Below are 41,479 nucleotides of genomic sequence, written 5' to 3'. Positions count from 1 at the left end.
GATATGAAGTTAGATAATACGCTTTCATTGTAGGGGATGAAAACCCTCCGGTCAAGAAAAAACTATTCGCTCAGCCTCTGAATATGGAGAGTAATATATCCCATTTCAGATTCTGGAAACTGCATGCCGTATTCCTTTTTCAAGTAGTCCGCTATTTTCTCAGAACAAGCATAGGCGAAGCTGTAGGTTTTCTGAATCATCTGCAGCATCTCCCTGTCCATCACGTGGAATTCTTCGTTCTGCTCAAGACGGTTTAAAGCAAATCTCAAATGCGTCAGCAGACGCTGATAAGATATGGAGTCCTTGCTTAAGCTCACATTGAAGTGACCCTCAATGATATCGATTGATTCCTGGATAATGGCCGTGTGCCTGATTGTCTCTTTCATGTCTGCAGCGTCGAGTTTCGCTGTATGAATGTGAAGAGCAATGTGGCCTGCCTCATCCTCAGGAAGAGAGATTCCAAGCTTTTCTTCTGCCCGTTTAATCGCCCACTGTCCGATTTCAAATTCGTTTTTATAGAGCACTTTAATTTCACTGAGCAGCTTATTGTGGATGGTGTAGCCGTTTTGAATCCGTTCGACAGCAAACGATAAGTGGTCCGTCAAAGCAATGTGGATATGATTGCTCAGCGGAGACATCAATCGGCCCTCTGCGTAGCTGATAATTTCTTCGGCAAGCTCAATGTGCTCTTCCGGAACCATCTGCAGCAGCTGCTGGAACTTTTCATTTTCTTCCTTCATTACAAAGATCTTCTCCACTTTGCTTTTTGGAATGATGTCATTTTTCTTTTTTTGAAAAGCTATTCCCGGTCCCATGACAATTTTCTCCTGGTCCCCGTCCCGGACGACAGCAGCATTATTGTTCAAAACTTTATAAATTCTCACGTGACACGACCCTCTCCTGCTAATAGTCTCTTTATCATGACAAAAATGACGAAAAATCTCAAATTTCATCATTCTGTGTAAATATCTTGTAAACGTTTTTAAATTTTTTGTCAAATTATAAGATATTCACACGATTTTCCACACTTCGACACAAGTTATCAACAGAAGTTATCAACATATCCACAATTTCTATCCACATTTTGTGTGGGTACAACTGTTCGCCACTATATATATAGAGTCCCGAACTTTATTCACAGGGGTGTTGATAACCCAAATTGCTATTGTGAATGATTTAAAATTGATGCAAATCGGAGCTGTTTGTGCGCCTCTCTCAAAATCCAAAAAGGCAGAAAAAGGGGGCTCCTATGACAGGAACACCCCTCCGTACACAAGCGCACCCGCAATCACGTAAGCAGGGTGCACCTTCCATTTCTCCAAAAGCAGCAGACTGATGATAAACAGGAAAAGTGTGTGCCAAATGCCTGATCCTTTTGCGGAGTTATCCAAAAACTGATACGTCATCACACCGAGCATCACAGCGATGACAGGTCTGACAACCGCCGAAAGACGCTTAACCTGAGGAGATTCCTTGTATTTCATCAGAATGTTCAAAAGAACCAGCATGAGAATCAGCGAAGGGGCAATGGTAGCAAAAAGCCCGACTGCGGCTCCAAGCCATCCGCCCTGCTGATAGCCGATCAGGCCGGCCATTTTCGTGGCAATCGGACCAGGCAGCGCATTCCCGATAGCCAGTGTTTCACTGAATTCATTCACCGATTGCCATTCGTAGCGGTCGACCACTTCTTTTTCAATTAATGGAATGGAAGCCGGTCCCCCGCCGTATCCGAGGATGCCGGGCAGGAAGAAGGCAAGAAAGATGTGAATATAAATCATGATGGCATCCCCTTTTCATCTGATTTCCGCCGGGGTTTATACAGCACAGCCCACAATAGGAGGACACCGATCAAGATGCCCGGGTGAAGATGAAAAACCTCCATCAGAACCAATGCTGAGCCCATTAAAAGAACCGTCTTAATCACACCGTATGACTGGGAGGATTTTTTTGAAAAGTCCCATGTAAGTGTCAGCAGCATCACAGCTACAACCGGCAAAACGGCCTGTGACATTCCTTTGACCCAAGTTTCATCTTTATACGCATTCAGTGTCGTAAGCAGCAGAATCATCAGAACGACTGTCGGCAAGGCCGTGGCAAGGACCGCATTCAGCATGCCGGCCACCCCTCCGACACGGTACCCGATATAACCGGCCATTTTCGTTGCAATCGGCCCGGGAAGTGTGTTTCCGAGGGCCAGAACATCGGAAAATTCGTCGTCATCCATCCATTTAAATGTCGTGACCACTTCCTTGTGGACAAGTGGAATTGTGGATGGTCCTCCGCCAAATCCGAGCATGCCGGACCTGAAAAAGGCGATGAATATATTCCGCTGTCTGATCAGCGGCGTCTCTTTTACCACGATGCAACGACCCCGTCTGCTCTGGATTCTGTTCCGCCGGACAGCACGCCCGTTTCAGGATCTCTCCATATAATCTGTCCGCGCCCAAAAGCTCCTTTATCAACAGCAACCTGGATCTGGTGGCCTTTTCTCGCGAGAGCCTGCGCTAGATGGGAAGGAAAATGCGGCTCTACAAGCACCTTTTTCCCCTCCATCCACTGCCAGCGCGGTGCATCGAGTGCAGCCTGCGGATGAAGACCAAAGTCAATGGTATTCATGACAACCTGCATATGCCCCTGCGGCTGCATATAGCCCCCCATTACACCAAAGGGCCCAACCGCCTCATTCCCTTTCGTCAAAAATCCCGGAATAATCGTATGATACGTCTTTTTGCCGGGCTTCAGGGCATTAGGGTGCGTTTCATCAAGGGAAAAATCATGCCCGCGGTTCTGCATCGAAATGCCGGTACCCGGAATGACCACACCTGAACCAAACCCCATATAATTGCTCTGAATAAACGAAACCATGTTTCCTTCCCCGTCAGCAGCGGCTAAATAGACTGTTCCGCCTTTAGCAGGTTCATAGGCGGAAGGCTCCACAGCATGCTCGTTGATCTCTGCGCGGCGCTGCTCTCCGTAAGCATCACTAAGCAGTTCTTCTGTGGTGATTTTCATCTCTTTCGGGTCCGTTATGTATGCTTTTCCATCTGTAAATGCAAGCTTCATGGCTTCTATTTGTTTATGATAGGTTTCCAGACTGTCTTTTTCACGGATATCAAACCCTTTTACAATATTTAAACCAAGCAATGCGACAAGACCCTGTCCATTAGGCGGGATTTCCCAGACATCATAGCCCTTGTAGCGGACGGAAATCGGGTCCACCCACTCAGCTTCATAGGAAGCGAGATCCTCTTTCGACAAGTAGCCGCCCTGTTCCTGAATAAACGAACTGATTTTTTCCGCCAGGTTTCCCCGGTAAAAACTTTCTCCTTCTGTTTCGGCTATTTCCTTAAGGGTGGCAGCATGTCCAGGCGAGCGCCATACTTCTCCAATTTTCGGAGCACGGTGATCAGGTGCAAACGTCTCGAACCACGCTTCAAATTCAGGACCGGAAAGAGTACGCTTAAATTTATCATACGCCAGTGACCAGTATTTCCCTAGGATTGGCGTGAGCGGATATCCTTCTTCAGCATAGCTGATTGCAGGGGCCAGCACTTCCTGCAGGGGCAGTCTCCCGAATCTCTTTGACAGCTTCGCCCAGGCAGACGGCGCACCGGGAACGGTGATTGGAGTCACTCCATAGACAGGCATTTCAGTATGCCCTTTTGCTTTAACGGCTTCGATGGACAGAGAAGACGGTGCAGGACCGCTTGCGTTTAATCCGTACAGACTGCCATTCGTCCATACGAGAGCGAATGCATCTCCGCCAATCCCGTTTGAGGTTGGTTCAAGGACAGTGAGTGCTGCCGCTGTCGCAATAGCCGCGTCAATGGCATTTCCTCCTTTTTTCAGTATATCGAGCCCTGCCTGTGCAGCGAGAGGCTGCGAAGTGGCAACCATCCCTTTTTTTGAAAAGACCGTTTGCCTTTCAGACGGGTATGGATGGTACAGATAATCAAACTTCATAAGTAACCTCTCCTTATTTGACAACGCATATTATGTCGTTTCTCTAAAGTATATCTGAAAACGTTAAATATTCAATCTATTAAGCCTTTCTGTATCATCCGCTATAAATCGATTTTAAGTATCATTTTCTGCGTTTCACGTGAAACAATCTTCACCAAAATGATGCTTTTTATAACAGAAAAATCCGGCAGGAATCTGCCGGATCCGGTTATTTCGATAAAACTTTTACAAATTCTTTCGCTGTGTTTACGCTTGACTGCGGATTTTGTCCGGTCACAAGCTTGCCGTCTACTTCTGTATGGTCAGTGAATTTAGGGGCTCTGATAAATTCGGCTCCAAGATCGACTAATTTTGATTCAAGCAAAAACGGCATATACTGATCGAGCTTTGTATCTACTTCTTCTTCGTCTGTAAATCCTGTCAGGCGCTTTCCTTCTACTAAAGGCTTTCCGTTTGAAAGAACGGGACCCACAAGTCCGGCTGGTCCGTGGCATACTGCACCGATGACTTTATCGCTCTCGGCGAAATGCACCAGGAGCTCCTGCAGTTTTTTGTTGTCCGGAAAATCAAACATCGTCCCGTGGCCGCCTGGAAGGAAAATTCCTTCATACTCTTCGCCGTTTACTTCATCAAGATGGACCGTTTGCTTCAAAATCTGTCTTGCTTCCTGCCACTGATCCTCATTCACGCCCTCTAAGCTGTTCGGGTCAAGCGGAACGTTCCCGCCTTTCGGACTCGCCGCTGTCACTTCATATCCGTTTGAAGTAAACTCTTCATACGGCTCTGCAAATTCAGAAAGCCAAAGGCCTGTTTTATGCTCATCGGTTATTTTATCTGCTGTTGTCACGACTGTAAGAATTTTTTTTGCCATGTTTACCGCTCCTTTTAAAAATGTCATTCGCAGTAAGTTTTCCCGGCTTATCTTTTATTAAACCCTTTTGTTTCCGTAAACTCTTTCATGTACATTCTCGTCGGCTTGGAAAGCATGGAAGCCATTTGACCTGTCCATGTATCGCTGCGCTTCCCCGAAGTCCGCTCGCGGTAATACTCCGAAATAAGCTCGTTATACTCTTTCAGCTCTTTTTTATAGACATTCTCATCCGTTTCATACACATCTTCATGATAAACATGCTCTAAATGAATTCTCGGTTTTTTATCCGGATTTTGTGCCGGATATCCGACAGCGAGTCCAAATAGCGGCAGCACTCTTTCAGGGGTTTTGAGGAGCTCAGACACTTCTTTAAGGCTGTTTCTCAAACCTCCGATGTAGACGGCTCCAAGCCCCATGGATTCAGCAGCAATAACGGCATTCTGAGCTGCAAGAGCTGCATCAATGACGGCGACCATGAACTTTTCCGTACTTTCTAGCGATTCGTCAAGACTGACACCTTCCATTTCCGCAAGCACATCATGCCTGTGCAAATCCGCGCAAAAAACAAAGAAGTGACCGTTCTCTTCCACATACGGCTGATTGCCGGCAAGCTCCGCAAGCTTCTTCTTCATTTCCGGATTCTTGACTCCAATAATAGAATAAGCCTGGATGAAGCTTGATGTGGATGCAGCCTGAGCGCTTTCGACGATCGTCCGAATTTGTTCAGTGCTCAGCGCTCTGTCTTCGAATTTTCTGATTGACTTGTGTGACAGCAGGGTTTCAATGGTCTGGTTCATAGGATCCATCTCCTTTTTGTTCGTTTTTCTTATCTTACCTAAGTTTCACCTTTTTTGCAGATACTAGGCTTAGTGAATACTTTTACAGGGTAAAAAAAGGAGAAAATACAGGAAATTTGCTTAAAGGCATTGGCTTTTCTGCCTGTTTGCATTAAAATAACACAGGTTACATAAATATGTACTTTTACGTAAGGAGCATCTGAATTGACTTCACAGACGAAAAACACACTAAAATTTATTTTCCCTTCCCTGCTGGGAATTCTTTTATTTATGGTTCCAATCAGCTATAAAGGCGAAGTGACCATTCCAATCGCCATCTTTTCCGGAATGCTGCAGAAGGCTCTTGGCCCGTCGCTTCCGGCGGTCATGACTGTTATCATTATCCTGACACTTATCGGGACACTTGCAGCCAAATGGATGAAACCGGACTTCGTTGCAAAGAGCCCGTTCTTTACAACTTTGTTTGATGTTCCGGTTATCTGGGTGATTGCACGTGTACTTGGCGCCATTTTCGCCGTGCTTACGCTTTTTAAAGCAGGCCCGGAATGGATCTGGTCTGAAAACACCGGAGGACTTCTGCTTAACGATCTGCTTCCGATTTTGTTTTCTGTTTTCTTTTTTGCAGGGCTGCTTCTGCCTCTGCTTTTAAATTTCGGACTGCTTGAACTTTTCGGTTCACTGCTTGCTAAATTTATGAGACCTGTTTTTAAGCTTCCCGGCAGATCTTCTGTCGATTGTGTCGCTTCCTGGCTCGGAGACGGAACCATCGGCGTGCTGCTGACAAGTAAACAGTATGAAGAGGGCTTTTATACGAAGAGGGAAGCTGCCATAATCGGAACAAGCTTTTCTGTGGTTTCCATTACATTCAGCCTTGTCGTGATTTCTCAGGTTAACCTGGGTCATATGTTTGTGCCTTTTTATCTGACAGTCACATTTGCAGGAATCATTGCAGCTCTTGTACTTCCGAGAATACCTCCGCTTTCTGTAAAAGCAGATACGTATTACAACGGACAAGAGGAACAAATTTCAGAAGCCGTGCCTGAGGGCTATACGCCATTCAGCTGGGGGTATAAACAGGCGCTTAAAAAAGCAGAGGAAAATAAAAGCACAGCAGCCTTTTTCCAGGACGGCGCGAAAAACATTCTTGATATGTGGATGGGTGTAGCCCCGATTGTTATGGCTCTTGGAACCATTGCGCTGGTCGTTGCTGAATTCACGCCTGTTTTTGACTGGCTTGGCATGCCGTTTATTCCGCTGCTTGAACTGATGCAGATACCAGAAGCACAGGAAGCATCAAAAACACTTGTAGTCGGATTTGCCGACATGTTCCTTCCAACTGTTCTCGCTGCCGATATTACAAGTGAGATGACCCGGTTCATTATTGCCTGTGTATCTGTCACACAGCTTATCTATATGTCTGAAGTGGGCGGACTGCTGCTCGGATCTAAAATTCCGGTATCATTTAAGGATCTCGTGATTATTTTCCTGCTCCGCACGCTGATTACACTGCCGGTGATTGTCGGTATTGCTCATATATTGTTTTAAAATCGTTAAAAGACCGTCTGGAATCTCCAGACGGTCTTTTGCTGTTTATCAGCCTTATGGCCGCTATTCTTCTTATACAGTCAGGGCCATTTTCTCAAGCTCTGCTTTTAACACCCTGGCAATTTCGAGCATGCCGTATTTCCCTGCTGCTGCCTCAGCGTCTCCATTGTAATTTGTGTTGGTATTGATATCATATGTGTAAATCTCGCCGTTTGCATCGCGGATGAATTCAATACCTGCCACTTTAACGTCATTTGCTTTCAGCATCGTTTCATATTTTGAAATGATTTCTTCATTCACGTCATCAACAATCTGAAACTTTGGTTTCACAGGAGCTTCCTCTCCAACCGGGCAGAAGAGATCGCCAATCTGGCAGGCGTCAGCCGGGCAAAGCTCAAAGCCTTCTGACGTGTCTACACGCACAGCATACAGGAATTTGCCGTTTACAAATTCGCAGCGCGTGATAAACGGCTCAGGCGCCTGAATGTATTCCTGTATAAGAGTAATGCCGTCTACCGGCTCCTCAAAATCCGGACCTTCCACATACTGCTTCAGTCCTTCAATGGAGTGGAAAAGCTGAACACCAAGCCCTTTTCCTGCACGGTTATGCTTTGTAATGAAAGGTTTTCCATCAAATTGGGCTGCTGCGTTTAATACAGCCTCTTTTCCAACAGCAGCTGTTGTCTTCGGAGTTTGAATGCCGTGCTCATTTAAGGTCATATACTGAGCAACCTTGCTCACTTCAAGCTGAATAGCCCTGCTGCCGTTATAGACTTTGCGGTTATGGCGTTCAAGCCAGTACAGCACAGACGCTGCAAGTTCCGGTGCATACCGGTGGCCTCTCGTATGTGAAGAAGCGCTCATGCGATTATAGAAGATCCCCTCAGGCGGTGCTTCAGACAGGTTCACAAGCCCCTGATCGAGGTGCCATTCCTCATATGGAACATTCAGTTCGTCCAGTCTTTTCGTCAGATGGTCTGTCCACTCTGTATTTTCATGAATAATATACACTTTGCTCATTTCATATATCCCCCATCCTGTTGTACATAAATTAGCCTAATCCTACTATACCCATCAATTATCTGTCAATTTATAAGGTTCTGTCAGTTAGTGGCATGGACAAAGAATTTGTTCTTATGCGGGCAGTTAAAAATAGAATAAGAGTAAGAGAATATATGGCGTTTTTATTTTTAGAAAATTTAATTAAAAGAAATAGTTAGAAACACTGGAATTTTAACCCTGATGTGATATACTAATTGTAACAAAACGTTCACAAAATATTTTCTTGTTTGTCACAATTTTATTTATGTAAGCGTTGACAATAATTTTAACCGGGAGTTGTTAAACATGGATGTATTCTTCGTCTATTTGCTCATTGTAAGTGCTACGCCGCTCTTCTTGTGGGATCAGCGAAAAAGCCTGGCGCTCCTTCATATACCGTTCATCTTAATGCTTTGGGTGTACTTCGGAATGTTTGCCACAATGGAGCTTGCAATGCCGCTGCACATTATCGGGGGGTCACTATTCCTTGTTAACCTGGTGTTCGCTCATATTGCAGCCTATCTGATTTACGCGAAGCCGATCTTAAAACGCAAAGCTGATCCTAAAAGCAATTTGGATATCATCAAATAAAAAAAATCCCGGACACCAAAGTCCGGGATTTTTTCTGTTTATTAGTGGTCGTTCATTACCCATACAGATCCAAGAACTGTTACAACGGCAACAAAGATCGCGAATGCTGTATTGACAACCTGTACGTTTCCGCTTTCTGATTCCGTCATGTGCATGAACATGAAGAGCTGAATGCCAGCTTGAAGGAATGCCAGAGTGAAAACAACGGCTATTTTAATTGATAATGAAAAATCAGTATATAAACCAATCCAAAGTGCGACGATTGTCAGTACAATCGAGGAGATAAAACCTATCACGTGACTCCACGGAAAGTGGTTGTGATCTCCTGCTGTGTTTTGCTGATTATTAGCCATGCGGACTTAATCCTCCCATCATAAGGAGCAGGTATACTCCCGAAAAGATGAAAATCCAGACAACATCAAGGAAATGCCAGTAAAGACTTGAAATGAACAGCTTAGCTGATGTTTGAGGAGTTAATCCTCTTTTCTTTACTTGCATTAAGATGAAACTGATCCAGAATATCCCGATGGTGACGTGAAGTCCATGGGTTCCTGCAAGAACAAAGAATGCTGACCACATTGCACTTGACTGCAATGTAGCACCATGATGAACATACTCTACAAACTCATATATTTCGTAACCGACAAATCCCAGTCCAAGGGCCAATGTGATAATTGTCCACATGATGACGCCTTTTTGGTTGTGGCGGCGCAATTCGTGAATTGCAAGACCACATGTGAAACTGCTCGTAAGCAACAGGAACGTCATGATCAAGACGCCTTCAATCTTAAACAGATCAGTCGGCAGCGGGCCGTCTGCTGTCATCGGCGCAAGAACGAAGTAAGTCGCAAACAGCGTTGCAAACAGGGCAATTTCAGCACCAAGGAAGATCCAGAAGCCAAGAATATTCAACCTTCCTATTTCAGATTGATATTCAAGAGGCACACTCGGATCATGTTCTTCATGATGATGTGCATGTTCCATCATTCACGCCTCCTTTACACAGATATTTTTTGTTCTGTTTCTTTAATTTCTTCAACACTTACATAGTAACCATGATCTTCTTCAAACGAGCGAAGGATCATGCAGGCAAAGATTCCAATCAAACCGGCAATGGCAGGAATCCACCATTCGAATACAAGAGCGAAACCGCTGATTCCAAAGAACATGGACATGATGAACGGTCTGCCTGAGTAGTTAGGCATGTGAATCGGCTTGTATTCCACTTCTTTTTTCTTGCCTGTTTCTTTTTCTTCCATTTTCATTTGCCAGAATGCATCAATGCTCTTAACCTCAGGTGTAACCGCAAAGTTGTAGTGAGGCGGAATCATTGTAGTTGTAGCCCATTCAAGCGTACGGCCGTCCCATGCATCTCCAGTCTCCTCGCGCGGAGAGTAGCGGAAGCTGTAGTAGATGTTGTATACAAGAACAACGAAACCAAGTGCCATTCCAATTGCACCGATGGATGCTACCACGTTCAGCCCCGTCCATCCGTCTGCAGCGCCATACGTTGAAATACGGCGTGGCATCCCGGCAAGTCCAAGGAAGTACATTGGGAAGAAACAGATATTGAACCCGATCGTGAACAGCCAGAAGCTGACTTTCCCGATTTTTTCGTTTAATTTATGTCCGAACATTTTCGGATACCAGAAAATCAGACCTGCGAAACATGCGAACACGGTTCCGGCGATCAATACGTAATGGAAGTGAGCGATCAGGAAGTACGTGTTGTGGTACTGATAGTCTGCTGCTGCCATCGCAAGCATAACTCCTGTTACCCCGCCGATGACGAAGTTTGGAATAAACGCAAGTGACCAGAGCATTGGTACAGTAAATCTGATTCTTCCTTTGTAAAGCGTGAAGAGCCAGTTGAATATTTTAACACCCGTCGGTATGGCGATCGCCATTGTTGTGATGGAGAAGAACGAGTTAACAAGTGCTCCTGAACCCATCGTGAAGAAATGGTGAACCCAAACGACGAAACTTAGACCAGAGATTGCAACGATGGAAACAACCATCGCTTTGTAGCCGAACAATGTTTTCCGTGCAAACGTTGAGATGATTTCTGAGAATATCCCGAACGCCGGCAGGATAACGATGTAAACTTCAGGATGACCCCAAATCCAGAACAAGTTCGCCCAAAGCATCGGCATGCCGCCGTTTTCAAGGGTGAAGAAAGCTGTTCCGAACAGCCTGTCAAATGACATCAGCGCAAGCGCAACTGTCAGGACAGGGAAAGCGAACACGATAATCAAACAAGTGATTAAAGATGTCCAAGTAAACATCGGCATGCGCATAAGCGTCATACCAGGCGCACGCATCTTCAGGATCGTGACCATGAAGTTAATACCTGTCAGGAGTGTACCGATACCGGCAACCTGAAGGCCAAGAAGGTAGTAGTTCTGTCCAGGTCCGGGACTTGCCTCATTGCCTGCGAGAGGCGTGTAGCTCGTCCAGCCTGCATCAGGTGATCCGCCGATAACAAATGAAATGTTAAACAGCATCGCACCGACAAAGAATGTCCAGAAACTTAATGAGTTAAGGTACGGATAAGCAACGTCGCGCGCTCCAATTTGCAGAGGAACAACAACGTTCATTAGACCAATCAAAAACGGCATCGCCATGAAGATGATCATGATCGTTCCGTGAGTCGTGAAAATTTCATTGTAATGCTGCGAATTCAGAAACTCTGAATCTGGCAATGTCAGCTGGGCGCGCATTAAGAGAGCATCTACTCCCCCGCGGAACAGCATCAGAATGGCAGCAATGATATACATGATTCCAAGCTTCTTATGGTCGACAGTCGTGATCCAGTCTGTCCAGAGCCATTTCCACTTTTTAAAGTAGGTAAGGCCTGCCACAATGGCGATGGATGTAAGCAGTATTGAGATTTGGGCGCCGAGTATCAGCGGATCGCCCATAACAATAAATTCATCCCATTTCATAGTTGATGTTTCCTCCCTTCTCAGTGAGAATGTTCTTCTTCAGTCTTTTCGTCTGATTCATGCTCAGAATGGTCTGACTTGTCTTCAGAATGTTCTGAACCATGTCCTGAATGACCTTCTGATTTTTGTGTATGATCAATGTTCATTTCTTTATTTGGATCGATTTTTTCCAAGTGTTCAACTTCATCGTGCTTGTGAAGCTCATAATCAGTCTGTTCGCGGACTCTCACTGCATATTCAGAGTCTTTAGAATGATCCACCCACTCAAGGTGAGTATTGGAGAATGTCATTTCTCCAGTTGTTCCAGGAATCATTAGCTGATCGTACTGATCCTGCGTAAGTTCAGGTGCAGAACCTTTTGTTTCTTCAGCCCACTTCTCAAACTCTTCTTCAGGCATGGCTTCTACATCGAATGTATGTCTTTCAAAGCCTTTGCCCGTGAAGTTCGCGTTGCGGCCTGCATACGTTCCAGGCTCATCTGCCTGCAGGTAAAGCTTAGTCTGCATGCCGGACATTGCATATTTCTGTCCTCCAAGCTGCGGAATCCAGAAAGCTGTCATTGTGTCGGCAGAAGTAAGCTTGAACAGTACAGCACGGTCTTCAGGAATGTTTAAGTAGTTAACAGTCTCAATTCCCTCTTCTTCATAAGAGAAAATCCATTTCCAGTCAACCGATGTTGCATGTATAACCAGAGGCTCCTTATCTTTAGATGATTCAGGCGGCTCTTCAAGTGCATAAATTGTTTGAACGGTCGGAACAGACAGAGCAATTACGATTAAAATCGGAATAACTGTCCAGACAATCTCAAGAAATTTGCTGCCTTCCATTTCAGGCGGCTCATATTCAAGGTTGTCTTTGCGCTCACGGTATTTAATGACAATGAGGGTAAACAGAACAAACACAACAGCTATAATGAAAAGCATAAAACCTATCGACAAAAGAATAAGGTCACTTTGTGCAGCTGCAACGGGCCCTTTCGGATCCAGGATCACATAGTTGCTGCATCCGCCCAGAAAAAAGACAGAGAGTAATAGACCTAACGCATAAAACGGTTTAAACAGCTTGAACACCAGGTTCACCTTCCTTCCTAATTAATGGCATGACTATTATGCATGCTTTTTGCAAAAAAAGCACGTTTAAATTATGGCAGGAAAACGATGTTTTCGTTTTCTTTTCTTCTATATGCTAGCAGAGCAGGCTTCATCATGTGAGTACCCTTCATTAAATGTCACGAACATTTCATCAGTCGTTCAAACAAATGTCACATTTTCATCATACTTTAGTCATATTTATTCCAGTCCTTTCTTTTAATGGAATTGAAAGTGTTTTTATTAAAAATTTTGCTTTTTAAGGATAAATAAGTAAAGAGAGCAACAAACCTCTTTTTACCCTTGCTGCAGAAGGGGTAAACTCTGTAATATGTTCAAACTCTCAGTCTTTGTATCTAGTTTGAGAGGATTTTAAACAGCAAGAGCATTGTTCGATTAGAGTGTACGATTCAAACCGTTGCTTACCTTACCATATCGTTTTTCAGTTTTAGAGTGTACGATCACGACGTTTGCTTACCCTCACATATCGTTTTTTAGTTTGGCTGGGTACGATTCCTGCGTTTCCTTACCCTCGCACATCGTTTTACGGTTTGACAGGGTATGATTCCAGCATTTGCTTACCCTCGCATACCGTTTTACGGTTTTACGGGGTACGATTCTGGCGTTTGCTTACCCTCGCATATCGTTTTACGGTTTGGCAGGGTATGATTCCAGCGTTTCCTTACCCTCGCATATCGTTTTACGGTTTTACGGGGTACGATTCTGACGTTTGCTTACCCTCGCATATCGTTTTTCAGTTTGGCAGGGTCAGTAAACCGCCGCTTACAAATCCTCCCCGCACAAAAAAACAGCCCCGAATTCGGGACTGCTGCATGTCAGTCAAACTTCAGCTTGGACAGAGCATCTGCCAGAGCCGGGTTTGATAATTCATCATTCTGTTTTTTCATGTAGTTTGCGACTTCTTTTTTGGACACTTTTGTGTTCTGGGTTTTCTTTTTCCGCTCCGTAAAGGCGGAGAGCTTTTCGCGGTGACCGCATTTGCACAGGAAGAACTGTCCGTCTCCCTCGCCTCGCAGCTCGAGCTTTTTATGGCATACCGGGCATCTGGCATTGGTTGTGCGCGCAATTCCTTTTCTGTAGCCGCACTCCCTGTCCTGACATACGTGCATTTTTCCTTTTTTGCCGTTTACTTCAAGAAGAAGCTTGCCGCACTCAGGGCATTTTTTGCCGACGAGGTTATCGTGCTTAAAGGTTTTGCTGCTGTTTTTAACTTCGTGGACAACCGCTTTTGCATAGCCCCTCATCTCCTGGACGAATGCCTGCTTTGCAAGTTTTCCTTTGGCGATTTGTGTAAGCTTTTGTTCCCACTCCGCTGTGAGGGCAGGTGATTTTAAGTCTTCAGGCACAAGATCGAGAAGCTGTTTTCCCTTGGATGTGACGAAAAGTTCTTTTCCTTTTTTCTCAACTAAGAAGCTGTTGAACAGCTTGTCAATAATATCCGCCCGGGTTGCCACGGTGCCAAGGCCGCCGGTTTCGCCGATGACTTTCTTTAAATCTGCATTTCCTGACATATATTTCGCCGGATTTTCCATCGCTGAAAGCAGGGAAGCTTCATTGAAGCGGGACGGAGGCTTTGTTTCCCCTTTCGTCTGTACAAGCGACTGAACGCTCAGCACGTCGCCTTTGTTCAGAACCGGAAGCTGCTGCTCTGAAAGGCCGTCCTTATCGTCTTCCTCCTCATACTCATACACTTCTTTCCACCCTTGAGAGAGGACCGCTTTTCCTTTTGCAAGGAAGGTCTCATCTCCAACCCTGCACGTGAGGGATGTTTGCTCGTATTCAAATGCCGGAGAGAGAACGGCAAGGAATCGCTTGACGACTAAATCGTAAATTTTTCTCTCTTTGTCGCTGAATGCAGAAGCAATCACCGTTTCTTCCGTTGGAATGATGGCATGGTGATCAGATACTTTGCTGTCATCCACAAATGATGAGTTCGCCTTTATCGGTTTTTGCAGAATCTTCATCGCTGCCTTTGCATAAGGCTTTACTCCGCAGGCTTTTACGCGTTCTGCAAGTGTATCGACAAGATCTGAACTTAAAAAGCGCGAATCTGTTCTTGGATACGTCAGCACTTTATGCTGTTCATAGAGCTTTTGCATAATAGACAGCGTTTCTTTCGCAGAGTATCCGAACCGTTTATTCGCATCTCTTTGAAGCTCCGTCAGATCATAAAGACCAGGAGAAAACGTCTTTTTGCGGGCTTTGTCCGCCGACACAATGACAGCATCCTTCCCGGAAAGCCCTTTTGCTAAAGCGGCCACTTTCTCCTGTTGAAAGGATTTAATATCCTTCGTTTTTGCATCCTGCCAGACGAGATGCAGCCCCTCTTTTGTCTGGGCTTTCAGGCCGTAATACGTTTTCGGCTGAAATTGCCTGATTTCTTCTTCGCGCGCTGCAATAATGGCAAGCGTCGGTGTCTGAACCCGGCCTGATGACAGCTGGGCATTGTGCTTCGTCGTGAGCGCGCGCGTTGCATTCATCCCAACGATCCAGTCCGCCTCCGCTCTTGCTTCAGCTGAATGGAAAAGAGGCTCATAGTCTTTTCCGTTTTTCAGTTTTTTGAACCCTTCTTTAATGGCTTTATCCGTCACAGATGAAATCCACAGACGCTTAATCGGTTTATGGACATGCGCTTTTTCAATAATCCACCGCGCAACAAGCTCGCCTTCCCGTCCGGCGTCTGTCGCGATGACGATTTCTGTCACGTCCTTGCGGTTTAAAACGGCTTTTACCGCGTGAAACTGCTTGCTTGTCTTTTTTATCACAACGAGTTTCAGCTCGTTTGGAAGCATCGGCAAATCTTCCATCTTCCACGTCTTGTAGGAATCACTGTAAGCTTCAGGATCCGCGTGTGTAACAAGATGGCCAAGAGCCCATGTCACGATGTAATTGCTGCCTTCAAAATACCCGTTGCCTTTTTTTCCGCACTGTAACACTCTTGCAAGGTCCCTTCCGACAGAAGGCTTTTCTGCAAGTACTGCAATTTTTCCCATAGTCACATTCCTCACTTTCATTCGATAGTATATCGTATCACATCTTCACACTGAAGGTTTTGTACCACTCGGGCTCGCACTGGTCAAAATCTGAATGGTCTGCTGCAATCATGTTGAGCCTTGAGAGCATCTGGTCCATCAGATGCGGTGTTTCTCTTTTCGTCCAGACAACCGCGGAAAAGATGCTCATTGCCGCATAGAGGCTGTAAAGCGTCCAAAAATCATTCGGAATGCCGTCTTTAAAGTACCCGTCAATCTGTCCTGCCGAAAAGGGAACACTTACTTCCCGGCTGAACAGGGCGATTTTATAAAAATCATGATAAGGATCACCAAAATCATGGCGGTTAAAGTCAATACAGCCCGCATATTTCCTGTCTTTCACGATCAGATTTGCGGGGTGAAAATCATCGTGCTGAAAAGTGCGCGGACGGTTTTTGAGCAAGTGAAGATGTTCATCAATAAATTGACCGGCACAGCCGCCATACTCAAGCTGGATGTTAAGTCCAATATAAGCCTCCGAATATCGCTGATGCTTGGCAGAGGCGGCCTCATACCATGTGTGAGGCGCAGGCGGCGCGGGAATCGTATGCAGCGCACGCAGCTCAAGGCCGGCCTCAAAGCCTATCTCGTACTGCTCCCTGACTGTAAGAATAGGAAGAACGCCCAAAGCTTCCTCACCCTCAATATACCGGACGATCATATAGCAGATATTCAAAGGTTCAATGATTCCGAAATCAACGGGGACTGACGACTGAATACCCCGTTTTTCAGCTTCTTTCAGCATGTCATATTCTTTTAGCTTAGAAGCCTGCTGATCCAGATCTGCCGTGCGAATGACATATTTTTTCCCGTCTTCGTCCACTGCAAGATACTTTTTATCGTAAGAGAACCCTTTCTCTATTTTATTTATGGTTTTGAAGCTGTCAAAATAGCGTTCTAAATCCCGTTCCATGCCCATCCCCCAGTCCTGAAAAAACCAAGATTTCCCTTATATGTTACCATATTCAGAGACAGGAGGCAGCTTAGCACGAACACTGAAAGTGAGGATCAGTCATGCATTCTGAAGTACAGAATTACTTTTTAAAGGCAAATATTAACCACCTGGCAGATATGGTTCTGCTGCGCAAGAAAATACTTGCTGCCCTTCCGTTTGCGGAGGAGGGCTTTCAATACGGATTCCCTGTCTATTCGCTTTCGGGCGAACCGGCTGCAGGCTTTGCAAGCCGGGAAAAAGGACTGATGTTTTATTTAATGGACCCCGGAATCGTTGCCCCTTATCATGAAGACCTTACAACGAGAATCACGGGAAAAACCTGCATCATCCTGAAAGAAAATTCTGATACGCCTAAGAGCATCATCCTCGACTGCATTGACCGCATGCTTGCCGACGTAAGAAGCAAACACCTTTCCTAGCTGCGGCACCGCAGTTTTTTTGCCGTTTTCAGACAACATTGTGCCATAATGTTCCGCTTCTGCGGTATAGCTTAAACAATCGGGATTTAGTATGATGGTAGAATGAAGAGTTTAGAAAGCAGCGGAGGGTTAAAAAGAACATGAGTTTACTTACAATTGATAAATTAAGCCATACGTTTGGCGACCGTACTTTATTTAAAGATGTATCCTTCAGGCTTCTGCCGGGTGAGCATGTAGGCCTTGTTGGAGCGAACGGCGTGGGGAAATCAACGCTGATGAACATCCTGACAAAGGAATTGATCCATGACACAGGAAAAGTCGAGTGGACACCCGGTGTTCACTACGGATACCTTGACCAGCATACCGTCCTTTCAAAAGGAAAAACGATCAGAGACGTTTTGCGAGACGCATTTCTGCCCCTGTATAAAAAGGAAGAAGAGTTAAACGAAGTCATCGCGAAGATGGGAGATGCCTCTCCTGAAGAGCTTGAAGATCTTCTTGAAAAGATGGGGGAAATTCAGGATCACCTGGACGCAGGAGGCTTTTACTCGCTTGATATGAAGGTGGAGGAAGCAGCACGCGGGCTTGGCCTTGATGCTATCGGACTGGACCGCGACGTATCAGCGCTGAGCGGCGGACAGCGGACGAAGGTTCTTCTTGCAAAACTGTTGCTTGAACAGCCTGAAGTGCTTCTTCTGGATGAGCCGACGAACTACCTTGATGTTGAGCATATTAACTGGCTCAGCAATTACTTGAGAGAATATCCGCATGCATTCCTTTTGATTTCGCATGATACGGAATTCATGAACGGGATTGTTGATGTCATTTTCCATCTTGAATTCTCAAAACTGACGCGCTACACAGCAACTTATGAAAAATTCCTGGAGCTTGCAGAAATCAACAAGAACCAGCACATTAACGCGTATGAGAAACAGAAGGAATTCATTAAAAAACAGGAAGATTTCATCGCTAAAAACAAAGCGCGCTATTCCACGACAGGACGTGCAAAAAGCCGCCAGAAGCAGCTTGACCGCATGGAGCGGATTGACCGCCCTGAGACAGCGATGAAACCGACATTTGAATTTAAAGAGTCGCGCGGAAGCAGCCGCTTTGTTTTCGAAGGAAAAGACGTTGAAATCGGCTATACGCATCCATTGCTCCCGAAACTGACCATGACAATCGAACGCGGGGAAAAAATCGCAATCGTCGGCTGCAACGGGGTCGGAAAATCCACCCTGCTGAAAACAATCTTAGGAAAAATCAAGCCTCTCGGCGGATCGATCCAGCTTGGAGACTTCCTCTATCCTTCTTACTTTGAGCAGGAAGTAAAAGCGGAAAACATTACGCCGATTGACGACGTATGGAATGCATTCCCGGGCCTTGACCAGCATCAGGTGCGTGCGATGCTTGCCCGTGTCGGCCTGAAAAATGAACACATCTCCCGTCCGCTTAATCAGCTGAGCGGAGGCGAACAGGCAAAGGTGCGCCTGTGCAAACTGCTTCAGAACGAATCAAACTGGCTGCTGTTTGACGAGCCTACGAACCACTTGGACGTAACAGCCAAAGAAGAGCTGAAGCGGGCCATTAAAGCATATAAAGGGACCGTTGTCCTTGTCTGCCATGAACCTGACTTTTATGAAGACTGGGTCACAAAGGTCTGGAACGTAGAAGAATGGGCAGAGCAGGCTCAGTAAAAGCAAAAAATCCGGCACATCGGTGTGCCGGATTTTTTGTTGTTTATGCGATTTATTTGAAGGAAAGCGCGCGTTATACCTTTACAGACTCCTGCACGGCAGCCTTCGGGTGAACATCAAGACTTCCTGTATACTCAACCGTGCCGATCTCGCAGTTTTCACCGATGGAAATATCCGTTCCCCTGACAAGCTTCGCTTTTGTATTCTGAAGACGGACCGAATCTCCTTCAATGACCTCTGTGTGAAGATAAGGCTCTGAATTCATAAAGCGGAACAGGCGGCGGAAGAGATTATATGATTTTTCGGCACTGACGGTAATTGTTTCGCCGCCAATTTCTTTCACTTTTGAATAGTGATCAACGCAAATTTCAATCTGATCCGCACTAAGCAGTCCTCCGACATGAATCACTCCGCTTGAACGGAAGCTCTCTGCTTCACAGTCCTTTGCTGCACTCAGCAGTCCGCTTACTTCCACTCGCTCAGCTTGAATCTTTCCCATCACTTTTGCAGATCCGTTCACTTTAAATTCCCCGGCCGTCAATTCTTTCAGTAATTTTGCAGATCCGTTCACCGTAAATTCTTCAGCAGAAACCGTTTCCTCAAACTTTGTGCTGCCATTCGTTTTGAGCAATTTTGTTTCGATCTTCCCCTTTAATGTTGAAGATCCGGAGATTTTAATCTGCTCTGCAAGAATAGAGCCTTCCACTTTTCCGGAACCGTCAATTTTCAGGCTTTCACATTCAACGTCTCCGTGGATCTTTCCGCTTCCGCTGATGGATACATTCTCATACTGGCCGCCCCCTGCAGAACCGGATCCATTTATTTTTAAATCATGCCGTTTCGTTGCCTGTTCCATTTTTCCCATCCCCTTATTATTAAATGGTCGAAAGCCGTTTTTTCAACTGATTAATTTTATCTTCCAAATTGATCCTCACAAGCAGTTCCGCTTCCGCAATGACCTCAGAAGGCGGGCTGATGATCACCCACATGGTGACCCCGTTCTTTTCAAATCCAACCAGTTCACTTGTTTTATGTTCAGCTTCCATGTACCTGCCCGACAAAAATTCAAGCAGTTCTCTGCACTGATCATGATTGAGCTTTACTCGGAGGTCTTCTGCGAGCAAAAGAAAAAGAATGGAGTGGAAATCATAACTTTCCCCTCGGAACAGATCTCCAAATGCTTTCAATGTCTCAGGCTTCAGAAACTTTACGAGAAGGTCTTCTTTAAGAGTCACTTCAGCAGGCTTCGGGGAAAAAAACGCCGACAATTCGTCAAGAGAATATTCATCTTTCATTCCTTTTATTGCTTCCACACGTTCAAGAATCTTCTCTTTCGGGAAAAACGTCTCCTGTCCGGTGAAGCTTGATTTCTTTATAAACCATTCTTCAGGAATGATGTTTTTCCTCTTCCATCTGTAAAGCTGGCCATAAGAAATTCCGGTTTCATCAAGCAGTTCTTTTTTTGAAATAACCTCTTGTTCCACGTCAATCCTCCTTTCATAAAACATTGTTACGCTATTTGTTTTGAATGTAACATAACATTGTTACGTTGTAAATAACTTTAGTGGAATTTTTTGAAAGTCTGAAAGGCTGCTCTGGCGCAGTTTTACTAAACTGCTTTTAATCGAGCAAATTCCCCACCAAAAAAAACGGAATCCGTCATCTGGATTCCGTCAGTTCATAGCTGTCCCAAGAGCCTGCTCAGACAGATTGATCAAGTCAAAGTCTTTTTGATCGATTCCATAGAGCAAAAGCAGGGATAGTGTATAGATTCCTTTAAATCTCGCAAGTTCTGCAGTTGCGGAGCTCACGTCACCGTATATCTCAAAAAACACCCTTCTTACATGTGGTGTGAAAAATCCGTAAACCGCTGAGAGATCAACGGCCGGATGCCCGATATGAAGATCTCCCCAATCAATTACACCTGAAAGAGAACCTTCTTCGTCTACGAGAACATTGCGTATGTGCAGATCCCCGTGTACCAGGCAATGACAGCTGTCCTGCTTCAGAGGCTTCAGCTTTTCCACATACGTTTTCAGCCGCTGCACAATTGGACTTTCCGGAAGGAGATCACTTAGCTTAGCTGCCGTCTCCCTTAGCATTGGGATGCGCTTGTTCATATCCAGTCTTCCAAGTGTGTCTTGCCCGGCACCGGACTGTTCGGCTGTCTCAACAGGGATGCCGTGCAATGCTTTTAAGAAATACGCGAGCTTTTGCGCATTCTTGTTTTGCTGTTCCTGATTCCACTTAACCGGCGTTTTTCCAGGCACATTCCTGTAGCCAAGGTATGGCCATTTATAGCCGCACCCGGGGTTTCCGCTGAATAAGGGAATTGGAACAGCCATTCCAAAAGCTGAGAGAAGAGGAAGCACGCTCTCCTCTGTCTTCAGCAGGTCAACCGCTATTTCTCTCCGGGGAAACCGGAAAACATACTGGCCGTTCACTTTGAAAACCGTATTGTCAAATCCATACCCGAGCAGCTCGGCATGAACGGGATACAGTTCAGGAAAATCCTTTGATATGAGCTGTTCTGCCTGATTGGCTGTGACAGTCTGGTCCGGTGACCATGGATTGGCCATCGTTATCTCCTCGTTTTAAAACGGCGCGGCTGTTCTCTTTTTTCTTTTTCAGGACGATACACCTGATCTTTGTTTTTCGGCTGTGAGGTGTATTCAGAGGAAGGAATGTCAATCACTTGCCTTGGCAGCTTCATGCCTATGCCCTTTTCAACCGTATTCAGGTCGTCCATATCTTTTGGAGCGGCGAATGTAATCGCCATACCGTCTCCTCCGGCACGTCCTGTTCTGCCAATGCGGTGGATATAGGTTTCTGCATCCTGGGGCATATCATAGTTGTAGACATGAGTGATTCCTTCTACGTCAATTCCGCGTGCGGCAACATCTGTTGCGACCAGATATTGAATTTTAGCTTCTCTGAAAAGCTTCATGACTTTTTCTCTTTTCGCCTGAGAAAGATCTCCGTGAAGCTCTTCTGCTTGATATTTTCGCGCTTTCATCGCATCAATGAGTCTGCCGGCTCTTACCTTTGTCCTGCAGAAGATAATGGCAAGGAAGGGCTGCTGCTCGTCAAGAAAGCGGAACAGGGCAGCCTGTTTGGCTCTGTCATTCGTTTCTATCACAAGCTGATTGATTTTTTCGACCGTAACCTTTTTTTCCTGCACCGTGATTTCCTTCGGGTTCGACATGTATTGTCTGGAAAGCTCTTTCACTTTTGGCGTGATCGTGGCTGAGAAGAGCATCGTCTGGCGGGACTGGAAGGTTTGGGATACGATGTCTTCAATATCTTTGTGGAAGCCTGCGAGCAGCATTTGATCTGCTTCGTCGATGACAAGCATGGAAACGCCGGATAAATCGATGGTCTCTCTGCGGATGTGGTCGAGAATTCTGCCCGGCGTTGCAACTGCAATGTGGATGCCGCGGCCAAGCTTTTTTATCTGCCTCTCAACATCCTGTCCTCCGTAAACGGCGAGAATGCCGAATCCTCCAAGTCTGTCTGTCAGCTTCTTAATTTCCGCTGTTATCTGAATGGCAAGCTCTCTTGTCGGGGCAAGAATGAGTGCCTGCATTTCATTCCGCTCCACCTCTATTTTTTCAAGAATCGGAAGGACGAAAGCAAGGGTTTTTCCCGTTCCTGTCTGTGCTTTTGCAATGATATCCAATCCTTCAAGTGCAGCAGGAATTGTCTTTTCCTGTATGGGTGTCGGCGCTGAGATTCCCTGGCGTTTAAGGGCGGCAGCAGTTTTTTCTGAGATTCCTAATGCTGAAAACGTCATTCTGATTTAGTTTCCTCTCTATTCTCCGTCTTTTCTTAGATTCTTATTGTACACTTCCGGACTGGTAAATAAAACAGCAGCTATTTCCCAGAAAATATCAGGATCTTTTTACAGCTTTCATTTTAAGCCCGTTTTTCACACGTAATGAGACAAGCGGTTCAGGCTGAAGCCTTTCGTCCGGAGAAATGAGTTCAAGTTTGTATTTCCTCAAAACAGAGGCGGAAATTAAGACAGCCTCCATCATGGCGAACTGGCTGCCGATGCAGCCTCTTGACCCTCCCCCAAATGGAAAAAAGCCGTACAGGGGAATTTCTTCTCCGCTGTCCTTTGAAAATCTTCCTGGATTAAATGTTTCAGGGTCACTGAAGAATGCCGGATTCCGGTGCATAACATACGGACTAATAAGAAAGATAGACCCTTTTTGAAAGTGGGTTCCTGCAATTTCAACATCCGTTTTCGCTTCCCGCAGGATAATCCATGCCGCAGGATAGAGTCTGAGCGTTTCCTGCACAACCTGCTGCGTGTAGGGAAGGGACCTCATCGATTCAAAAGACAGCTGTCCCGCATCCTTTATTTCTGCCAGCATCTTTTCTTCCGCTTGCGGATGCTTGGCGAGGACAGCAAAAATCCACGTCAGTACGTTTGCGGTCGTTTCATGGCCGGCTATTAAGATCGTGACAATTTGATCTCTCAGCTCTGTTCTTGTCAGCGGCTCTCCATTTTCATCCGCTGCCTGAAAGAGGAGGCTAAGCAAATGGCCGCTGTCCTGATTGTTCTCTCCCTTTTCAATAAGCAGGTCTGCCAGCTCATCCAGGGTTTTTACACCGCGCTTATATTTTCGGTTTTGCGAAGTGGGAAGAAAATCAGGCGGTGAAAAAGGAGTCAGAAGAGAATTGGCCGTTTTTTCAATAATATCGCTTACCGCTGATGCGACAGGATTTGTTTCGTTACTCAGCCTTTCTCCAAACATGGTTTGAACGATAATGCGAAGAGTCAGATTCATCATATCCTCATGAATGGATCTTGTTTCTCCATCCCTGTAAGAAGAAAGCAGTTCTTCCGTCATGGAAACAGCTGTATCTGCATACTCCGCAACTTTCCTTTTATGAAAAGAAGGCTGCATGAGTTTTCGCTGACGCCTGTGCACTTCTCCTTCACTCGTCAAAACACCGTTTCCAAGCGTTTTTCCCAGCGTTTTTGAAGAAGAGCCTTTTACAAAAGCCTCCTCTTTTAACGTCAGGATCTGTTTGACAGCTTCTCTTGAATGAATGATGTATGATGTATTTTTTGACCTGGGGTTAATGGCGACAATTTCTCCGAGAGTATGTGTTCTGTATAAAAATTCAAGGGGATCTTTACGGAATTTGAGGTAGTTCTGCAGCTGGGTTCCCGGTATTTTAGCAATCATCAGAAAATCCTCCCATTTGATTGATTATATGACCAGTATACAGCAGAACGCTGCTTTCCCGGGAGAAAGAAGCGTCCCCAAGAGAGAGTTCTATTGTTCTCTGTTAAAAGGTAGTATAATATGAATGAATGATTAAAAAGGAGGATGTCCCATGTCCGAGAAAAAAATGACCCTTCAAGAGGCGATTAAACAAAAGCTCGAAAGCAAAAAACAGGCACAGGCAAACGGCCAGGCCGGCGCTAAAGGTTCAAACCAGACCAAGAGCATGAAAAGCCAGGTGTCAAAGAAAACAAATAATCAGCGCAGAAGAATGGGCGTCTGATGAACGGCCAGAACAGGGAACATGTTAAGCCCGGCATGTCCGTTCAAATTGTATTAAAGCAGGACCAGCGAAGCGGCAAGCTTACGCCTGGCATCGTTAAAGACATTTTGACAAATTCCCCCTTTCACCCTCACGGTATTAAGGTAAGACTTCAGGATGGACAAGTTGGAAGAGTCAAGTCAATCGATGTTAAATAAGTGTCTCGTTTGATCATAGGGATCATAGATGAGAACATAGACAGTCAGCTGCCTTTCAATGACTTCTATCTTTTGTGAGAGCTGAAAGCCAAAATGTTCGTAAATACGGACGTTTTCAAGTGTCTCTGTCTCCAGAACGCAGAATGTTTTTTTGCTGTCAGCTTCCTTGAGCGCAGCCCTTATCATTCTGCTCATAAATTTTTGGCCGCGACAGGCCGGATCAACTGCTACCATGTCTATGATTAGATGTGGTTTTTGTTTTTTATAGACGGCCATTTTCGCAGATACGGCTGCCAGCTTCTTCGCTTTGCGTATAAACGGGATCAGCGGAACATCCCTGATAAGGAGAAGACTTCTTAAAACGGTTTTCATAATGGCTCCGCATAATACAGAATAAGAAGCAGCTTTATCCGTTCTTCTGACTGCAAAAATTCCTTCAACCTTATCCGACGTCACATAAACATCACTGACGGCAGCCACGATTTCCACTGTACCTTTGTACACGTTTTCAAGGATTTTTCTTCTCTTTTTTTCATCTGGAAAAAGATAAATGAACAAAGGGTTGCTGTGAAACGACTCTGAAAGCATCATGGTAGCTTTATCTCTGTGTTTCTTTTGAAAGACAGTCAGTTCCTCATACATTTTCATCCCTCCCTGTAAGAATATATGCTTTTATGCAGAACAAAAGCGCAAGCGCCTTGATCAGATCCGGCGGAAAAGTCCGGTTTTGACTTTTTTGACGGATTTGTTCTGACAGAGGATCTAGGCGCTTACGCTTGCCGATGATAACTTTGTTATGTTTTCCACAGCCTATTATTCTTTATCATTTCCTAAAGAACAAAAAAAGCTAACGTTTCAAGGTTAGCTTTTTCTATTTATTCATTTTTTCCAAAAACCCGCCAATCAGGTCATCTGCGGTTTCCTCTTTCTCTTCTTTCTCAGTGGATGCAGCTGTTTCCTGAAGGGCTTTTTCCCAGTCGAAATCATCGAGGCCCTGATTAGGATCGAAATCCTCTTCTGGTTCTGGATTTGAGTCCGGACGCACACTCGGCACTTCCTGCAGATAGAGCGCCTCGTCAATATCCAGCGATTTGCTCGTAAAGGAGGCAAGAAGGGAAGCGGCTCTTACCGGATCTGCAAGGATCTGATAAACAATACTGCCAAGCAGCGCTTCAGAGTGTTCATGCTTGATCCAGTCCTTTTGAGCTTTGCTGAGCTTTTGCGGAATGGGGATGGTGATGCTTTCTTTGTCTTTGACAAATGAATCACTGACGCCCTGTGTGACGAATTCCGCAATTTTGCTTGAGAAATTCCTTTTTTCTGTCTCTTTCAGCTTCTGCAGCTGTTTAATAATATGCTCAGGGGTATCTGAGGGGATGCGGAACGTGATCGCCTGTCCCCTCTGAATGCCTGATGAACCGCCCTTATTCATATGACCACCCTATTTATTTGGCAGTAGCTGCTTTTTTATCTTCACTGCTTTTATCTTTGTTTTCCTTGCGGTAAAAATCAAAAATCAGCTTGTAATAAGCATTTGCCATCATCCAGATGCTTTCATTTTCATCTTCAAAGAAGTCGATATTGTAGCCGTCCAGATTGTTGTTCAGCGTTTTAAGGTAATCTTTCAGCACAACGGCTCCTCCGCCGACGAAGTAGCAGATCTCAGTCTGAGAGTTCTTTTGCCATACATTGCGCAAGTGACGGTACTGCTTTTTGGCAAGGTCAAGAAGGATGCGGTCTGTAATGTCATGGACGCTTGTGCGGCTTCCTCTTACATAAATGTGGTTGCGGTCCTGTTTTTTCGTAATAATCTCGACTACATCACGGCGGCTGTCAAGCTCTACACCGTGCTTAGTCCGGATTTCCTCACGGATCGCTTCAAGTGATTCAACAACGCCAAGATTAAAGCCCTGTGCTTTGTCGTCATCCACGTTGCGGTTTTTAATCACAGCGATATCTGTCGATAATCCGCCGATATCCTGAATGATGATGCGTTTGTCGATCAGATCTTTATTAATAATGTTTAAGTCTTTATCCATTACAAGGTTAATGTAGGCAGCAAATCCTTCAGGATAAACTTTCACTTCATCAAACTTGATGTTGACCTTCAACCCCTGGTATTTAGGTGTAATTAAAAATTCAACCTGATGCACATTTCCAAGAAGCTTTGAACGATAGCCCACATCTTTTCCTTCTTTTGCTTCTCTCAGCGGAAGTCCGGTTCCGAGCGTGTAGTTGGCATCAATCACTTTGTTGTTTCTGCGGAACACTTTTTCATTTTCAGGCTTCACGGCATCAAGAGCAATAGAAGCAAAGAGCATAACAAGAGTCTGGTCTTCTTCTGATTTGCTGCTGCCCGGATCAAGCTCAGAAGCATTGTCGCTTTTTGTTGCAAGAGAACCTACGCGGTAAATTGCATTGTTGTCTTTCAGGGCAGGGGAGTGCACTCTAATATGAATGCCGTCCAGCGGATCTTTGCTGTCCAGTTCTTCAATTCCAATAACAGGGCGGTCTTCAATATCCCTTGCGATCACGTTTGGTATGTATAGTTGAGATTCGTATTTTCCAAAGATTGCTTTTACGGCATCGTTGCCGACATCAATTGCTGCAATTCTAGATTTCGTCATATCAGTCATTCCTTTCCTTTCATGAATTAGTATAAAAATCCAATCACTTAAAGAGTATTAAAGATTGCCAGATTCGTCAATAGAAGAAGGAAGATTACAAATACGCATACATGTAAACAATTTCGTTTACAATCGTACACAAAAACGTATACAACCGTTACAAATTGTACACATCCTTATATATCAACATGCGTACACATTTGTACACTTGTAAACATTATTTGTACACAATAGATTACATTTTGTTTACAAGTAAACAATTAGTGTATACATGTAAACAATCCAAGATTCGATGCTGATAAAATGTCCGGAAAAACGGGTGTTCACACAGTCGAATTTCAGCGAAACATGCTGCCAAAAAAACAGGATTTTAACTGGATGCTGTCGAAATAAACAGTTTCAACAAGAAAGAGGAGAGCAAATATGCCGTCAATATTTCCATTGATTGAAACTGACCGGCTAAGACTGAGAAGCATCGATCAGTCTGATGCTGAACAAATCTATCAGACCTTTTCAAAAGAGGAAGTAACAAGGTATTACGGAATGAATGCGTTTAAGACGAAAGAGGAAGCAGAGGCCCTGATCCACAGCTTCAAGCTTGGCTACCAGTCAAACAGGCTCATACGCTGGGGGATTGAGCTGAAAGACTCCGGCACATTGATAGGCACGTGCGGGTATCATTCCCTGTCCCAAAAATACAAGCGCGCGGAAATAGGCTACGAGATTTCACGTGACTACTGGAGAATGGGGTACAGCATAGAGGCGATAAAGGCGATTTTGTCATTTGGCTTTGAAAAAATGGGGCTGATTCGTGTTGGGGCTGTAGTCATGATTGAAAATACACCATCCAGAAGCGTTCTTCAAAAGCTTGGCTTTAAAGAGGAAGGAAGACTGAGAGACTATATTATCCAGGATGAAAAACCTTATGACGTGATCATGCATTCTATCCTAAAGGAAGAATGGAAAAAAAGCGGATTCCAGTAAGGATACCGCTTGATCACACTGGCTTTATTTCTGACTGGGGCGGCTGTTCAAACCACCCTCGCCGAATCATCAGCTGTGTGCCATCTTCCGTAAAGAGCATAATATCTTTCATGATCAGCAGATAATGGGCAGCTACATCCCTTCTCATCGACAAAGATAAACTCCGTCCAATTAGAGATATGGCGGCGCCTGTTGATGCTGTAATCATGAACATAATCAGCTTTTCAGAAAAAGGGCAAACCTCTGAATCTGTAACCTCAAGCGATACTGGAATCGTTCCCAGATGACCTTCTTTCTTCAGCAGAAGATTAAAGACATCCACCTGCTTTTCAGCGAGCTTCTTAGCCCTTATCAAGTAATCTTTGACTTCTTTATCTTTCATGGATTGAAGGAAGCCCTTAAGCAGCAGAATACCGATATAGTTGCGCTCGATAATAAAAAACGCTTCGCCAAGTTCAAACGAATTAAGCGGTCTTCTTTCACCAAACCAGCCGGTCAAATAGGAATTGTTTTCAACATAATGCACACTGTCAGGATAGGTCATTTTCGGCGGACGGTCATAAATCCCCTTAGAGAGCATCAAATCTACGGACATTTTATACAAGCCTGTTACTTTCTGCTGCGCTTGAATAAAAAACGCAAGCAAATCTGTCCTGGCAACATTCGTTATGAGGGTAGAGACGCTGACAAGAGTAAGCTGGCTTGTTCGGTACACATAACTTAGCGCGTACAGATCTGTATATAAGGGAGGTGCAGACAAATCAACGTCTGCATCTGAAAACCCGTCTGGAACAGGATAGTTTTCACCCTCTAAAAAGTGTTTTACCGTTTCCAGGTTAGATGCCGAAAGCTGCATCGCTTCTTTAACTAAAGGGGCAATTTCCTCGTCCTCCATATGGACCATAAAATGCTTTAAAAAGCATAAAGATGCACTTTCCTGCATATATGTTGTCCACAAAGCGGAGATTTCAGGAGCTGTTAAGTTAATATTGTGATGAACCATGTGCAGTTATCTCCCCTGTGCCGGATTTTTTATTACTATTTCGTAAAAGCATTTATTTTATGCGAAAATAAAGCCGGTCTTAAAGACCGGCTCACCGTTTTTCTATAAACACCACTTTTAAATAATTGCCTTCTTTGTACTCTTTGATTGTTTTAAAATCAGCCGGAAGAGAGAATTCCTCAAGTATCCTGTATGATTCTCCCGTTTCTTTAAACGCCGTTTCAATAAACCCTTTAAACTTCTTCATAGAGAATGTACTGCAGTTTGTGGAGGCAACGATGACTCCTTTATCTGAAGTCAGAGCAATCGCATCCTTCAGCAGATCTTTGTAGTCTTTCGCGGCACTGAAGGTAACCTTTTTTGACCTCGCAAAGCTTGGCGGGTCAAGAACCACCATATCAAACTTCAGCTTTTTCTTCACGGCATACTTGAAATAGTGAAACACGTCTTCCACGATGATATCCTGTGCTTCATAGTCAATCCCGTTAATGCTGAACTGCTCGATCGTTTTGCTCATGCTGCGGTTCGCCAGGTCTACGCTTGTTGTTTTAACAGCTCCTCCGAGTGCTGCATAAACAGAAAAAGCACCCGTATAAGAAAAGAGGTTCAGCATTGTTCTTCCTTGTGCATACTTATCTCTGATGGCTTTTCTGACCTCTCTTTGATCCAGAAAGACACCTACCATGGCTCCATCGTTCAAATACACCGCAAACTTAACACCGTTTTCCTTCACGATCAGCGGAAACTCGGGCTGTTCTCCTTCCACATAGCTGTCTTCATCCACCACTTGGCCTTTAGTATCAAACCTTTTTTTCTGATAGATGCCTGCAGGTTCAGCGTACTTTTTCAAAGCATTCAGGATGGCTGTCCTGAACTGATAGATGCCTTTGCTGTACCATGTCAGCAAGTAATAGCCGTTAAAAACATCAATGGTTAATCCGCCAATGCCGTCACCCTCACCGTTAAACACGCGAAAAGCTGTCGTATCCGTGCTTTCGAACAGCTGCTTTCTGTAAGAGAGGGCGGTTTTTAGTTTTTCATCAAAAAAGGCCTGGTCAATGGGTTCACCTTCTTTATGAGTCAGGATCCAGCCCGCTCCTTTATTCTGTCTGCCATAATAGCCCAGGCCAATAAACTGATGCTGCTCATCAAGGAGTCTGATTAATTCCCCTTCTTCTTTCAGAGCGGAGGGATCTACAAGAGCATCTTTAGGGATAAGCGGATTGCCGCTTTTCATTTCATTTGCGTATTTTCGTTTGATCAAAATGGTTTTTTCCATAGCATGTTCCGTCCAATCTTTTGTGAATTCTTTTACCCATACTACATGAAAGTCCGGTCACTTGCCAGAATGCCCGAAGAAGGCCCCTAAAAAGAATTTTCAAACAAAATGTTTCTTTTTAAAAAAGCCGGGGAATAACAACGAATAGAAACAGCAATACACAAAACCACACTGAAAGGATGAATGAAAATGGGCATTATTTTATACTTAATCGTCGGCGGTTTAATCGGCTGGCTGGCAGGAGTTATTTTAGGGAAAAACGTTCCGGGAGGCATTATCGGAAACATCATTGCAGGGATCATCGGAGCATGGATCGGCGGCGAACTTCTTGGTTCATTCGGTCCTTCATTAGCAGGAATCGCGATTATTCCGGCATTGCTTGGAGCAATCATCTTCGTATTCTTGTTAAGCCTTATTCTTCGCTCAATGCGTAAAACAGCATAACATGAGATCTGGCATCCGCTTACTGCGGGTGCTTTTTCTATGGAAAAAAGCATAAATAAAAGGCCCTGCCTGAGCAGGACCTTATATGCATCAATAAGTTGTGCGTCTTCCTTTGCGCTTGTTCAGCATCTTTTTCACAATCGGATAGACGATAGGTGCATATTTAATTGCTTTTCTAATTAAATTCTTCAAATCGATCTCCTCCTCTTTCTGTTTAGTTTCCCACTTTGGCTTCTTAATAAACGCTTCAAGCCTCAAAGTAAAGGTGGTAGTGATTTCTGCAGCCCGGGTTAAAGTCCGATTTGCAGGAAGGGCATTCATACCCGCTTTCCATATATTCCTTTATGGTGAGTTCGGACCGGCAGTTTCCGCAGAAGATGGCTTTCGTATTGAATTCTTCTTTGTTCCATACTTCATGAGCATGGCCTGACAGCTCTCTGTGACACTCAAAGCAGGCATAATAGGTGCCGCAGCATTTAAATTTGATTGCAATGATATCTTTGTCAGAAGAATAGTGGTTGCATCTTGTATTGCGGTCAAGATCAACACCCTTAATGTTCATATATGCTTCACGCTCCTCAGAATGGCTTATAGGGAGTTGTAAAGAGTTGTTCAGGCCCCTTTCCTTTACCGAAGAAAAGAAGCTCAGGAGGATGCCTTGCAGCGCTCTATGGAATCAGCACGATTTTCCCTGTGCTTTTTCTGCTTTCAAGTAGACGGTGGGCATCAGCACCTTTGTTTAATGGAAAGGTAGCGGGATCTGCCAGGGCAATTGATCTGGAGGTAATCCATTGAAACAGCTTGTTCGACCGGTTTATACGTTCATCCCGGGAAGTAAGAACGTTCCATAGATCTCCGCCGGTCAGTGTTTTGGAGGTATCCATGAGCATTCTCGGATCGATGTGGACAGGATCTCCTCCTGCCATACCGTAGAAAACAACTGTGCCTCCGGTTCTTACTGCCTTAAAGCTGTCCATAATTGTGGACCCGACTGATTCATAAACAACGTCAGCACCTCTCCCATTTGTTGCGTCCAAAATTTCCTGCACCCATTGATCATTGTATAAAAAGGCATCTTGAGCTCCCATTTTCTTAGCAACCGCTGCTTTTTCAGGGGTCGAAACAAGCGCTATTACCTTTCCGCCAAGTATACGAATCATCTGAGTCAGAAGCTGGCCCACACCTCCTGCAGCTGCATGTACGACGCAAACATCTCCTTCTTGAACGGCATAGCTGTCTGATGTTAAATAATGGGCTGTCAGTCCCTGCAGCAAAACACTTGCTGCTGTTTCAAAAGAAATATCTTCTGGTAAAGGAATGACTTTATCTGCAGGAGCAGCAGTCAGTTCTGCATTTGAATAGGGAACGTCGGCAAAGCCGACGCGGTCACCTTTGCTGATATGAGTAATGTTAGAGCCGGCTTCCTCTACAATTCCTGCTCCTTCATAGCCAAGAATAAAAGGCGGGGAGCCTTCTAAGTGGTAATTTCCTTTTCTGCGGTAAACATCGGCAAAGTTTAAGCCGACAGCCTTCATACGTATGAGTACTTCGTCAGGGCCAATGACCGGTGTCTCAACATCTGCCATCTCGAGAACCTCAGGTCCGCCGAATTGATTGAATACTAATGCTTTCATAGGGTCAATCCTCTCTGTTCAACTGTTTTCTACAGTGTACCAAATTCTAAAGCCATAAAAAAAGACAGCCGTATTAACGGCTGCCTCTCAAATTGTCTGCTTTTTTGCTTTGTGTCATTTTAGGAATCAGAATTCCGATGATAAGCAAAACCCCCACTGCAATCAGAAGGATATATGTCATCAGCAGTCCTGTGTTTCCGCTTTGCTGCTGTTCTTCGCCAGCGCTGATTGTCCCTGACGTCTGGTCTGTGCTTTCTGAAAACAGCCCCATTTGCTCCGCTTTGGATTTTATGGTGTTGTTCTCTTTTGTGTATTGAGTGAAAAGACGGTCTTTCAGTTCATCCTCAGCATCTCTTCCGGGTTTTTGAAAGGTTAAACTTTTTTGTTCTTCCGGAATTTCTTTTCTTTTTTCATAGAGACCTTTTTCGTGAAGGTACTCTGTGTTTTCCTTGCGCTCTTTTTCTTCATAAATATTCGGGTCAAGCTGATTGAGATCTGTCTCAGCAAGTGCTGATGCCCCGCCCGATAAGAGGAGGGCAAGCAGCAGAATCGCCGCTGAGAGTGTTCTACATTTCATGCGCATGATCCTGATCAGCCGGTTCATTTGTGTTTTTAAAAGCATTGACGACAAACGGCAGAATGGTCAGGACAATGATGATGCCTGCGAGTACAAGTAACCCTTGAGTAAACAGATTTTCAGCATCGTATTGGATTGAAATATACACTTTCGACATTGGATCTTCATAGTTGAAATTCGGCGCAGCCAGTGCAAGCAGCGGGCTTACAAAGAATGCGACAAGTCCTACGCTTGCAACCCAGCCTAAGAAATTGCTGAACAGGAAAGCCGTTCGGACAACTGTTGAGGCGGCGAATACAAGCAGAATGGTAAAGATGGACCACTGGATCGCCCGTTCATTCGTCAAGGTGTAAATATTCAGACCAAATACACTGATAATCAGCCCTACAAGGAGGTTAAGAAGTGTAAACATGGAACCTCTGACAAGCATCGGAGCCGTTTTGAAATAGTTGCTGAAATAGCCGATCAGCAGACTGCTGATTAAGATAATGACCAATATTACGACAGGAGGAACAGCTTTCGCCTGTGCTGCCGGTGCATCTCCGCTGATTTGAAGCGGATTTGCAAGGTGTTCGTAAACATAGCCGTTGTTCTGTCCGTCTACAAATGTGTTGCCGAGGATGCTGAACACATCATCTCTTACAAGCTGGGTAGACGCTACGTTTGTTGACCACTTTTCATTCAGGACATCGGCTTCGGACTGAACCTGGTTCACTTTTTGCTGAAGGTCGTCTGTACTGCTGACAACCGTATCCTGTCTCTCGCCAAGTGAATTCACAAGCTCTGTCATCATCGCAATTTCCTGTCCAATCGTTTGCTGATTGGAGACAAGTGTCGTTCCATCCGAGTTTTCAAGAGGCATTCTTGAAGTTGTATCGCCTGATTCCTGAACCTGGCTGAGAACCTTTGCTGCGCTCTCTTCCATCGCAGTAAGTTCTTCAAGGATGGCTGACTGCTGTGTCTCAAGCTCTGCACTGTACTCGTCCATGAAAGCAAGAGCTGATGCCTGGAGGTCTTCCATTTGCTTTTCTGATTCGGGAAGTTCCTGATTCAGCTTATCCCATGCTCCCTGCTCCTCTGAATTAATGGACAGGATGGTATTGATTTTCGTCTTTTGCCATTCATCTGAAAGCACGGCATCTTTAGCCGGCACTGAAGGGTTGTTTAATCTCGAAACGGCTGCTTCATATTGAGCAAGAACCGTGTGGTAGCTTAATACTTCATTCATTGAACCGTTTTTGATCGGTTCATTAAAGATTGCTTCCAGCTTTTGTTTTCGTTCAGCCGGCAGGGCGTTTAAAACCGCCTGTTCCTGGGACCGGATGGCTGCTGAACCTGAATTTACGTTATCGCTCAGCTTTTTCAGGCGTTCTTCAAGTGCCGTGATCTGCTCCTTCAGAAGCTGATTCTCATTGAAAAGCTCAGTATTTTTAACAAGAAGGGCTTTGTATAGCTCTAAAAGCTTGTCATACTCGCCTTTCCATGAGTTTTCACTCTCTTTAGCCTTTATGGCTTGTTCGACTTCAACAAGCTGGGCAGAAAGGCCGTCTAATTGGCCGATGACCTCATCCACTTGTAGCGGTCTAGGCTCAGGTACTGTTTCAAGAAGGGCTTTCAAAATTTTCAGCTGTTCAGATATGGCAAGAATCTTAGCCCGCTCTTCTTCCATATTGGCAGCATTTCCTTCACCCGGTTCTCCAGGCTGAGGCGTTTCTCCGCCGTCCCCTGGAGGCTGTTCTTCTCCGTCGCCCGGTTCTTCTTCAGAACTTCCGCTAATCGCCTGTCTCAGAGGAATAAGCTCTCCTTCAAGACGGTTCAGTGTATCCTGATTTTCTTTCAAGATAAACATGTCCACATAATCATTGTGAACAGCTTCAAGTTCTCTTTCCTGGCGCTCTGTCTGGCTGAGTCTTACATTCCCGAGGTTTTCGGCTGCAGCCTGATTTTGATCCAGCTTCTGCTGCATCGTCGTCATATCAGAAGCAAGCTGGTCTCCCTCAGCCAGAAAAGCAGCCTGGGCCGCATCCTGCCTTTGGTCAACATCAGATGTACCGCCCTGGATGCTTGTCAGGCTTTCCTCTTGAGCCAGTGTCAAAAGCTGCTGCTGGTCTTCTTGATACGCTTGGTATTTCTCGACATATTCAACGAAAGCAGCAAGGCTTTTTTCAAACTGTTCAGCAGAATTCCTGCGTTCAGGATTCTCTTTTTCAGCCTGTTCAATCGTTGACTTCAGCTGCTCAAGCATTTGCTTTTGCTGCGTCAGCTCACCCGCTAAATCTTTTGAGCTTGGCTTGTAGAAATTAAGCATGGCATTTTGAAAGGCAATTTCTTTCTCAAGGATGCGGTCAAATTCCTGTCGCACATTTTCCATATCCTGAGAAACGTAGCTCCAGTAGAGAGATGACATTTGCTTGTTTACACGGTTTGTTGCGTCTTCAAGCTCACGGAGCACTCTCTGTCTGTTTTCAGCATTCAGCTGGTTTTGAACAGTGTATTCAAACTCCGCTTTTGAAGGCTGCTGCTGATCATAGGTAAGGATGTTATTTGAAAAATTGGACGGAATGTAGATGACCGCATCATATTGTCCGTTTTTCAATCCGTTGACAGCCGCGCTTCTTCCAAGAATCGTCCATTTATATTGCGACTCATCATCAAGGATTGCGGCTACTTCTTTTCCAAACTGGACAGGCTCCGAATCGGACTTTTCTTCCTCTTCGACTTTTTCGGCTCCCGTATCTTCATTGACAACGGCAATATTACGGGTCGCATTTTCTCTCACTTCAAGAGGGTTGTCCCCGATAAACTGAAAGAAAAGCGCCGGCACTGCAAGAATCAGCAGCACCGCAGCAATCATTTTTATCGTATGTTTTCGTTGATCTGTCATGTGTAGATCTTCCTTTCAATGGCGCAAAGAGGAATTTGAATTTTCGTTTCTTTGCCGTTTTCCACATAGTATCCAAATCCAGGGTGTATTTCGCTTTCTTTTCTGCTGTATGGCAGAGTGTACAGCGTTTGCTCTGATTTTTTCATCAGGATCAGAGCCTGCCTGATTTGCTTGATTTCCGTCGTAAATGAATCAAACCCTTTTGTCAGTTCATTGTTATTGCCGGAAATGATGACGTTAAAGCCAAGATGGCTGTAGTTTTTCATAAAACGTGAAAGTCTCTCCTGAAGCATGCTGTCAAGCGACTGCTGGAACCTTGCATATCCGTCGACGACGAGCATCACAGGCGAGAAGGCAAGGTTGTTGACAACGCCCTGCTGGATTGCGGTCAAATATGTGCTTTCCCTCTCTTTGAAAAGCTCTTCTGAAGCATCAAGCCATGCTGTAATCTGCTCTTTTGTATCAAGGTAGGATATTTTTTCTTCAGAAGCATAGCTTGAGAGCCCGCGGTCAATAGAATCAAAGACACCGATTGAATCCGTTGCCTGCAGAAGCGCCGTATTAAGCACAACTTTAAGGACATTGGTTTTGCCTTTTTGAGTCTGGCCAACAATGACACAGTGCTTCGTTTTGACCAGATTGATGCTGACAGGCTGGACATGCTCTTCATCCAGTCCGATCGGAATGACTCCTGTTTTTTGTGAGCCGTCTGTAAACTGAGTGAAATTGACCATAGAAAGCTCTGCAGGAAGCATAGGGATCGGACGCGGAAGTTTTGCTCCGCTGTATTTCTCTTTCAGCATGCTGATGTCTTCCTTGATGGCATCGAGAAGCTCATAATCATCCCTGCCGTCAGCAGGAAGGAACATTTGCGCGAAGAATACCGATTCTTTTTTGATGATGGCCCTGCCCGGAACCGGCTCAGGCGCAAATGGAAGTTTCCCCACTGCCATATAGGTTTCGGTCGTATCCATGAGGTAGTGCAGAATTTTAGTCTTCATGCTGTTCATCAGCGACTGGCGCATCGATTGAACTCGCGTAGCCGTGAAGATCATATAAATGCCGAGTGACTGGCCGTCACGCGCAAACTGGATCAGCTGCGCCTCGAGCTCCTGCATTTCTTCCTTGACCAGATCAAAATTATCAATGGTAATGTACATAAGAGGCAGTTTATGGCTGCTCAGGGAGTTGTACATCTTGATGCTGCTGACTTCCTGCTGCTGGAACAGCTGCTTTCTGCGCGAAATCTCATCGCGCACGATCCGCATGAACTTATCGATTTTCAGCTCCTGATCAAGCTGGAAATAGTCGGCTGTATGCGGCAGCTGTCTGAGCGGCAGAAGCGTTCCATTTCCGTAGTCAATCACATAGAAGTGCGCTTCTTCAGGGCTCAGCTTTGATGCAATGCTCATTAGAAGAAGCATCACTGTGTGGGATTTTCCGTAGCCCGATGAACCAAAAATGGCCACGTTGCCGTCGTCCATCAGCTGATACGCAACCGGTGTCTGACTTTGCTTTTCAGGCTCATCCACAAGCCCGATGAAGATTTCATGCTGATCCTCCGCGCCGTACTGATGGCGCGAGATTCTTGATTCGAGTGGAGGCAGCCACGGGCTTCTGAGCTTTTTGATGCCCATTTCATGCTGCAGCGCCTCAATTTTATCGACAATCACTTCAATTTCAGACTCAGAGTCCTTCTTGCTTTGTTCAGCAGACTGGAGGTTTGAAAGCGGCTGTAGACCTAAATCCGTTACGATTGCCACCTCATCCTCTGATTCTGATGTTTCCTCGAGATAAGGCGCTCCTGACCATGCAGACTGGAACAGCTCGTACACTTCGTTGTTTCCGACCTGCAAATAGCCGCGGCCTGTAATCGTAATGGAGGCTGCATCTGCATTTTTCAATATCTCTTTACTGTCGCTTGCATCTTGAACTTTCAGCGCCACGCGGAACCTTGCGTTGCTCCAGATTTGATCATCAATGACCCCGCCCGGTTTCTGGGTTGCGAGGATCAGATGGACACCAAGGCTTCGGCCGATGCGGGCTGCACTGACAAGCTCGCGGATAAAATCAGGCTCTTCGCTTTTCAGCTCGGCAAATTCGTCTGAGATTAAAAATAAGTGCGGCAGCGGTTCTTCCGCCTGATTGCGTTTGTAAAGCGTCGTGTAGTCGTTGATGTGATTGACCTGATACTGATCAAACAGCCTCTGGCGGCGCTTCAGCTCGCTCTTGATGGAAGCAAGAGCACGCGCGCTGAAATTTTTGCTGCCTTCTATATTTGTAATCGTTCCAAGCAGGTGCGGCATATTTTTAAATGGCTGGGCCATGCCGCCCCCTTTATAGTCAATAAGCAGAAATGCCACTTCATGCGGATGGAAATGAACCGCAAGAGACAGGATGTAGGTCTGAAGGAATTCACTTTTCCCTGAACCGGTCGTTCCCGCAAGAAGTCCGTGCGGTCCATGGGCCTTTTCATGAAGGTTCAGTTCTACGACATCTTCTTTCCCTTTAAGTCCTACAGGAACAGCCAGGGACTTTGCTGATTCCCTAGTCAGCCAGTTCTGCTCAATCGGAAGCTCGTCCACTTCTTTGACATTCACCATCTCAAGGAAGGATACGCTTTTCGGAATGGAATTCGTCATGCCGATCTGGTGATCAAGCGTCCTCAGCATCCTTGCAAACGGCTCATTGCCTTCCCGTTCATGCGAATCGAGCCTGAACGGAATGGAGGCCGCTTTTTTCTCCTGAATAAGAATATCGCCTTCCTGGTCGTTCACATAGCGGACAAGCGTATGAATGTTGTCTGAGAGGCTTTCTTTTGCTTCTGCCGCAAAAATAACGGATATGCCGAGATGAGAGAATTCTCCCTCCAAATATTCCAGGATGACATGGTCTGAGATAAGCTGCTGATTGGTGATGACGAAAATCAGGTGCGGGGCAAATCTTGTTTTTTCATCTTTTTCTTCCAAATCGCGCTCTCTCAGGATTTCATAAATGGATGTAAGAAGCTGATCCCTTGTCTGTTCGTTGTAGATCATGCCCTTGGCATAGGCATGAGGCAGCTGAAAATGCGGGAGCCATTTCATCCATTCCCATGTTTTGTACTCTTTTTCGTTGAAAATAAAGACGAAGCGGACATCATGGTAGCTCTGGGAAAAAGCGAGTTGTCCGATCAGCTGATGAAGCTCCTTTTTGATAACAGCTTCCTTCCCGATCAGGCCCATCGCTCCCTGCGAAAGATCCACACTGACAGGCACGTCGCGCACCTCTTTGTAAACCTTCTCCATTTGCTGGGACTGTTCAAGCAGATCATCCACTTCACGGTTGGCCATATCGTTTGAGCTCAGGGAAATTTCATAACTGGATTTAACCGTTCCAGTACCGATGCGGAGCTCCAAAAAGTCCGTGCTCTCAGGCGTCCGCTCCCAAATTCTGTCGGAAAGCTGCTGGGTCATGTACTTCATCTGCTCAAACGACGGGAAATGAAACGAGAGAACCTGGCGCTGCTTTTCCGATACTTCCTGAAGCTCGCGGCGCTTTGCCTCTAGATATTGTGTATAGACGCGAAGCCTGCGCTCCTGGCGTCTTTTCGTTGTGCTTTTATCTCTGAAATACTGCGCGGTTGATGTGATCAGGGTCATCACGAACATCACCATTGAAATGATGATGAAGATCCCCCGCGGCGCAACCAGCGCCACAATGCCCATTGCAATCATCATGACAAGAGGCGGAAGGATAATCAGCCACAGGCTGCGTGAGTGATCATCGCTCTCCTGGGAAGGGAAGGTGAGATTGACCTTTTCCTTCGGCAATTCATAGATCATCCGCGGCGTCCTGCGGTATATTGGATATTTTTTGCTCATTTCAGAGCGAGGTTTTTCCGTCTTTGGCAGGGAAGACTGAAAACCTTCAAAGCTTGTCACTTGAAGAAGGTCCTCCTCCAGAAGACGCACCGTCATAAACGGCCAGAAGAGAAGGTCACCTGTCTCAAGCGGCGTGATGCTGGCGATTTTCCGGCCGTTCAAGTAAACCGTTTCATCACCCGGCTCGACCTTCCAGCTGCCGTTTGTCCGGAGCAGGCTCAGCTGTTTTTTTCCGAGTGCCGCTGACTGACTTTCCTTGAAAATATGAGCGTCTCTGTTTACTGCCGAGAACGAAACCTCTTTCTTTGAACCTATGAATCTTGTCTCTGAAACCTCTGCTGCCGACGTGAAAAACACCGTCAGCTTTTCTCCGTTATCTTCGAAAACAACCGGTTCATCCGGAGAAGCCGCGCCAATTTCCCGGTCTTCCTGGAGAATGGACAGACCGCTTCTGTTGTCCGGCTTTACAAGCTTAAGCGGGCCCGATGAAAACGGAAAATTTCTCACCGTCAATGTATGCTGGATATCAGGACCGATGGTAACCGGCCTGAATGATTCATCGTTCAGCTGAAGCTGCTGATAGGAATCCCCGTGAAAAACCCATAATGTACTCATGATTTCACCTCCTGTTGCCTATGATCAGTTAGAGCCTGAACCTGCAGGTGCGGCAGGCTTTTCTGCAGGTGCCTTCGCTTTTGCAGCTTCCTCTTTGGCTTTTGCCTCTTGTGCAGCCTGCTTTTCTTCTTCTGCCTTCTGCTGCTCTACCTGTTCCTGTGCCTGCTGTTCTTCTTCAAGCCTTGCTTCTTCTTCTTTCTTTTGAGCTTCCTGCTCTTCTTCGTACTGCTCGATTTCAGCACGGATTTTTTCAAGCTGCTGCTGTTTTTCCTCGCTGTCCAGTTCACTGTCAGCTTTAATTTGCTCTTCATATTTGATCAGACCGAAAATGATTAAATCTCGTTCTTCAAGATTTCTCGCTAGGTCAAGGGCTTCTTTCGCTTCACCTCTGCCGACATGAATCCAGTACTCAAGGTACTGCGGATCAGACTGCAGCGTCACCCGGTTTTTCAGCATTTCTTTCTGGTCCTCTGTAAGTGACTCGTTCACAACGTAGGAGGATGCAAGCTGATATTTTACGACAAGGGGCATCTCATCGATGCTGTAGCCTTCAAGCGTGCTGACAACCTCACTGAAGTTGTTGCCCAGGTAATGTTCATTGCTCGCGACAAACGCTTCCTGTTTAGGATTCAGGGAAAAAAGGGAATAAGCTGTATAAGCAAGGGCCGGTACAAGCAGGATCAAAAAGCCCAGCGCAACATACCGCGTCATCTTCCATTTTTTCTGGGGAATGGTTACAAGCGCTGCATTCCGTCTATCTATTTCCTTCATGTTTTTTTCAATAAGCTCAAGGAGCTGTTCATATGTATCTGCTGATAGAATCTCTTTCGGGACAGGCGGAACATCGAGCGTCTCGTTGAATTTCAAATACTGCTCGAACGAATATT

At 45.4% G+C, this 41,479-nt stretch carries 38 protein-coding genes (1 of these 38 only partly in view); 8 read left to right on the top strand and 30 right to left on the bottom strand.

Translation table 11 applies throughout. The features are described 5' to 3' along the window. Nucleotides 1-62: 62 nt before the first annotated feature. The 6 genes from ACTSEZ_RS15005 to nfsA form a co-directional block, all read right to left on the bottom strand. Nucleotides 63-884: a PRD domain-containing protein gene (locus ACTSEZ_RS15005; RefSeq protein WP_369735008.1), complete on the bottom strand. Its 822-nt coding sequence runs from the start codon at nucleotides 882-884 to the stop codon at nucleotides 63-65. A gap of 363 nt (nucleotides 885-1,247) precedes the next feature. After that, nucleotides 1,248-1,778 (bottom strand): chromate transporter, encoded by a 531-nt coding sequence (locus tag ACTSEZ_RS15000; protein WP_369735007.1) that lies wholly within the window; start codon nucleotides 1,776-1,778, stop codon nucleotides 1,248-1,250. Then, complete coding sequence (locus tag ACTSEZ_RS14995; RefSeq protein WP_369735139.1) at nucleotides 1,775-2,338, bottom strand: chromate transporter; 564 nt, start codon at nucleotides 2,336-2,338, stop codon at nucleotides 1,775-1,777. The genes ACTSEZ_RS15000 and ACTSEZ_RS14995 overlap by 4 nt, the downstream gene beginning before the upstream one ends. A gap of 14 nt (nucleotides 2,339-2,352) precedes the next feature. Then, entirely contained in the window at nucleotides 2,353-3,963 is a 1,611-nt protein-coding gene (locus tag ACTSEZ_RS14990; RefSeq protein WP_369735005.1) for a gamma-glutamyltransferase family protein, read from the bottom strand. 208 nt (nucleotides 3,964-4,171) lie between these two features. Beyond that, nucleotides 4,172-4,834, bottom strand: coding sequence for a type 1 glutamine amidotransferase domain-containing protein (locus tag ACTSEZ_RS14985; RefSeq protein ID WP_369735004.1), 663 nt, complete (start codon nucleotides 4,832-4,834; stop codon nucleotides 4,172-4,174). Nucleotides 4,835-4,881: 47 nt separating this feature from the next. Then, nucleotides 4,882-5,631, bottom strand: a complete 750-nt coding sequence (gene nfsA / locus ACTSEZ_RS14980; protein ID WP_369735003.1) for an oxygen-insensitive NADPH nitroreductase — start codon at nucleotides 5,629-5,631, stop codon at nucleotides 4,882-4,884. Nucleotides 5,632-5,901: 270 nt separating this feature from the next. Here nfsA and ACTSEZ_RS14975 point away from each other — a divergent pair, with 270 nt between their 5' ends. Continuing rightward, on the top strand, nucleotides 5,902-7,176 hold the full coding sequence (locus ACTSEZ_RS14975; RefSeq protein WP_369735138.1) for a YjiH family protein: 1,275 nt from the start codon (nucleotides 5,902-5,904) through the stop codon (nucleotides 7,174-7,176). Between the two features lie 72 nt (nucleotides 7,177-7,248). On the opposite strand, the gene ACTSEZ_RS14970 is transcribed toward ACTSEZ_RS14975, so the two are convergent. Next, complete coding sequence (locus ACTSEZ_RS14970) at nucleotides 7,249-8,196, bottom strand: ATP-grasp domain-containing protein (RefSeq protein ID WP_369735002.1); 948 nt, start codon at nucleotides 8,194-8,196, stop codon at nucleotides 7,249-7,251. A 327-nt stretch (nucleotides 8,197-8,523) separates the two neighbouring features. Here ACTSEZ_RS14970 and ACTSEZ_RS14965 point away from each other — a divergent pair, with 327 nt between their 5' ends. Then, nucleotides 8,524-8,808, top strand: coding sequence for a spore morphogenesis/germination protein YwcE (locus tag ACTSEZ_RS14965; RefSeq protein WP_369735000.1), 285 nt, complete (start codon nucleotides 8,524-8,526; stop codon nucleotides 8,806-8,808). A gap of 41 nt (nucleotides 8,809-8,849) precedes the next feature. Here ACTSEZ_RS14965 and qoxD read toward each other — a convergent pair whose 3' ends face one another. The 6 genes from qoxD to ACTSEZ_RS14935 all read right to left on the bottom strand — a co-directional run bounded on the left by qoxD (nucleotide 8,850) and on the right by ACTSEZ_RS14935 (nucleotide 16,807). Further along, nucleotides 8,850-9,161, bottom strand: a complete 312-nt coding sequence (qoxD, locus tag ACTSEZ_RS14960) for a cytochrome aa3 quinol oxidase subunit IV (protein WP_320155349.1) — start codon at nucleotides 9,159-9,161, stop codon at nucleotides 8,850-8,852. Continuing rightward, nucleotides 9,154-9,792, bottom strand: coding sequence for a cytochrome aa3 quinol oxidase subunit III (qoxC, locus tag ACTSEZ_RS14955; protein ID WP_320155429.1), 639 nt, complete (start codon nucleotides 9,790-9,792; stop codon nucleotides 9,154-9,156). Before qoxC ends, qoxD begins: the two co-directional genes overlap by 8 nt. 14 nt (nucleotides 9,793-9,806) lie before the next feature. Further along, a complete protein-coding gene (gene qoxB, locus ACTSEZ_RS14950) occupies nucleotides 9,807-11,753 on the bottom strand; it encodes a cytochrome aa3 quinol oxidase subunit I (RefSeq protein WP_369734998.1) in 1,947 nt (648 codons plus the stop codon). A 20-nt stretch (nucleotides 11,754-11,773) separates the two neighbouring features. After that, nucleotides 11,774-12,823, bottom strand: coding sequence for a cytochrome aa3 quinol oxidase subunit II (qoxA, locus tag ACTSEZ_RS14945; RefSeq protein WP_369734996.1), 1,050 nt, complete (start codon nucleotides 12,821-12,823; stop codon nucleotides 11,774-11,776). 854 nt (nucleotides 12,824-13,677) lie between these two features. Beyond that, nucleotides 13,678-15,855 carry a DNA topoisomerase III gene (locus ACTSEZ_RS14940; RefSeq protein ID WP_369734995.1) on the bottom strand — a complete coding sequence of 726 codons (2,178 nt, stop codon included), beginning with the start codon at nucleotides 15,853-15,855 and terminating at the stop codon, nucleotides 13,678-13,680. Nucleotides 15,856-15,892: 37 nt separating this feature from the next. Beyond that, nucleotides 15,893-16,807 carry an aminoglycoside phosphotransferase family protein gene (locus ACTSEZ_RS14935; RefSeq protein WP_369734993.1) on the bottom strand — a complete coding sequence of 305 codons (915 nt, stop codon included), beginning with the start codon at nucleotides 16,805-16,807 and terminating at the stop codon, nucleotides 15,893-15,895. A 101-nt stretch (nucleotides 16,808-16,908) separates the two neighbouring features. Between ACTSEZ_RS14935 and ACTSEZ_RS14930 the strand changes: the two genes are divergently transcribed. Together ACTSEZ_RS14930 and ACTSEZ_RS14925 are read left to right on the top strand one after the other, a co-directional pair. Then, entirely contained in the window at nucleotides 16,909-17,268 is a 360-nt protein-coding gene (locus ACTSEZ_RS14930) for a DUF1801 domain-containing protein (RefSeq protein ID WP_369734992.1), read from the top strand. Between the two features lie 140 nt (nucleotides 17,269-17,408). Beyond that, nucleotides 17,409-18,962 (top strand): ABC-F family ATP-binding cassette domain-containing protein, encoded by a 1,554-nt coding sequence (locus ACTSEZ_RS14925; RefSeq protein WP_369734990.1) that lies wholly within the window; start codon nucleotides 17,409-17,411, stop codon nucleotides 18,960-18,962. Between the two features lie 73 nt (nucleotides 18,963-19,035). Here the strand turns inward: ACTSEZ_RS14925 and ACTSEZ_RS14920 are convergent, their stop codons facing one another. From ACTSEZ_RS14920 to ACTSEZ_RS14900, 5 genes are all read right to left on the bottom strand, one after another. Then, nucleotides 19,036-19,818 (bottom strand): polymer-forming cytoskeletal protein, encoded by a 783-nt coding sequence (locus ACTSEZ_RS14920; RefSeq protein WP_369734988.1) that lies wholly within the window; start codon nucleotides 19,816-19,818, stop codon nucleotides 19,036-19,038. Nucleotides 19,819-19,837: 19 nt separating this feature from the next. After that, on the bottom strand, nucleotides 19,838-20,446 hold the full coding sequence (locus ACTSEZ_RS14915) for a DUF4004 family protein (RefSeq protein ID WP_369734986.1): 609 nt from the start codon (nucleotides 20,444-20,446) through the stop codon (nucleotides 19,838-19,840). Nucleotides 20,447-20,635: 189 nt separating this feature from the next. Next, nucleotides 20,636-21,541 (bottom strand): phosphotransferase, encoded by a 906-nt coding sequence (locus ACTSEZ_RS14910; protein WP_369734985.1) that lies wholly within the window; start codon nucleotides 21,539-21,541, stop codon nucleotides 20,636-20,638. A gap of 2 nt (nucleotides 21,542-21,543) precedes the next feature. Then, the gene (locus ACTSEZ_RS14905; RefSeq protein ID WP_369734984.1) at nucleotides 21,544-22,755 is read right to left on the bottom strand and encodes a DEAD/DEAH box helicase; all 1,212 of its coding nucleotides are present in this window, start codon (nucleotides 22,753-22,755) and stop codon (nucleotides 21,544-21,546) included. Nucleotides 22,756-22,852: 97 nt separating this feature from the next. Next, nucleotides 22,853-24,163, bottom strand: a complete 1,311-nt coding sequence (locus ACTSEZ_RS14900) for a cytochrome P450 (protein WP_369734983.1) — start codon at nucleotides 24,161-24,163, stop codon at nucleotides 22,853-22,855. Between the two features lie 151 nt (nucleotides 24,164-24,314). Between ACTSEZ_RS14900 and ACTSEZ_RS14895 the strand changes: the two genes are divergently transcribed. Together ACTSEZ_RS14895 and ACTSEZ_RS14890 are read left to right on the top strand one after the other, a co-directional pair. After that, the gene (locus tag ACTSEZ_RS14895) at nucleotides 24,315-24,485 is read left to right on the top strand and encodes a hypothetical protein (protein WP_168713773.1); all 171 of its coding nucleotides are present in this window, start codon (nucleotides 24,315-24,317) and stop codon (nucleotides 24,483-24,485) included. Further along, complete coding sequence (locus tag ACTSEZ_RS14890; protein WP_369734981.1) at nucleotides 24,485-24,682, top strand: YwbE family protein; 198 nt, start codon at nucleotides 24,485-24,487, stop codon at nucleotides 24,680-24,682. The genes ACTSEZ_RS14895 and ACTSEZ_RS14890 overlap by 1 nt, the downstream gene beginning before the upstream one ends. On the opposite strand, the gene ACTSEZ_RS14885 is transcribed toward ACTSEZ_RS14890, so the two are convergent. From ACTSEZ_RS14885 to ACTSEZ_RS14875, 3 genes are all read right to left on the bottom strand, one after another. Continuing rightward, on the bottom strand, nucleotides 24,665-25,324 hold the full coding sequence (locus tag ACTSEZ_RS14885; RefSeq protein WP_369734980.1) for a GNAT family N-acetyltransferase: 660 nt from the start codon (nucleotides 25,322-25,324) through the stop codon (nucleotides 24,665-24,667). The genes ACTSEZ_RS14890 and ACTSEZ_RS14885 overlap by 18 nt on opposite strands. Nucleotides 25,325-25,553: 229 nt before the next feature. Beyond that, on the bottom strand, nucleotides 25,554-26,114 hold the full coding sequence (locus ACTSEZ_RS14880) for a hypothetical protein (RefSeq protein ID WP_369734979.1): 561 nt from the start codon (nucleotides 26,112-26,114) through the stop codon (nucleotides 25,554-25,556). Nucleotides 26,115-26,127: 13 nt separating this feature from the next. Next, nucleotides 26,128-27,309 (bottom strand): ParM/StbA family protein, encoded by a 1,182-nt coding sequence (locus ACTSEZ_RS14875; protein WP_029283142.1) that lies wholly within the window; start codon nucleotides 27,307-27,309, stop codon nucleotides 26,128-26,130. Between the two features lie 423 nt (nucleotides 27,310-27,732). Here ACTSEZ_RS14875 and ACTSEZ_RS14870 point away from each other — a divergent pair, with 423 nt between their 5' ends. Further along, entirely contained in the window at nucleotides 27,733-28,293 is a 561-nt protein-coding gene (locus ACTSEZ_RS14870; protein WP_369734978.1) for a GNAT family N-acetyltransferase, read from the top strand. Nucleotides 28,294-28,306: 13 nt separating this feature from the next. On the opposite strand, the gene ACTSEZ_RS14865 is transcribed toward ACTSEZ_RS14870, so the two are convergent. Both ACTSEZ_RS14865 and ACTSEZ_RS14860 read right to left on the bottom strand, forming a co-directional pair. After that, on the bottom strand, nucleotides 28,307-29,296 hold the full coding sequence (locus tag ACTSEZ_RS14865; RefSeq protein WP_369734976.1) for a DUF3231 family protein: 990 nt from the start codon (nucleotides 29,294-29,296) through the stop codon (nucleotides 28,307-28,309). A 91-nt stretch (nucleotides 29,297-29,387) separates the two neighbouring features. After that, nucleotides 29,388-30,575 (bottom strand): class I SAM-dependent rRNA methyltransferase, encoded by a 1,188-nt coding sequence (locus ACTSEZ_RS14860; protein WP_369734974.1) that lies wholly within the window; start codon nucleotides 30,573-30,575, stop codon nucleotides 29,388-29,390. Nucleotides 30,576-30,764: 189 nt separating this feature from the next. Between ACTSEZ_RS14860 and ACTSEZ_RS14855 the strand changes: the two genes are divergently transcribed. Continuing rightward, entirely contained in the window at nucleotides 30,765-31,019 is a 255-nt protein-coding gene (locus tag ACTSEZ_RS14855; RefSeq protein ID WP_369734973.1) for a GlsB/YeaQ/YmgE family stress response membrane protein, read from the top strand. 90 nt (nucleotides 31,020-31,109) lie between these two features. Here ACTSEZ_RS14855 and yxzF read toward each other — a convergent pair whose 3' ends face one another. The 7 genes from yxzF to essB form a co-directional block, all read right to left on the bottom strand. Continuing rightward, nucleotides 31,110-31,211, bottom strand: coding sequence for a small protein YxzF (gene yxzF / locus ACTSEZ_RS21355; protein ID WP_503129028.1), 102 nt, complete (start codon nucleotides 31,209-31,211; stop codon nucleotides 31,110-31,112). Between the two features lie 55 nt (nucleotides 31,212-31,266). Continuing rightward, nucleotides 31,267-31,581: a CHY zinc finger protein gene (locus ACTSEZ_RS14850; RefSeq protein ID WP_369734972.1), complete on the bottom strand. Its 315-nt coding sequence runs from the start codon at nucleotides 31,579-31,581 to the stop codon at nucleotides 31,267-31,269. Nucleotides 31,582-31,687: 106 nt separating this feature from the next. Beyond that, a complete protein-coding gene (locus ACTSEZ_RS14845; RefSeq protein ID WP_369734971.1) occupies nucleotides 31,688-32,653 on the bottom strand; it encodes a quinone oxidoreductase family protein in 966 nt (321 codons plus the stop codon). Between the two features lie 73 nt (nucleotides 32,654-32,726). Beyond that, nucleotides 32,727-33,230: a type VII secretion protein EssA gene (gene essA / locus ACTSEZ_RS14840; RefSeq protein WP_369734970.1), complete on the bottom strand. Its 504-nt coding sequence runs from the start codon at nucleotides 33,228-33,230 to the stop codon at nucleotides 32,727-32,729. Further along, nucleotides 33,220-36,114, bottom strand: coding sequence for a type VII secretion protein EsaA (esaA, locus tag ACTSEZ_RS14835; RefSeq protein ID WP_369734969.1), 2,895 nt, complete (start codon nucleotides 36,112-36,114; stop codon nucleotides 33,220-33,222). The genes essA and esaA overlap by 11 nt, the downstream gene beginning before the upstream one ends. Beyond that, nucleotides 36,111-40,592, bottom strand: a complete 4,482-nt coding sequence (gene essC, locus ACTSEZ_RS14830; RefSeq protein ID WP_369734968.1) for a type VII secretion protein EssC — start codon at nucleotides 40,590-40,592, stop codon at nucleotides 36,111-36,113. The genes esaA and essC overlap by 4 nt, the downstream gene beginning before the upstream one ends. A 24-nt stretch (nucleotides 40,593-40,616) precedes the next feature. Next, nucleotides 40,617-41,479, bottom strand: the 3' portion of a protein-coding gene (gene essB, locus ACTSEZ_RS14825; protein ID WP_369734967.1) for a type VII secretion protein EssB. Its footprint extends 472 nt past the window's final position; only the last 863 of its 1,335 coding nucleotides appear in the window; its start codon lies off the right edge, out of view; its stop codon occupies nucleotides 40,617-40,619.

The sequence above is a fragment of the Metabacillus mesotrionivorans genome, from assembly GCF_052171315.1.
Taxonomy (GTDB): domain Bacteria; phylum Bacillota; class Bacilli; order Bacillales; family Bacillaceae; genus Bacillus_P.
The sequence above is the reverse complement of the archived record's forward strand: the minus strand, read 5'-3'. Positions and strand labels throughout refer to the sequence as shown.

What these genes read in the sequence shown, in the direction of transcription:
- ACTSEZ_RS15000 (WP_369735007.1), bottom strand. Translation starts at nt 1,778, where the DNA reads ATGATTTATATTCACATCTTTCTTGCCTTCTTCCTGCCCGGCATCCTC.
- ACTSEZ_RS14990 (WP_369735005.1), bottom strand. Translation starts at nt 3,963, where the DNA reads ATGAAGTTTGATTATCTGTACCATCCATACCCGTCTGAAAGGCAAACG.
- ACTSEZ_RS14985 (WP_369735004.1), bottom strand. Translation starts at nt 4,834, where the DNA reads ATGGCAAAAAAAATTCTTACAGTCGTGACAACAGCAGATAAAATAACC.
- nfsA (WP_369735003.1), bottom strand. Translation starts at nt 5,631, where the DNA reads ATGAACCAGACCATTGAAACCCTGCTGTCACACAAGTCAATCAGAAAA.
- ACTSEZ_RS14975 (WP_369735138.1), top strand. Translation starts at nt 5,902, where the DNA reads ATGGTTCCAATCAGCTATAAAGGCGAAGTGACCATTCCAATCGCCATC.
- ACTSEZ_RS14970 (WP_369735002.1), bottom strand. Translation starts at nt 8,196, where the DNA reads ATGAGCAAAGTGTATATTATTCATGAAAATACAGAGTGGACAGACCAT.
- ACTSEZ_RS14965 (WP_369735000.1), top strand. Translation starts at nt 8,524, where the DNA reads ATGGATGTATTCTTCGTCTATTTGCTCATTGTAAGTGCTACGCCGCTC.
- qoxD (WP_320155349.1), bottom strand. Translation starts at nt 9,161, where the DNA reads ATGGCTAATAATCAGCAAAACACAGCAGGAGATCACAACCACTTTCCG.
- qoxC (WP_320155429.1), bottom strand. Translation starts at nt 9,792, where the DNA reads ATGGAACATGCACATCATCATGAAGAACATGATCCGAGTGTGCCTCTT.
- qoxB (WP_369734998.1), bottom strand. Translation starts at nt 11,753, where the DNA reads ATGAAATGGGATGAATTTATTGTTATGGGCGATCCGCTGATACTCGGC.
- ACTSEZ_RS14940 (WP_369734995.1), bottom strand. Translation starts at nt 15,855, where the DNA reads ATGGGAAAAATTGCAGTACTTGCAGAAAAGCCTTCTGTCGGAAGGGAC.
- ACTSEZ_RS14935 (WP_369734993.1), bottom strand. Translation starts at nt 16,807, where the DNA reads ATGGAACGGGATTTAGAACGCTATTTTGACAGCTTCAAAACCATAAAT.
- ACTSEZ_RS14930 (WP_369734992.1), top strand. Translation starts at nt 16,909, where the DNA reads ATGCATTCTGAAGTACAGAATTACTTTTTAAAGGCAAATATTAACCAC.
- ACTSEZ_RS14925 (WP_369734990.1), top strand. Translation starts at nt 17,409, where the DNA reads ATGAGTTTACTTACAATTGATAAATTAAGCCATACGTTTGGCGACCGT.
- ACTSEZ_RS14920 (WP_369734988.1), bottom strand. Translation starts at nt 19,818, where the DNA reads ATGGAACAGGCAACGAAACGGCATGATTTAAAAATAAATGGATCCGGT.
- ACTSEZ_RS14910 (WP_369734985.1), bottom strand. Translation starts at nt 21,541, where the DNA reads ATGGCCAATCCATGGTCACCGGACCAGACTGTCACAGCCAATCAGGCA.
- ACTSEZ_RS14905 (WP_369734984.1), bottom strand. Translation starts at nt 22,755, where the DNA reads ATGACGTTTTCAGCATTAGGAATCTCAGAAAAAACTGCTGCCGCCCTT.
- ACTSEZ_RS14900 (WP_369734983.1), bottom strand. Translation starts at nt 24,163, where the DNA reads ATGATTGCTAAAATACCGGGAACCCAGCTGCAGAACTACCTCAAATTC.
- ACTSEZ_RS14895 (WP_168713773.1), top strand. Translation starts at nt 24,315, where the DNA reads ATGTCCGAGAAAAAAATGACCCTTCAAGAGGCGATTAAACAAAAGCTC.
- ACTSEZ_RS14890 (WP_369734981.1), top strand. Translation starts at nt 24,485, where the DNA reads ATGAACGGCCAGAACAGGGAACATGTTAAGCCCGGCATGTCCGTTCAA.
- ACTSEZ_RS14885 (WP_369734980.1), bottom strand. Translation starts at nt 25,324, where the DNA reads ATGTATGAGGAACTGACTGTCTTTCAAAAGAAACACAGAGATAAAGCT.
- ACTSEZ_RS14880 (WP_369734979.1), bottom strand. Translation starts at nt 26,114, where the DNA reads ATGAATAAGGGCGGTTCATCAGGCATTCAGAGGGGACAGGCGATCACG.
- ACTSEZ_RS14875 (WP_029283142.1), bottom strand. Translation starts at nt 27,309, where the DNA reads ATGACGAAATCTAGAATTGCAGCAATTGATGTCGGCAACGATGCCGTA.
- ACTSEZ_RS14870 (WP_369734978.1), top strand. Translation starts at nt 27,733, where the DNA reads ATGCCGTCAATATTTCCATTGATTGAAACTGACCGGCTAAGACTGAGA.
- ACTSEZ_RS14865 (WP_369734976.1), bottom strand. Translation starts at nt 29,296, where the DNA reads ATGGTTCATCACAATATTAACTTAACAGCTCCTGAAATCTCCGCTTTG.
- ACTSEZ_RS14860 (WP_369734974.1), bottom strand. Translation starts at nt 30,575, where the DNA reads ATGGAAAAAACCATTTTGATCAAACGAAAATACGCAAATGAAATGAAA.
- ACTSEZ_RS14855 (WP_369734973.1), top strand. Translation starts at nt 30,765, where the DNA reads ATGGGCATTATTTTATACTTAATCGTCGGCGGTTTAATCGGCTGGCTG.
- ACTSEZ_RS14850 (WP_369734972.1), bottom strand. Translation starts at nt 31,581, where the DNA reads ATGAACATTAAGGGTGTTGATCTTGACCGCAATACAAGATGCAACCAC.
- ACTSEZ_RS14845 (WP_369734971.1), bottom strand. Translation starts at nt 32,653, where the DNA reads ATGAAAGCATTAGTATTCAATCAATTCGGCGGACCTGAGGTTCTCGAG.
- essA (WP_369734970.1), bottom strand. Translation starts at nt 33,230, where the DNA reads ATGAAATGTAGAACACTCTCAGCGGCGATTCTGCTGCTTGCCCTCCTC.
- esaA (WP_369734969.1), bottom strand. Translation starts at nt 36,114, where the DNA reads ATGACAGATCAACGAAAACATACGATAAAAATGATTGCTGCGGTGCTG.
- essC (WP_369734968.1), bottom strand. Translation starts at nt 40,592, where the DNA reads ATGAGTACATTATGGGTTTTTCACGGGGATTCCTATCAGCAGCTTCAG.